Raw genomic sequence first — 57,671 nt, 5'->3', positions numbered from 1 at the left:
ATGATGTCGAAGATCTGCGCGATCACGAGCGGTGCGAGGCCGAGCGTCGGCTCGTCGAGCAGCAGCAGGCGCGGCTTGCTCATCAGCGCCCGGCCGATCGCCAGCATCTGCTGCTCGCCGCCCGACATCGTGCCGGCCCGCTGCGCCGCGCGTTCCTTCAGGCGCGGAAACAGCTTGAACACGTGCTCGATGCCATCGTCGATCTCATGACGGCTCGCGAAGAACCCGCCCATCTTCAGGTTCTCGAGCACCGTCAGGCTCGGGAACACGCGCCGTCCTTCCGGCGAGATTGCCATCCCCTGCCGCATGATCTGGTGCGTCGACATCGCAGTGATGTCGTTGCCCTCGAACAGCACGCGGCCCGACGACGCGCGCGGCGTGCCGCATACGGTCATCATCAGCGTCGTCTTGCCGGCGCCGTTGCTGCCGATCAGCGTGACGATCTCGCCCTTCTTCACCTCGATCGACACGCCCGCGAGCGCCTCGACCGCGCCATAGTGCGTATGGACCTGTTCCAGCTTCAGCATCACTCTTCCCCCAGATACGCCTTGATCACGCGCGGGTCGTTGCGGACCGCTTCCGGCGTGCCGATCACGATCGGCCGGCCGTGCTCCATCACGAGGATGCGGTCCGACACGCCCATCACGAGGCTCATGTCGTGTTCGATCAGCAGCACCGATACGCCGAACTCGTGGCGCAGCTTGTCGATCAGGTGCTGCAGCTCGATCTTTTCCTGCGGGTTGAGACCGGCCGCCGGTTCGTCCAGCATCAACAGGCGCGGCTCGGTGATCATGCAGCGCGCGATCTCCAGACGCCGCTGGTGCCCGTACGACAGCGTGCCCGCCTGCCGGTTGGCGACCGACTTCAGCCCCATCCGATCGAGCCACACGGCCGCGCGTTCGAGCGCTTCCTTCTCGGCGCGACGATACGCGGGCGTCGAGAACAGGCCCGGCAACAGCCCCGACTTCACCTTGCGATGCTGCGCGACGAGCAGGTTCTCGACCACCGTCAGCGACTTGAACAGGCGGATGTTCTGGAACGTGCGCACGAGGCCCTTCAACGCGATCTGGTGGCTCGGCAGCCCCGCGATCGCGTGGCCGTCGAGCACGACGTCGCCGCCGGTCGGCTTGTAGAAGCCGCCGACGCAGTTGAACACCGTGGTCTTGCCCGCGCCGTTCGGCCCGATGATCGCGAACACCTCGTTGCGGCGCACGTCGAAATCGATGCCGTCCACCGCGAGCAATCCGCCGAAGCGCATCTGCAGCCCGGCGACCTTCAACAGTTCCGTATTCGCGCTCATTGCGGCAGCTCCACGTGGGGACGGCTCGCGGGCAGCAGGCCCTGCGGACGCCACATCATCATCAACACCATCACCAGACCGAAGATCAGCATCCGGTACTCGGCGAAGCCGCGCGCGACTTCCGGCAGCACGGTCAGCAGGATCGCCGCGAGAATCACGCCGAGCTGCGAGCCCATCCCGCCGAGCACGACGATCGCGAGGATCAGCGCCGACTCGATGAAGGTGAACGATTCAGGATTCACGAGGCCCTGGCGCGCCGCGAAGAACGCGCCGCCGATGCCCGCGAACGCCGCGCCGAGCGTGAACGCCGACAGCTTGATGCGCGTCGGGTTGAGACCCAGCGAACGGCAGGCGATCTCGTCGTCGCGCAGCGCTTCCCACGCGCGGCCCATCGGCATGCGGATCAGGCGGCTCGTCACGAACAGCGTGAAGCCGACCAGCACCAGCGCGATCAGGTACAGGAAGATCACCATGTGTTCGCCGCTGTATTCCAGCCCGATCAGTTCATGGAAGGTCTTCGCGCCTTCGACGCTCGCCGAGCGCGCCATCTCGAAGCCGAACACCGTCGGCTTCGGAATGCTCGAGATGCCGTCCGGGCCGCCGGTGAGGCTCGTCAGGTTGTTCGCGAGCAGGCGGATGATTTCGCCGAAGCCGAGCGTGACGATCGCGAGGTAGTCGCCGCGCAGACGCAGCACCGGGAAGCCGAGCAGGAAGCCGAACGTCGCTGCGGCGATCGCCGCGATCGGCAGGCACTCCCAGAACGACAGCCCGAAATACTGGTTCAGCATCGCGTACGTATAGCCGCCGACCGCGTAGAACCCGACATAACCGAGATCCAGCAGGCCCGCGAAACCGACCACGATGTTCAGCCCGAGGCCGAGGATCACGTAGATCAGCGCGAGCGTCGCGACGTCCACCGCACCGCGCGAACCGAAGAACGGCCACACGAGGCCGACCGCGAGCAACACCCAGATGATCGCGCGCTGCTGCTGCGCGCCCATCGCGGGCATCGCCGGCAGCTTCACCGCCGATTTCGCGCGCACGAGCCACGGCTTGAACAACTGGAACAGGAACACGGCCGCGACCGCGATCCACACCGGACGCCAGTGCGGCGTGAGCACCACCTGATAGCCGTCGAGCTTCAGCTGCAGGCCGAGCACCGGGATCGTGAGGATCGCCGTCAGGAGCGCGGCGGCCGCGGCATTCTTCAGCGCCTGGCCGACCGACGCGTCGGCGGCCGGGCGGCGAACGGAAATGACTTGACTCATCTGCGTCTCCCTCAGACCTTTTCGATGTCCGACTTGCCGAGCAGGCCGGTCGGGCGGAAGAGCAGGATCAGCACGAGCAGGCCGAACGCGACCACGTCCTTGTACTCGGCCGGCATGTACCCTGCGGCGAAGGTTTCGGCGAGGCCCAGCAGCACGCCGCCGAGCATCGCGCCCGGGATGCTGCCGATCCCGCCCAGCACCGCGGCGGTGAACGCCTTGATGCCCGCGACGAAGCCGATGTACGGGTTCAGCTTGCCGATCGTCAGCCCGATCAGCACGCCGCCGACGGCCGCCAGCATCGCGCCGAGCACGAACGTGAACGAGATCACGCGGTTCGTGTCGATGCCGAGCAGGTTCGCCATCTTCATGTCTTCGGCGCAGGCGCGGCACGCGCGGCCCATCCGCGAATGCGAGATGAACAGCGTGAGCGCGATCATCAGCACGACCGTCACGCAGACGATCAGCAGACGCGCATACGGAATCGTCACGTCGTAATCGCCGCCGAGATGGATGTCGAATGCGCCGGAGATCAGCACCGGCACCGACACGTCGCGCGCGCCCTGGCCGATCTGCACGTAGTTCTGCAGGAAGATCGACATGCCGATCGCGGAGATCAGCGGCACGAGGCGCGGGCCGCCGCGCAGCGGGCGATATGCGACACGCTCGACCGCGAAGCCGTACAGGCCGGTGACGAGCACCGACACGATCAGCGCGGCGCCGAGCACGAGCGGCAGCGGATAACCGGCGGAGATGCCGATGGCGGTGAGGGTCACGAGGCCCACGTATGCGCCGATCATGTAGATCTCGCCGTGGGCGAAGTTGATCATGCCGATGATGCCGTAGACCATCGAGTAGCCGATGGCGATCAACGCATAGATCGCACCCAGCGTCAGGCCGTTGACCAGCTGCTGGGCGAATTGAGGAAAGAAGTCAGTCATGTGCGGGAAGCTCCCGTTGGCGCTGGGTCGCGTGCCGTCGCCGGATCACGGCGGTCGGCCGCGCGCAACGCACGGTGTCGTCTCGGGCCGCCCGTCGGCCGCGCAATGCGGTCATGCGCGGCGCGAATGCACGCCCGCCCCGTCCGGGTCTCGGACAGGGCGGGCGCGCGGGCGGGTACGCCGGATTACTTGGCGGCGGTCTTCGTCGCGTCCTTGTGCCACGTGTAGACGACGAACTTGAACGCCTTCAGGTCGCCCTGGGCGTCATACGCGACCTTGCCGATCGGCGTGTCGAACGTCGTCTTGTGCATGTACGCGGCGACCTTGGTCGGGTCGGTCGTCTTCGCGCCGGCGATCGCGTCGGCGATGATCTTCACCGCAGCGTACGACGGCATCTGGAACGGGCCGTTCGGGTCGCGCTTCTTGTCCGCGAACGCCTTCACGAGCGCAGCGTTGGCCGGGTCGGCCGAGAAATCTGCCGGCAGCGTGACGAGCATGCCTTCCGAAGCCGGGCCGGCGATCGCCGTCACGTCCTTGTTGCCCACGCCTTCAGGGCCCATGAACGTCGCCTTCACGCCCTGCTCGCGCGCCTGGCGCATCAGCAGGCCCATTTCCGGGTGGTAGCCGCCGAAGTAGACGAAGTCGACGCCTTGCGACTTCAGCTTCGTGATGATCGCCGAGTAGTCCGAATCGCCGGCATTGATGCCTTCGAACAGCACGACCGGGATCTTCGCGCCTTCGAGGTCCTTCTTCACCGACGACGCGATGCCCTGGCCGTACGATTGCTTGTCGTGCAGGATCGCGACCTTCTTCGGCTTCACGTTGTTGATGATGTAGTGCGCGGCGGCCGGGCCTTGCTGGTCGTCACGGCCGATCGTGCGGAAGATGAAGTGGCGCTTCTTGCCTTCCGTCAGCTGCGGCGCGGTGGCCGACGGCGTGACCATCACGATGCCTTCGTTCTCGTAGATGTCGGAGGCGGGGATCGTCGAACCCGAGCACACGTGGCCGATCACGTACTTGATCTTCTGGCTGACGATCTTGTTGGCGACGGCGACGGCCTGCTTCGGTTCGCATGCGTCGTCCATCTGCACGACTTCGAACTTGTTGCCGCCCGCGCCGCCTGCCGCGTTGATCTGTTCGATCGCGGTCAGCGCGCCGGCCTTCACCATGTCGCCGTATTGGGCGACCGAGCCGCTCATCGGACCAGCGATGGCGATCTTCACGGTTTCCGCTTGCGCGGCGGCGGCGCCGGCGGCGAACAGCACGGCGGCGACGGAAATGGACGTAAGACGGGACAGCGTCATCTGGGAGCTCCTCGATGTTGTTTAGTCATACGGGCAAAGGCGGCATGACTTGCGCAATCGAACAGCACCCGGGGCGAGGACATGGGACACGCCCGAGACACATGAAGACGGACCTGCGGATGAATGTTGCGTAGCGGGGCCCGGCTCTTGCAGTCCCCCAAGGGGGACGTCTGGTTCGGAAAGACATCGTGATGCGTCTTGCATTGCGCAAGCGTTTCGCCTGCCCCGCTTGCCAACTGCTCGTTCGGAGGGATGGTCCGACAGCCGTTGGCAAGGCAGTCGAAATTATATGGGGGTTTTTAAATCGTCTGTCAAAAATGCCGCTTCTATGAGGGAAAACACGGAGAAACTTGGGTGGGGAGAGGTGGCGATTTGGGAGCAACTCGGGCGGGCGGAGAACGTTTGCGGTGGGTGCAATTGGGTTGCGATTTTGGGTGGAGGTTTGGGGTTGTAGCTTGATGGATGGGGCTTTGCGGCGATCTGTGATCGTGGATCGCGAGATTTTTTGTTTTTAGGGGTCGGTGTGTTTTAAATCAATCGACTGAGGATTGCGTGGGCGCGCACCAACGCGGGGCGGCGGGGTGGATCGGTTAATCCTTCCATATGCTGACGTTTACGGCACTCACGAAAGCTGGTTGTTATTTTTATGAAATAATGCGAACTCGCCTCTGCAATCCAGCCAGCCTTCCCGCGAACCGCGCCCGCCGCGCTTCGCCGTCGCTTCAGGGCCGCTTCAACGCCCGTCCGTCGTTCAGTCTCGCCAGCCAGTGATCTGCCGTTTTTTCAATGCACATCACCTGCTTCGGATCGCATATGAATCATCCCTTCCGTCTTTCTTCCGCTGCCGCGCTTGCTTGTGCGCTTTCTGTTTCTACCGTCGACGCCTCGGGCCGCGATTCGCTCGTCGATCGTTCGGGCGGTGCCAACGTGTTTCGTTCGGAACGTCAGGCCGTGGCTCGCGATGATGGGCGCTCGGCACGCGCAACCCGACGCGTAAAGTACGCTGCGCCGGCTGAACGCAGCCCGTTCGATACGCCTGATACGCGGCCGGTGCGTGTGTCAGGCGATACGCTCGAATCGCACACTGCGTCCGTACCCGAATCCGATTTCGTATTGCCCGCGAATCGCGTTGCGCTCGGCGCAGGCGGGAGCGACAGCCTCGGGCGCGCTTTGCCCGAATATGAACAGCGCGCGCAGAACTGGGACGAATACCTGCGGGCGAATGGTTCGCGACCTGTCGGCAGCGGCGGATCGTATGCGCCAACGCGGACTTACGATGCCGCGCGCGGGCCGCACGGTACGCCGAATCCGTTTGATCCGTCAGTGCCGCAACCGGAGACACGGACGTTCTATGACAACGGCGCCGGCACGCATTGCACAGCTACAGGTGGCGCGGGAACGTCGCGGTCGTCGTGCAATATTGCCTGGTGATGCATTGGGGGCGGCCGATGGCGGCTACCCTGCCCGGCGCGCTGCGCGACATCGCGCAGCGCGGCCGCGTCTTGCGGCGTTGCCTTTTACAGTTTCGTGATGATCAGCCTGCCAGGCTCAATATCAATCCGTGCCTTCTGGCCGGGTACAAAACACGCATCTTCGATCAGCCACATTCCACCAATCTTCATGTACGGGTAGAACTTCTCCGGCTTGACGTCCGTTTTCGGGGTACCCCACATTTCCTGGATCGTGACGAAACGCTCCGTCTTCGGTGGTCGTGCTTTATGATTCGGCTTAGCCATGGGCAACTCCTTGGTAGTTGGCTTTGGTTAGCGGGTCGTGAGTGTTGGTAGCACTTGCGGCCCGCGCTCGTTTACTGCGGCGTTTTTATGGTCGGGATTCCTCCTTTGTTTTTGCCCCGATGAAAGCGATGTTTCGATAGGGCTTACCGGTTACGTTGTGCCCATTCGCGCGCGCGATGCACGCGCGATCATCATTGGACATTGCGTATTAGACCATCGCTAACGCCCAATATTTGCGACTTGCTCGAACGTTAGCCGTTAGGCATAGGAACGCAATTTTGCCTGCGCGGGCCGCGCCATTGCATGCGCAGATGCGGAAGGAAAAGCAAACTGACGCGGACGTTGATCGACTCGGGACACGATCATTTGAAACAGTTCGAATGAATTGGTATCACTCACAACATGATCACAGTTCGATACAGAAGCGACTGCTGCTCCGTCTCCTCTGACTTATCGACATAAAGAAATTGCTTGCCGGGAACGTTCTTTTCTACAGCCTCCACAGTCCGCAATCGACCCGAAGCCGACATCTGCCCCGGCACGACTGCAGCGGTTGCTTCCAAAGTACAACGGCCGTTCCATCGACCACATCGGTTGGCTGAAGGCCGTCCTATACGGACACTGGCCGCCCAGTGAATTCAATGGCCCCTTCGACATTTAGGAGAAGCATTTGAGTTTCAACATCGATTGGTCGACGGGACCATAAGTACGACCGCTTTCTGGCGCATGACAGCACCTTTCTGGTCAACTCGGCCTAGACATGGGCCACCCGATTAGAAATCGAATGGGTCGCGCTCTCTTAGTCCAAGCCACATATCAACAGAGCGACGCAGCGTTCGCAGGGCCTCCTCGTGCTCGGGGAATTCTGCGGGATCGATCGCGTCGCACCTGACCTTGGCCACGTCAATGCCGACGAAGTCGTCGATCGTCTGTTTGTTGAATGTGTTGTGCGGTGCAGAGACCCTGTCACCCCACGCGTGGACCGTGCCCCGGTTCATCATGCGTGTGGCCATCCTTGCGAAGCCCTCGTCGGTCCGGATCGCCTCGACCATCCACTCGCGGGGTTCGTCCAATGAACCAGCGTAGTCCCTCCATCGGTACAAATAGGACATGAGATCCGGTTCGGCGATCAGCACGTCGACGTCCGCGGCGCGGCTCCTCATCAACCGCAGCCATTCGGCTTTCATTGCCTCGACGGTATCGGTGTCGAGCGCCGGATCGAAGGCGTCGTTCTCCCCCTCCTTCCGATCGGCGGGATCGTTAAGATGAATCAAGATCGCAGCAATTGACAGCGCCTTGGTCTGGCGGAGCGCCTCAAGCGCCAGATCACCTCGCATACCTTCCGGCACCCGTTTTAGGAACCAGCTTGTCGCTCGCCATGCTGAAAGCCAGGGCGAATCGAAGGGGTCGCCGGCGCGCAGGCCTGCGAGCTTCTGGGCGATCCCGAACATCGCGGGAAGCAGCACGGCGGCGTTTTCGACCGGAAGGCGGTCGACGGACTCGTCGAACCTCGCGACGAGCGAGGGCAGCAAGCCATCGGTCTCGACATCGGCGATCGCGGCAGCTAGCCCGTCCTCCGTCGCAGTCGCGTCGAGGAACGCGACGAAGCGACGCTCCGACATTTCGCCGGCCGCTGTCTGGAGTTCGAAGTAACGCGGGAAGTAGCGCCGGGAGCACACCCGCTTGGCTGTCAGCCACTTGAGATGGGAGCCCTCTGCGTAGTTCGTGCCCCCGTATGCCCATTCGAGAGGCGGAAAGAGGTCCTTGAGCGCGTCCCGGGCGATGACGCGGCGCTCCTCCGGCACGAGCTCGAGAAGTCGCTCGGCCGCTGTCCTGTCCTCATCCCGCCGACCATAGCCCGGGAACCGACCCTCCTGGAGGACCAGCTCCCTCTCTCGGAACAGCGCCTCATGGAGGTCCGGTTCGAAGACCCGGAGCGCCTCCAGAAGAAGGAAGTCGACAATATTCACCTCAAATACGTCGCCGGCCGCATGCAACGGTAAGTGCACGGCGATGGACGAGATCAATCGGCGCGCGTCGCGCATGTTGCGCAATAGCGGCTGGATGCAGCCGACGAACGCGTTACCCCAACGCGTCTGCGAGAACCCATTCGCCTCCGTTGCGTACGGTCCCGCCAGCTCGGAGAGCTCTTCCCCGAATATATGATGCACAATCGATACCGGGACCGCCGGTAGGTCGAAGCTAGCCTGCACGACCTTTTCGAGAAAAGCGCGACCGTCACCGTCTGCGACCGGATCGAGCGCACGCTCTATGATGCTGGGCTGGAACAGGAGGACAAAGACGATGTTGGGCAGGTTGGCGTTTGCCTTCACCTGCCGGAGGAGCATCCTGATCTGCTCGGGCTCGAGCCGGTCGATGTCGTCGACGAAGACAACCAGCGGCCGGTCGAGTTCGCGAAGACGAACCTCCAGCGCATCGCGCACCTTGTCGAGCGGTTCGCTGCCGCGATCACGTCACAGATGCGACAGCGCTCGACCCAGCAGGGGCGTGCCGATCGAGAGGATGGCGAGGCCAGTTGCCACCTTCGCTGCCGTCGGGAGGTCGAAGCCTATTGCCGAGGCGACGGCGATCACCGAGGCGTTCGTCAGCACTGTCGAAATTATATGACTTGAGCCGCCGGCCTTTTTTAGCGGCGCGCTGGCCCCTGTAAGGATCGCGCCGTACCGTCGAAGCGCTTCGGCGCGGGCGAGCGCTGCCTTCGAATGTTCGCCCCCCAGACGATCCGCAATCTGGCCGAAGAGGGCGCGGGCGATCGCATCGCCGTCGCCCCACTGCCAGGGATTGAAGTCAAGCCAGTCGGCCCCGTCACTCTTGGCATCGAGTCGCTCGGTGATTAGATTCTTAAGTGAGGACTTGCCGAAGCCCCACCCACCTCGGATTGCGAACACCCTGCCTTCGCGCAGACTGAGTTCCGAGAGCACGCCGGCTATGCGGCCTGCGAAGTCCGCCCTCCTCAGGCGATCCTCGGACGCAGTCCGGATCGGCGCCTCCGCACCGATCCCGCCGTCCGGCCGTTCGGTTCTTGCGGCCTCCGCAGCGAGCCTCGCACGGCGACGAGCACGCCACGCGGACAGACGGACAAGCGGTCCGGTCATCGCGCAGCGACACCGATCGGATCGCCAGCCCCGCCGGAGGGGCGGAGCGCTGACGTCGAAGTGTGAAGCGCCGGCACGGGCATCGGGATAGAGACTCTCGAATGTCTATCGCCATCACTGCGTCCGCGACCAATCCCGAAACGTTTTCGCCACATAGTTATATTCCCAGTATTACTCGAGGAGATCCCACCGCGTTTGCGCATCCTAGCTCGTCCCGTCCGCTAACGGCGAGACAGCCGACATTAATCGAATGGACAGCGAACAGCAGATCAGGGAGAGAGGCGACATGACGCTGGCTTACCGAGGCCGAATTACCGCTTGTTGAGCGAAGCCGCCATCTGAAAGTCTCAACCACACTCCAGGCGAAGGTCTGCTTGTGGCCGGCTGCCGCCCGACGCGGGGACCGTAGCCGACCCATAGCAGCCAGACGCGTTGACTGCCAACAGTGGTCGTTCCCGCTAGAATGGATGCGTTCAATGACAGGCCGGCACCGCGAAAGCAAGCCGCAGATGTTCAATCTATTATTCGCCCGACTTTGTGCCGAACGTTCAGAACGCTGCTAAATTCGCTCGGCAACATAAGCCGAGTTCCATTCATGTATAAGGGCAATCCAACTTATGGCGCTTCCTGCTGCGCGAGTAGGCGAACGGCTTCGAGTCAACGGAAAACTGATTCCGTTCAGTTTTTGGCCAACAAAGCTCGGGGCCAGAGGTAATGCAAGCCTGCAATCATTGCTCTTCTCGCTTGATCCGTGGGCCATCATTGACCAAGCCATCAAGACTACATGCCCGGTGGTTGCTCGCCCTGAAGCTCTTGCATGCATGAACCAAGCACGTGATTTCTTTGAAGGCGCAGTGGATGCCCGGCGGGTGTCGGCTCGGCCGCTAACGCTCTACTACTGCTTCATGAACCTTGTGAAGGCGTTCTGCCTGACTCGCGGAACGCAACAAACGTTTAATAAGGCCCAGCACGGCATCTCAGAGATGCTTCGCGCTCCAAGCAACCGCGAACTCACCGACGCTTTCCTGCGCACGTTCCCCAGTCCTAATGCTCAAGGCAACTTGCAGAATTTTTCGGAGTTCATGCTAGCGCTCACGGGTGCTGGCCTTGCTGTGAATCAGGACTTCGATGTGCCGACTCTCCTGCCACAAATTCTTCCCGGTCACAGGTTGTGGGCATCTGCCGCGGGCAAGAAAGAACGGTTCATTGCAGTCCACGATATCCGCACTTACCTCAACAAAAACACACGCCAGCTCTGGCTGAATTTGTACTTCGTTACAGACGACCTTTCCCGAATCGGCGTAAGCATTACCCGACTACTCGCCGAGTCAAAGCTGCAAAATGCGTTTACCCAGGTCGCATGCAGCGAGACCGATGCTTCCGGCCGGGAACTGATCTGCATTCAACAAATCACACCAGTCGTCTGCCCGAACACGAAATATGCGAACTCTCTTGAATCTCTGTTCCACTCAATTCAGGGGATTCTCTGGACCACCGTTTCGTCAGTTCCGCCGTACAGGAGGCACTACGTTTACCTTCGACCGGCTGCAGAAGACGCTCAAACATTGCCGCAACTACTCTCGACTTATATCCTCGCGTACTATTTGGGATCAATTACGAGGTACCGACCGCACCATTTCCCCGCGATCAATGACGGTGCCTTCGGTCCTCGAATTCAGGACTTTATATCCGGGCAGCCGCAACAGTTTCTGTATCTCATGGCGTCAGAGTTTTCTCGCCGTGAGATAGCCAAGCCATCTATCCTCTAATCGCGATGCAACGTACTAAGATTTCGGTTTGTAGTACCAATATGGTGACATCGGAACCGTCGAAAAATCAATGTCTTAGCGCGCGCCTCAAGTGAAGTTACTAACTGAAAACTTAGTAACTGAACTTGAGTGACTGTTTTTCCATTGACTAGTGGCGGCTTCTGGCCGAACTCGGCCGGCCGCCGCCCGGCGCAGATCGACCCAGAGCCGACTGTCACGCCGCTCCAATCGAACGTCTGAAGTCAAAGCCTATTTTTAAGTATATCAATTCATCAGCCAACCTGACGATTCCAATCTCGCAAAATACTCTCTATCCGATCAACCTCGATCTGCGGCAGTGTTCCTGTATGCATAATTATATTTCTAGACATTTCCAGATCATTAAATCTCGACATAACCCATGCCTGATCCGGAAACAAGTCAGAAAAATCATCCCAGTTCGCGATAATAATCTGACCTAGATTTCCAAAAAGCGTATAACCAATTAACGCAGCCGATCTGGCTGCATGATATTTATTCGCAGCCTCTTTTTCCTTAAGTTTTTCAACGGCCGCTCGAATCTTTGCTGGCACCGCACAACCCCACCAATCCAAACCCTTGCGCGATAGAAGACGTTCGGCTATTAGATCTCGAGCTGAATTCTCAATGCAAAAAAAAGCCGTAAAGACCGACGACATTTTTTTTGCATCGTAAACGATGCGCGGGCTGAAACCGAATTCGTCGACCGTAATGACCGGAGGTGTAGCGGTGCCGCGAATCGCAATACCTTCACTCGCCAATTGAGCGAGCGAATTCTCCGCGAGCAGTGCATTGAAAACGAATTGCCGCATCGACTACACCCCCAAATTATCACGAAGGCTTTTAAAAATTGCGTTATAAACCGTGATGTCGGTCGTGACCGGCAGATGAATCTGTATATTGTAATGATATTCAGTTTTTCGATGCGATGCTGGCGCTGCGGGAGGCGCAGCCTCGGTTGTTTTTTCTGGTAATGCTGTTGAGGAAGAGGAGTTATTCGCCTCTTTTACGATCGGCGCTGGGTCAGGTCTCTCGCTAAAATCAGCCAGCCTAGCGAGAGTCTTGAATGTCGAATAATATCGCTTAACAGCCTCTTCGTCCTTTCCAGTAATGCGGCTAATAGCCCCCTTTACCTCTGCCTCGCTTGCCGATTGAATATTCGAATCAATTGCAAACAGATCGGCGTAAGTTTCACGAACACGCTCTCCCAAAACTCGCTTCCAGTCCGAAGGATCCCGGAGACGGTCGTAATAAGCCGTCGGCACACCATTTTCAGTTAAAAAGCCTAGCGCCTTTAATACCCGCGGCATTGCCCTATCATTTGATGCGGTAAATCCCCACGTTGCGAGAAGTTCCTGTGACAATTTTTCCGGTTTTGCGGCTGTGCGAATTCTACTTAGAATTGGCTCAATTTTATTATTGGATACGATGAAGGGATATTGGTCTGGCATTGAGTTCTCCGTCAATGCATAAACGATTAAGTTTTAATCAAAAAATCTACTTCTACGCGGCATGGCGTGAAAGCCACATTTCTGCCAGCCAAAGCGGAAAATCACGTTGGCCCACGCCTAGAATACTCCGTTCTGAGTCCCCAGTGGCGTCTCGCACGATCAAGGGGCCACTTTTGCCACGCGAAACATCGGTCGTGGAATGATCGCCGGAGGCCGCTTTTGGCCGAACTCGGAAGTTCGTCGTCGGACTGTAATCTACCGTTGTCGACTCCAAGTCAAAGGTCGTGTCGCCTCTTCGCAGCCATTGATCACTCATGGCATGAGTGGTCCAGGATGGTTGGCAAGCGGCCGCAGGAAGTGTTTGCTCCAACACACGCCCAGCTCTCATGCCGACGGTTAGGAGATAGATCGGATATCGGACTGTCATTGTCCTAGTCCGCGTTGTAGTAGATCGACCGCATCCGAGACTAAAGGCATCGGCAGGGCATGGCGGTCTGTAGAACGATCTTCCATACGAGAACGCGGTCAGCGATTGATGGAGAGGCAGAGCGGAGTGCCGAAGCCCCCGCCCCATCGCCTGCTAATTGACAGCGGTCTTAGCCTGGCTAACCCACCAGTTCCGCTCGCCAGTATCCTTGGGATTGAATGGGGTGCGTAACCTTCGCGCGATCTGTTCCAAGTCTCCGGCGTCAGCAGCCGGGTTGACATTGTATGCGTGCCAGATGGCCGCGGAGACCGCCAATCCAATGTCTGGATCATTGACCAAGTCTGGCGAATTGAGTAGATCAACGCCGACCATTTCGCCGAAACGTTTGTAGTTGTACCGACCGACAACAAGGAGGCCGTATATGTTGCGGCCACGATATCGCCAGCCATCTCCGCTTCCTGGTGGCCCGTTCCCCAAGTCGCTTCTGCCTCCGTAGATCACGTTGGCGATGGCTTCGGGCTTACCAACGAGGCTTCTTGCCATTTCGTCAGATGTCACTTGGCGAGGCCAGTCCTTACGCAAAGCTGCGGCAGAATATGTAAGCCTATCCTCCTTGGCTCTAAATCCCCCGGTCTCGTAACCGATGGCGCCTAAAAAGTAGGCAAGTCGGATCGGGGTATTAATCTCGTATTTGGCCAAGACGTCGCGGTGTTTGAGGAGCGCGTCGGCAAAATATTCTCTGCCACGGAAGAAGTGCACTAGCTTTGCACGGTCGAGGCCCTCCAGGAAAGGAGTGACTTTGTCGGGCGTTCCGACCGGCTCAGGTTTGTCCGGCACACCATTGAACTCGCCGCTGGCGAAGCTCCAGCGGCCTGACGCAGTGAGACCGTTAACCACGAGCGGGAGTTGTTCACCGCCTGTGTCGTTGGAAACAAGCGTCTTCACGTCGTCAAAGAGCAGGACTATCGGGTCGTTCGGATGTCGTGCTATTGCTTCAATCAAGCGACCTGAGAACGGACTACTCTCCAGCGAAGCGCCTTCGTCAGCGATATCGCCAGCGCGTGTCGCATAGGCGATGAGCGTGCTGCCACGGCGACCCATGTCGTGCAGTCCCTTTGGATCTCGTGGCGTATTAGACGGATACCATTGGCGACACGCATCGAGCACAACGATGTTGATTGGGTTGCCGGCCTCCTCCATGTCCTTCAGCAGTGGCTGCAACGGAGTGCCTTCGTTGCGAACTTGGGCGGGAGTTCGCGCCTTGGATGTGAGCGGCAGCAGATAGTTGTTGCCGAATTCATCCTGAGCAGCGTGGCCAGCATAGTAGAAAAAGCCTACCGCGTTGTCTCCAGCCGCACGCAGTCGCTTCCCGAATGCAGCGATCACGTTGGTTAAAGTGGGGCGGTCGAGATCGTAACTGTTCGGCTGCAAGGTAAAGCCCTGTCGCCTTAATTGTTCAGCCAGCTTTTGCGCGTCTGATAATGCGTTTGGCAGAGAGGGATTCGGGTTATAGTGGGTATTGCCAATAACTAATGCAATGCGGACCGGTGTTTGACCGCAGGCCGCGCAGCATGCAATTGACGTTGCAATCAACAACAATACTCGGCCGAATCGGACTCGCCAACTGTTGTTTCGCAGTGCCGGTTGTGCGACTGTGATCATTGCAGTGGCCTCAGGCACGGCGCCCTCGCTCAAACAAGGCGGCCTCTGCTTCACGACGAATGGGTAATCCCCGTTGGTCGGGGCCCGGCCAGAGGTGCTTCATTGCACGAATTCGATCGGGTACTTTATCGAATTGCTCGGCTGCCATCAATTGCTTGATCTCGTACATCTCTTTCCGAGATTTGTTGTTATGCGTCGACGGCCCTCGGTTGTAAACCAGCGAAACGAGTGCCCCGAAGCTATCGTCGGATAACATTCCGCAGTTTGGAAAAGCGTCTTCCGTCTGTTTGGTGGGGTATCGCAGGAAAGCGAGAAACTGCGTGTAGGCGTCCGACCAAGAAATCTCGACAGATTGCACACGCGGCAAAGCTGCCTTTGCGGCGGGCCCCTTGAGTGCAGCCACGCTTGTCAGAAGCGCGCGGTCGTCCACGCTGAGCATCGGCCAGTCACGATCGATGATGGCTGCGTTTGCGGACTGCAGGTCGTAGCCGACTCCGATAGTCACGCCTGACTGCCCCTTTGGCCAGATCGGTCGTTGATACTTTGCTTTGTAGACCGCCTCGCTCGCGACCTCGCAGGCAACAATCAGATCGATCGACCGCTGGCTCAATAGCCGCTTAGAGGGTTTACCATGAGGTACGCCGCGAGCCCCCGTCTTATCGCGATAGATCCAACTTTGCTCAACCATTTCCGGGTCATTCTGGATTTGATGAAGCAGTGTTTCAAATCTATCGGCCTGTGCAAAGGCAGGCAAACTGTTCGCGAGTGCAGCCGAACCTAGAACCGAGAGAAACACGCGTCGTTCCATAGGAAACCTCAGGCTCCAAGCAAACGTGTGGAAAATGCAACCAACACATGTTATGTGGTTTTCTTAACAGCAAGCGCCAGAAGTTTGCCTTTGACCGCCAAAGCCCACGACCGTGCCTTGCTCGCGCTCGGGAGATTCGATGAAGCGCGACTACGTCGCCTTTATGCCCAGGCCGGACGCTGTGATAGCAGCGAGGAATCTGACCATCACCCGTCAACCTTACAACGAGCAGCACCTTGAATTGCGCTCTCAACGGGGGGCCAGGTAGGCGATGAGCACCTCAACCTAAGGGTGATGCGGTGTCCGGAAGTACAGGGTCAACTCCATTCCGTTCCCCCGTGCATTGGGCTAGATTTCAGCAATGTTTGGATCGGATTTCATCCCCCAGATTGGGGATGAAAAAATGCAATGTCTGATTCGTCCGGTGATGCCGCTGCTTTGTCCTGTATGCAAAAGAACGGCAGGAAAACATTGAGAATCGCCATTACGTCTGACGAGAAGCACCCCTGAAGCAACATGCTTCGAGCAGAAAGCGCTGCCCGCATATTGAACCTCGTACAAGAATGAGTAATATGCCCGAAAGGCTGTCAAAAAGAACGCATCGCGCGGGGTAGCCAAATGCAACGGAACGAGTTGATTCCATCGGCATTGCTCGATGACATCTACGCTGCAGCACTGGGCGATCAGAGATGGGAAGTCGTACTCGACGGCTTGCGATCGTCGGTAGGCGTGCGTATGGCCACGCTGCTGTCGTTCGACGACGCGGCGGGAGTGCCGGTCATCGACCGGGCTGCGGGCGACGACGAGCCGTGGGTTGCCGATTGCCGCCGCGCATACAACACCGAGTTCTATCTGTATGACCCGGTCGTACCGATCGCCGGCAACTGGCCGACTGGTCGCTGGTTCGAGGACGCCAAGCAACTGTCCCGCCCACAGCGCGACCACTGCGTGTTCTACCAGGAATTCCTGAAACCATACGGGATCGGCAGCATCGCCGGCCTGTATATCCATCGCGGTGAGCACACCGGCGCATTCCTCAGCGTACAGAGCGGCCCCGAATCGCAGGGCCTGTCGGACGCACAGCGCGTCGCGATCGAAAGCATGGGCGCACACATCAGCCGCGCGTTGCGGATCGAGGCACGCATCGGCGAACTCGAAGCACGCGTGGCCGCCGCGGAATCGGCGCTCGATGCGCTTCCGGTGCCGGTGTTCTTGCTCGGCGCGCAACGCGAACTCCGCTATACGAATCGCGCAGCCGATCAACTGATCGCGGCGGAACCTGCGCTGCGGATCGCGAACGGGCGCTTCGCACCGGAAGGCTGCGTCGACGATGCGCAATGGCGGCACGCGTTCGCGCGCGGTGGGCTGTTGCTGCGCCGTGCGACGGGCGAACCGCTACCGCTTGCGCTGATACCGGTGCCCGAACAGTCACGCCTCGTGCGCGAGCGGCCCGGCGTCGCGACATTGATGACGGCAGCCGACCTGCGTTCGCCGGCGGCACGCGCGCAGCGGCTGCGCGTGTTCTACGGACTGTCGTCGGCCGAAGCCGATCTCGCGGTGCTGCTGTGCTGCGACGGACGCTCGCCGCAGGAATGCGCCGAGCTGCGCGGCGTGTCGATCGGCACGATCCGCTCGCAGATCAAGTCGATCTATGCGAAGACGGAAGTGACGCGGGCGGCGCAGTTGACGTCGTTGGTCATGCAGACGTGACGGAACCAGATTGATGAAATAGCCGATGTCCGAGCTACACAATCGGAAAGTGTGTAGTGCAGCCCCGGTCTCACCATACAAATATTGTCCCTGGAAACGCACGTTTTGCGCCCCGATGCATGGTTAGTCGATTCCCTGGCTGCGTTTCGTTCCATGCGGGTGCGGTCACAACGCCCGTCTCGGGACCTGGAACGCGTTGTCGCATCCCAAGTTCACGCCGCAAATTCGAAGTGCGTTGTCTGACGGCAAGATAGTCCTTCGTCACGCCGGTGTTAAGCTGGTTTCGAATGTTGTATTCGAGATCCAGCTCATTGGCAGGCCCCATGCTCACTCACCTTACGAACGAGTGACCCATACGAACCATGCTCGAAGTGCGTCGCGTTCCCAACCGGATCGATTGCACTACTCCCCGACTGCCGCCTCACAATCCCCTCGAACTGCCAAACATGCCGGATCGCCACTCCTAGACTAGCGACTTTTCTCCGGTGGCTCCCAATATTTCGCTCCCTGAGAATCTATCAATTTTTCCAAAAAATCCGCAAACGAATCCGCGACCTTCGGCCAGTCACATCGACTATCCAAAGGCAAAGCAACGCAAACCGCACCAGCAGGATCCATCAACAATAATTCTGAATCCCCGTAAAAACGAGCAAAAACAACATCACCATTCAGAAACTCTCGCGCCCTTCTTCCCCTTTGCCTCGCAGTTTCATCGATGGCCTCTTGAGGCGACAATACCTGAACGCCCCACTGCCCGTACCCAACATCTTTGAATAAATCTGCCCGCTCGGATATTTTCCAAAATTTCGCGAGCTCGGACGCGGAGTCCGGAATACCCCGAATCGTCGAATCAAGCGCAACCGAATCAGCAAAATCAGATCTCAGAAAAAAATGACATTCCCTTCCAAAATGAAAAGCCCTTCTCGCCACAGACCAATCCGCCTTCATCTTCTCGACAATAACATTCAATTTTCCCATAATTGACTGATATCCCTCCAGAATGCGCTGAGGCTGCCAGATCAGTTCATCATCTACACCTACTGCAGCAAGAGCAGTTTATCTTTCTTCCCACCTCAAAGGTCAACTCGCAAATACACTGTTCGCGGACGTGATACATCCGAAGAAAATTTTAATTCATCGAACACCCCACAAGAGTCAAGCGGAAATTCTGCGTAATTTTTATTTTTTGACACCAAGGCGACCCCAAGCAAATCGCCACCTTTAAAGATAAGCCTTCAAAATACTTCGATCAAACGACTTATTCCCGGACACATTTTTACCCAGCAAATACTCGACATCCAGTCCATCTTGACCGACACCATTCTTCTTCGCCGCGAAAACGATAGTCAAAAATGGGTACGAGTAGTAGTTCGGGTTGTCCATTACATCCTTAATCAACCCCGAATTAACCTCCACCGCATTTACCACTCTCGGCAAGTAAATACCCACCACTTTTTCACATATCCATCGACACGTCGATTCCATCTCCACCTCATTCCGCGGCAAATCAACCACCCCGCCGACACTCGGCGAAAATGATTTTACCGCTTCCATAGATGTATTCATCGCCAGAACCAACCCCGTCGGAATCTTTGACTTGTATGGAGGATTACTGCCTACATAGAAATCCTGAAGACGAGGAGAATCAGCAGCAGCAGAAAGAATATACCCGTTTGCATTTCTTAGAAACCTGAATCCGATTCGCCCACTACCCGCCCCTTCGCGGTCGACAATAATTTCACCTCTCGACACCTTGACGCCGATCTCATTTATATTTCCCTTGAGAACCTCTTGCAATCTCTTCTCAAACTTCTTTTTCAGTTCAACGTCCATCTACACACCTCAATGTTTCAACACGTGAAACGCGTACAACACGGCCGATGTGATTCGGCCAGCCTTGTCACACGGGTGTCCACGCTTGCCATCATCGAGCGGAATCCCACAACCGGACAACGGAGCGCTATTGTGCGACAGCCTCATCTGCTTCTCAAAAATCGGCAATGAATGACGTCGCAATAGAAAACCCCGTCAACACTCGCAATTGAAAATCAATCCGAATCAGGATATATCTCTCGCAAACTTTCATCTCGACTAACTTGCGACCATACCGCACGACCCCACGCAACCCCACCATTTTTGAAGATGGATTTTATTTTACCCTCAAATTTTTCATTGAAATTCTCATCCGACTCGATAAAAACATCAACAATGTGATTTCCATCAGACAAAAAATCAGCAAGTCGATCAACCCGATCAACGACCTCGATAGAAAAATCATCGCCATCCCAATCTGCGATACAACGCCCCTTTTTATCCTTCACCGAAAGACGCGCACCAAATGCATTTTCGATTTTTTCAACCAGACCAAGAAAATCAATATCTTCCAGAAGAACAACGCTCAAGCAACGACCACGCTTAGAAATCATTTATATTTATTGGCCTAGAAATAGATGGACCATAAGCCTTACCAATCCCACTTGCAGCACTCCCTCTTTAAATAGTGCCCCCATAATCTCATTGCCCGTCGAGCGTGTAGAGAGTCATCGCAGTTTGGTGAAGCGCGCAACCAAATGTAGTGGTCCACATACGTGGATTCATGGCATAGCGATAAAATTCGACCGCCGCACGACCCAGTCGGATCGCGTGCCATGAACCAGTAAATGGTATACACAAGCCTCGTCGCCCCGGCAATACAAGCATTGAAACCAACTTACCGAGACTACCTGATCAGCCATCCATTTTAATCTATTTTCGCTCGCGACCGATCAACGCGAAAGAATGTCATATGACTGCTCGAACCGAATAATCAAGCAGTATTGCAAATTTCTCGATGTTAAAATTTAAGTCCTAAATTCATCATTTTCACGATAATAATTTATCTCATCAATAAACCACCTGACATTATCATTTTCATCGATCTTGTTTTTTAAAATATGGCTCAGCTGATTCACCAACATCCAACATCTCAAGTTATACTTCTCAACTGACTTCGGCATCTCCATGCCCTCGTCGTCCACATAAATTTCATCATCATCCAGATCTTGAATGTAATCCCACGGGATGTAGAAAAACCTCGCCCGCTCTGGGTCACTCCGCCAGGAATCAACATTTGCGTAAATCCAGTCTTTTTCTGGCAACGACTGGATATTTTCGGTTAGCCCCAACAGAGAATTATAAATTCGCACGAGCCCCCCCAACCGTTACACCTCTTTTACCCACAAGCTCATATGGAATTCATTTTATTCGACTATAAATCACAAATATCAACACAAACCCCTTCAGCCAGATCGACAAAAGTCCGCGTATTCGAGAAGAGTCACACTCAAACACCACCCTTGGTTATTGGACGAATCGCCCTCCGCGCGCCCCGCTCTTAACACAACTTACAATTGCATCGGTTTATACGAAAGCATTTTCTCCACAATTTCCTCCAGCGGCATATCCTCGCACTTTTTCTGAAATATATAATCCATTGCACTCGGATCAATCACATTCGCATTCAAAATTTCAATGTCATTTTCAGCCTCCTCGTCGGAGGCATAATTTGACTCTCTCATTCTTCCGACCAGTACGATCAATTCATCCCTATTCATCGCCCGACCTCTCACTAGGGGCATGCAGGATCCAGCGCGGCCATCGGCACCCATATGGATCATCGACTACCGCCCCGTTTCGCTCTTATTGCATATCTCCGGCACCCTTTTCTCGAAACTTCCCTCCAGCGGGAGCGAGGGACAAATTGCCGCACGAAAACCGCTGCTTCTTCTATTTAAGTTAACCCAACCACCGATCGCGTTAAGGCTCCGGATAAACGGGAATCTTTCTTTCGCCACGAATTTCAAAAATCTTCACATCACCGCCGCCGCCCTCCACCGATAACACTCGATCAGGAAAACGCCCCTCCGGCCATTTAACCACTATCCCGACAATACTCCCATCAGCATCATATGAATAATTCGTCTCCGTATACTCAAGATTTCGTTTTTCAAGCTGAAATACACTAGAGACCTTTCCCTTTACATAGTTCAATCGCACAACTCGAGTCACCTGTGAATCGGGATTCTCTTTAAATGTATTTCCATATACGTACCGAGTTGCAGAATTTTCTGAATATTGATAAAAATCATCGGAACGCATCCAATCCTGGTTTCCGGGTGGACCGCCCAATTTACCATACGCAACCATATGTATTACTCGCCCTTGATCATCGTACGAATAACAATACCGTCGGGGTCCGGGCTCCGATTTGCCTTTCAACATACGGCCGGGCTTCACTCCAAGTATCTCAGTACGATAGGGCTCGAGAGAAAATGGGGCACCGACACCAGTTCCCCACCCTTCTGATTTAGTGTTCTCTTTCGCGTGCTTCAAAAACTTTGAATAAGCTCCATCACTTTCATGCAGCAGCTTAACAAGATCGTCTTTCTTCATTTCTCACCTATCTTTTCCTGGGGAAAGTCTTCCCGCTCTCAAGGTCGGTCCTTATTTTATCCAATCCAGCATGAAAATCGGGGACCGTATTTGCATTATCCAAATGATCAAAAACGTATTGTTTGTATGCGTTACTGTGAACACCTTCCCCAGCATGGGCGGTCGATAAGTCGCCGGCTAGGCGCGAGCCAGTGTCTTTAGGCAGCCAAGCACCATTTTCACCCGCATTGATTGGTATCCCGAGATTATCCATCTTGGTTCGCAACGCCACCATTCTCGGATCAGTCGAATTCGACATTACGATATGGTGCGCCCGGTAGTCAGCGCTAGGTCTGTTTCCAAGATTTTGTGCAAGTTCCTTCGCGTCACTGGAGCACGATAGCCCCCAGGGGTCAATCCAGGTTATAGGGTTGGGGGCGTATTGGTAAAGGTTAGCCCCTCCTACCACCCCAATCGGATCCGGATTAATGAATCGCCCGATGTCCGGATCGTAGAACCGGAAAGTGTTGTAGTGCAACCCGGTCTCGCGATCCAGATACTGCCCCTGGAAGCGCAGGTTCTGTGGTCGCGGTACGTGTGTCGGCGTCGGCGCGACCACAGACACTTCGCCCCACGTGGCTGTCGGCCGCTGCGGCACCCGCGCAATCCACTCCTCCTGCACCGCATTGCCCCACACCTTGTAGCGTGCCTGCCAGACCAGCTCGCCATCCGCGTCAGTCAGTTCCTCCGGCAGCCCCGAAACGTCGTTGTGGAAGTAGTAGACGGCATCCCGTGCATCCGCATCATTAGCCGCCGCCTTCCCTTGATCGATCCGAGCAAGCGGCACGTAACTATTGGACTCGTACAAATACGTCAGCGCTTCCTCACCACGACGATCGTGATACGTCTCCTGCACCAACCGCATGCCGTCCCACAGGAAATCCGTACTCGCGTAACTGCCGTTGAGCTTCCGGATCCGCCGCCCGAACGCGTCGTATTCGAAGTGCGTCGTCGCGATGCCGAGCCGGTCCTTCGTCACGACCGACTTCAACTGGTTCCAATCGTCGTATTCAAGAATCAGCTCTTTGGCCGGCCCGTGCCCGCTCAGCTTGCGAACCAGCCGCCCATACGAGTCGTACTCGAAGCGCTTGTCCTCGAACATCTTGAGCCGGTTGTGCTCGACAAAGCCGCCCGGGTGATCGCTCGACACCAGGTTGGCCGCCGCATCCCAGCGAAACACTTCCGACGGCAATCCCGGCCCCACGGCCTGCTCGATACGCCCCGTCGGGTCATACCGATAGTTCGTGGTGCCGTAGCGCTGATCGCGCTTCTGGATCACGTCGCCTGCTGCATCGTATTGCCACTGCTTCGCAAGCAACTCGCCGCCCACCGTACCTCGCTGCGCAGCGTGCCGCGCCCGACGCCCCACCGCGTCGTACCCGAAATGACTCGTCAGCTTGCCCTGCGTTCGTAGAATCTCGCGATGCAGGTCATCCCGCTCGATATCGGCCACCGTGGCGCCATCGAAACGAATCTGGTGCACATGCCCCGACCCGTAATGCAGCCAATCGATCGTTCGTTCGCCGGAAATCGTCGTGCTGACGCGATTGCCAAGCTCATCGTAAGTGTGCGCGAGCCAGCCAGTCGGCGTGTACTCCTCGACGACCTCACCGCGCGCGTCGTATTTCAGGCTGACCCGGTTCTTCAGCGACGGCCCACGCGCGGCAAGCGCGTACAACTCCGCCGATGTGATTCGACCGGCCTTGTCATACAGGTATTCACAACGCTCATGCGGAGCTTGCTTCGCCGTCAACTGCCCGATCGCATCGCGCTCGTATCGCGTCTCGATCTGTCCATCGCGGACAATCGTGCCCTGGCCGCACACGTCGTACTCGTAGGTACGCTTGTGGCCATCGAGCCCGATCTGCGCGGAAACCAGATCGCGCCGCTCATACTGAAAACGGTATGTCTCGCGATTTTCGTTGGTGAGGCTCGCAAGCCTGAAAGCATCGTCGTAACCGAACCGCACCACGCGATCCGCCGCATCCGTGCGAGACAACAGCAACCCACGCGGATCGAGTTCATACCGCGTCCGACGCTGATTCGCATCAACGACCTCGACGAGCCGCCCCGCCGCATCGTATCGAAACGTCTGACGCGCACCGTCAGCCGTCCCGATCCCGGTAACGCGCCCCATCGCATCCGTTTCATACACGGTGGCCTGCCCGGCCGCGTCCGTCACCCGCGCGAGCGCACCACGTGCGTCATACGCGAACCGCGTGACCTTGCCGGAACAATCGGTATACGACGTCAACTGCGCCCGACCATTCCATTCGAGGAACTTGTACCCGCCACGCGCATCGCGAATCGTATGAACGAGCCCGCGATCGTCCCGGTAATACTCGGTCGCGAAACCCGCAGGGTCGCGCGTCATCGTCAGGTTGCCGCGATCGTCGTAGCGATAGATCCAGCGCGCATTGGCCGGATCGGTTTCAGCGACGGGCAGATCGTAGTGCCCGTTCCACTCGGTCCGCTCGACCTGGCCGAGCGCATCGATACGCTGCGTCTGCCGCCCGCGCTCGTCATATTCGAAGCGCGTCGTATTCCCGGCCGGATCGGTCGTACTGACCAATTGCCGCATCGCGTTCCACTCGAGCCGCCACACATGGCCTTCGGCGTCGGTATGACTCGTCGGTTGCCGATCCTCGTTCCACGTCCATTGCGTGACGCGCCCGATCTGGTCGGCGATCGTCACCGAACGCTGAACGAGATCCGCATCGAACGTGTACGCTTCGCCGTCGTCGGTCCAGTGGCGCACGACACGCGCGTCGCGGCCGACGCCCTGCCACGCATAAAAGCACGTCAAGCCGCCGCGCAACGTGTGCTGCACCATCAGTCCGCGCTCGTAGCCGAACCGTCGCCCGACGTGGCCGCTGCGATCGGTCACGGCCACCAGTTCGCCGGCGTCGTTGTACGTGTAACACACGAGCGTATCGGGGCGTTCGCCGTCCACACCACGCGTCAGCTCGATCGCGGCGATGCGTCGGGGGTGCGACGAATCGTAGACAAGCGTCAACAAACGACCCGCGCTATCACGCAGCAGCCCGGGCCGCACGACGTCATCGGCCGCTTCCTGCTCCACCTCGATCCAGTTGCCGTTGCGATCCTCGAGACGCCACAGCTTGAGCGTCTCGCTGTCCGCATCGCTGCGCGCACGGCCGAAATCGCGATACAGACCGTCGACCGTTTCGACCACATAGTGACCGCCGGCGGTACAGATCAGATAGATGCCTTCAGGCACGCTGAAATGACTCTCACCCGGCGGCACGGCCGGAAATTCGATATCGCGCCCCTGCTCATCCCAATACGTGATCGACGTGACCTCGCCGTGCTCGCGCGCAATCCGCAGCTCGACGCTGATCGGCACGCTCCAGCCGGTGCCGAACAGGCTGTCCGCACGATCGTCATGGCTGCTGTAAAAACGCCGCCACACGATCGGCAGCGGCCCGGGCAAAGCGAAGTCGGTGTCGTCCGTGCCGTCGAGAACCTTGCCGCCGGTGATGACGTTCACCGGATGGCCGGCCGAAGGTCTCGCCAGACTGCCGAGCCACGTCCCGAACGCACTCGCCGCGAAATTCATCGCGATACACGGCACCTTGCTCTTCAGGAACTGCCCCCAGCTCATCTTGCCGCGGCCGCAAACCGCCAGCGCAATCCCCAGCGCGGCGCCGAGCCAGCCGAGCCGCGTCGCCGACTTGACGTCCCGCACGCGCTGCGTGCCGCCGCCGATGAAAACGTTATCGGAGCCTTCGGCGATCGTCCCGTCGCAAGTCGTCTTGTCGCCGACGCGCGCGGCCGGCTGATCGTTGATATAAACGCTCCCCGACCCATCGGCAATCATCTGCGGCCCAGGATGATCCGTGCACGCAACGGTGTCGAGATCCCCCGGCTGCGCGGCCCGCGCCGCCGGCTTGTCGTTGACGTACACGTTGCCGGAGCCGCTCGCGATCTTGCCCTTGATCTCGGGCGGCGCGATCGAATCGGCCAGCGCCTTCGCGCCGTCGTCGATGGCTTCGTTCATGCCGCTCGCTTCCATCAGCGCGCCGGATCCCACCGCGACGCCCACGCCGATCGCAATCACGAGCGGCGTCGCCAGCCCGGCCGTGCCGATTTCGAGCGCGGCGAGGCCGACGAACACCAGCCCCTCCATCGCCTCGGCCACCAACGCGCCGACGACGGCACCGCCGATCACCGACCCGACCGTGCCGGCAAGCTCGCCCCAGAACGACGTGTGCTGGATCGGGTCTTCGAAGCGGGCGGCGGCGAAGTGTTCCGCGCTCACGACGCGTCACCCGGCCCGAGCAGGGTCGGCCGAGCCGCGCGCGGCTGGAAACTGGCAAGCATGCGGTCGGCGATCGCCTGCTGTTCGTCGGTCAGCGGCGCCGCGCTGGTCAGCGTCATCACGAGCACGCGGCCGGCGTCGTCCGATGGGAACATGGTCTGCATCTGATGCCAGAGCCGGCCGTCCCGTTCGTGCGTGGAATCGATCTGGATGCCCGCGCGCCCGCCGACCACGATCGGCCGGCGCGCCTTCTCGGTGAGCATCCGCGCATCGCGCGACGCCACTTCCCATTCGCGCGCGACGAATGCGTCGAGATTCTCGCCGTCGCGAAACCGCCCGCGGGCGATCACGAGGTTGAGGCCGCCGGGGCCGACGTTCATCATCAGGATGTTGACGGTGCGGTCGAGCGCCGCGTCCGGCAGTTCGAAGGTGCCTTCGTGGATTGCGTAGTGCATGGCTGGTGTCGTTCGAGTTATTTGTTGAGGTCGATGCGCTTGCCGTTGACCATCACGCCGTCGTCGGTCATCAGGATCACGGAACCCTTGTGTTCGAGGCGGATGCCTTCCGGCGCGAGCGAGATCGAGCTGTCCTGCACCTTCAGCAGGATGCCGCGCTCGGCCACGTACATCTGCGTGCCGCCGCCGCCGTCCTTGGCCGGCGTCGTCACCTCGACGGTGGTCGCGGTCGTGCTGCGCTTCTCGGCGATCGTCTCGGTCAGGTTGCCCTGCGGAATCTGCTTCTCTTCGCTACCCGTCGCCACCAGCACGGTACGCATCGGGCCCAGCACCTTGTGCGTCTCGTTGTTCTCGACGACGGTGTTCATGTCCTTCTGCGCGTGCATGAAGAACTCCTGCATGCCGTTCGTATCGGTCATGCGGATTTCGTTCGACCCCTGCCCCTTGTGCGTCTGGCTCTTGATCCCCATCGTCTGGCCAGCCGCGCCGTGGTACGGATTACCTTGCTCGCCGTTGAACACGCGCCCGACGATCACCGGGTTGTCGGGATCGCCCTGGTTGAACGCGACCAGCACTTCCTGCTTGATCCGCGGAATCGCGGCCGCGCCCCAGCCGTCGCCGGCCCACGGTTGCGACACGCGCACCCACATCGAATCGGAGCCGTCCTTCTTGCCGCGCCGGTCCCACGGAAAGTGCACTTTCACGGCGCTGCCGTTGGTATAGATCTCCTCGCCCTTCGGCCCGACGACGATCGCCGACTGCGTGCCGTGAATCACCGGCTTCGGCGTCGCGCGCGGCGCACGGTACGGAATCTTCTTCGGCAGCAGCGCGAACGAATTGCGGTACGGCAGCTTCGCGCTGTGCTGCGTGTAGTCGTTCACCGCTTCATGACGCACGTGCAGGATCACGTATTCCTGGTTGTTCTCGAGGACGGGATGATTCGCCACCGTGACGGCGCCGGCCGTCGTCATGCGCCACGCATAGCCGCCGCCGGTATAGCGATGGGCCTGCGCCTCTTCGGCCTCCATCGCGAAACGCGCATAGCGGTTGCCGTCGTCGCCGTGGTCGTACAGCGACTGGTGCTCGAACCGCTCGGTCGCGTCGAGCCGCGCATGCTTGAGGTTCTGCGGCTCGGCCTCGACCAGCATCAGCGGCGACGACGGATTCTGGTAATTGAAGTCGCGAAACGTGACCTTGCCGACCCCGAAGCGCCGGCCCTCGTGCAACTGGTCGATACCGCTGTCCTCACTCGCCTCGGTCGCGGCGAACGGCACGGTGGCCAGCCCGTCGATCGGACGGAACAGCAGGTTCGTGTCGCCGATCACGAGGAAATGCTTGTCCTTCTCGTAGCGGTGCGTCCAGACCAGCCCCTCCTGCTCCATCAGCCGCGCGCAAAAGTTGTAGTAAGTCTCCTGATACATCACGACGTACTCGAGCGGCTTCTGGCTCGTCCGGATATCGAACACGAAATCGGAAAACCCGTGCTCCTGGAAAATCTCGGTGAGGATGTCCTGCGCGGTCTTGTTCTGGAAGATCCGGCAGTCGGTGGAGCGCGTCAGGAACCAGAACCACGGCACGGCCGTCAGGTGATACTGCGTGACGTTCCCGGGATTGCCGGCGCGGTCGAACGATGCGACGTAGCCGTCGAAGTAGCGGTCGGTATCGCCGGTGCCGGTTGCGACGAAGCGTTCGAGCGTCGACAGGCGCGCCTGCTGGTCGAAGCGGATCTTGACCTGCTGGCCGATCAGGTCGTCCGGGCGAAGGTCGTGGCGATGCGACAGCAGGTCGAGGTGAATCTCCGGCAACCGGTTCACGTACTCGTCGACGACGGCCGCGCTGACCAGCAGCACGTCCGGGCCGAGCGGCGTATCGAGCGTCACGTAGCGATTGAGCTGGGTCAGGCGCGCGGGGTTGGCGGCGCCGTTGATCACCTCGGCAATCGCGCCGGGCGTCTTGTCCATCAGCGAGAAACCGGTTTGCGCGAGTTGCATCGCGCGCTGGACGGTGTCGACGTGCCCGGCCAGGCCGGCGAGCGGGCCGACGCTTCCGGCAACACTCGATGCGATCGGACCTGCGAGGCCGCCGAGCGCGCTCAGGGAGCCGAGCGCACTGCCGCCCAAACCGTTGGGAATACCCCCGTTCGGAGCGAAACTCATTCTTGTTCCTTGCTTGTGTTCTCAGGTTCTGTCGGCCGGTTCGCCGGGCCGAAGCCTCGATAATGTAGGTCAAAACCCGGGGGCGCGAAAGACGCCTTCGCAAACGTTTTCGTTATCGCCCCAATAATCGGGAACTAGATCAAAGGCTGGGTGCCGGGACAAGGTTGCCCACGCCGAAGCACCGCACCGGTATGGGCTGAAAACAGCACGATCTGCACGAAGCTGTTAACCGGAACGTACGGCGCGAAAAACCGGTCCATCACGTGCGCGAACCCGCCCAGGCTGAACCCGGCGAAGCGCTGCTCGTCCACGACCAGCCGCACTTCCAGCCCTTGCACGAACGCCGAGGCCGGCTTGCCGGGCAGCCAGCACCGCACGCGCGCGGTCGACAACGAGACGAGCGCATCGAAGCGCCGTCCGGCATCGACCGAATCCTCCGCCCAGCGTGCGCAAAGCCGCCTGAGCTGAGCCAGGCCGCCTTTGTCCAGCCGGATCGCCTGTGGCACGAGAAGCGACAGCAGATCCCACAGTTCCCCGTGGCGGAAAGCCCGCGCCCGGCACCGGGTCGGCCGGTTCAGCAACATGATCGTTCCCACCGGGTCGCCTTCCGCCGGCGTCAGTTCGCACGCCTGCATCCCGGACAGGTCACCCTGGGTACAGGAAAGCCGGATCGCCAGATTGCGCTTGCCCGGATCGGCAGGTTGGCCGTCCCGGTCGGTGAGCTGGAGTTCGACGCCGTGGAGCGGCTCTGGCGTCTCGTCCGGGGCAGGCGTCGGTGTCGGCGCTTTGTCCGCCTGTTTGGCGTCGGGGTCGACAGGCTTCCGCTTCGGTGCCCGCCTCGCCTCGTCGCGCAATACAGTCCAGAACAACCCGGGACGGCCGTCCATGCCGTGCCGCAGGGAATGGAATGGCGCCAGTGCCGATGTCCCCGCGTCGGAAATCTCACGCACGGAGTCGATCGACCAGATGTCCGTGCGCGGCGTACCGGCCTGAGCCAGCGCCTTCACCGGGTAATACGCGCAACCGGCACGCGTCTCGATCGGCGCAGCATCGTCCGGGAACAGGTTGATCACGGGCGTACAGAACAAGCGCACATGGTCCGCCGTCGCGGCGGCCAGACGCTGGGCGCGATGCGAGTCCCGATGCACGCCGGCGATCGCGAGATGCAGCGCGACGCGACGACCGTCGCCGGCGGCACGCTTGAGCAGCCTCATGTCGACGTCGACAAAGTCGAAACGCTCCGGAGCGGCGCAGTACGTCATCAGCAGGTGAAACGGCCCGAGGGCGTCGTCGGGCGGCGGGGCGAGCAGCGCATCGGCCGGCTCGACGCCGACGGCCGTGATCGCCACGCCCGGCAGGCGCTTCCAGCGACCGGACTCGCCCACTTCGGCGAAACTTCGTACGGCAAGCAGCAGCGCGGCGTCCGCGAGTGCAGCGACAACCTCGCGCGCACCGGTGAAGTGCAGGCGCAGCCTGTCCGGCACGATCGCAAACGTGGCTTCCGATGCAGTCAGCTCGAACGTGATGCTCAGGAAGCCGGACGTTTCGGCGGGCAACGCCGCGTCTCGCGGTGCGATCGCCGACGTCGTGTAACGCACGGCCGCGACGGTCAACGGCACGATCGTGACGTCATCTGTCATCCGAAATACTTCGCGGCCGGCCGGCGCGATCAATCGGTCACCGCGGGGGATGACGCGAGGTGCGGTCTGCTTGTCGGTCTGGCCGCCACGAAATTGCGCAATCGCGCAGGAAGGAAACGGGCGCAGGAACGTGCCGTGCAGCGATTCGAGAAGGCTGTGTGAAAACGCAGGCACGTCATCCTCGAGACGGATGTCGTGAGACGCCGCCAGCAACGCGAACGACTGCAACAAGCGTTCGACGTGCGGGTCGTCCGAATGCTCGCCAGTGATCGCAAGGCGCGCGGCGATCTTGGGAAAGCGCTGCGCGAACGTCTGCATCGAACGGCGCAGCAGCGCAAGCTCACGTTCGAAATGCCGAAGCAGGTCGTTGGGTTCCAGGGCCATACACGTTCCGGTAGCCGCTGCACTCGCCGCTTGGCCATGCAGCGTTCAAAAAAGGCGGAACGATTTTATTCAGGCAGTTGAAAACTTCGTTTCAGATTTTCCGGGAAACTTCCAGTCACGCGTGTCCGTTTCGTGCCGCAGATCCGGCCCGGTTGCCGTGATCATCAAGGTTCGCCGCTCGCGAATGGACGTTCGGGCTTCTGCATGGCAATGGTGGCAAACTGTTACAGCCCAACGCATGCGCTCCCCTCACCGCGGCGACACCACAATCGCCGCCCTCCGGTTCTGCGCCCGCCCGGCGGGTGTCCGGTTATCCCCCACCGGATCGCTCTTCCCCTTCCCGACCACCGCGATCTGCTTGCCGTCCAGCCCCACATCCACCAGCTCGATCGCCACCACCTCCGCCCGCCGCCGGGACAACTCGAGATCGTAAGCCGTCTCCCCTTCCTCGTCCGAGTACCCATAAACCCGCACACCGTTGATCCCGGCCGACCTCAACGTCCTCCCGATCCGCTCGACGATCCGCCTGACGACCGGCTTGAGGTTGTACCGATCAAAGTCAAACAAAATCGGCCCCGTCGACCCGAACTCGAACCCCTGCTCGGTCTCCTGAAACCCGGCCGACTTCAGCGCCGTGACTTGCGTCTGCGTGAGCCCACGATGAAGCGGCGGCGTCTTGCACCCGCCGAGCAGCAGGCACAGCAGCACCGCGCTCGCGACGCACATCCTCCCCATGCTCACAGATAACGCGTTTTTCATCACAGTCCCCTTGCTTCGCATGCGCCCGCATCGCGTGCGCTTCTTATCCCGCCGCCGCGGCCTCGCCCGCAGCGCGAAACGATCGACGTCAAACCGGCCCGGCTACGCCTTCCGACAACTGCCACGACCCCGGCCGCGCACGCTTGGCGCGGTACATCGCGGCATCCGCCGCGCGCAGCAAGCCGCTCGCGTCGGACGCATGGTCGGGATACAGCGCAACGCCGGCACTCATCATGGTGGCCACCATGCGTCCGTCGGGCAACTCGATCGACGACACCATGCCGGACAAAATCTGGTCGGCGATCAGGCACACGCTGTCCGTGTCGCGCACACCCGTCAGCATCACCGCGAATTCATCGCCGCCCAGGCGAGCGACGAGATCGGTTTCGCGCACCTGCGCGCGCAACCGTGCCGCGACGCCGACCAGCACCGCATCGCCGGCATCGTGGCCAAGGCAGTCGTTGATTTCCTTGAAGCGGTCGCAGTCGAGATACAGGATGGCGACCCGCTGTCCCGTCAACACGGCGTCGCAGAGTGCAAGCGACAGACGCGACTCGAACTGCACGCGGTTGGGCAAACCGGTGAGCGCATCGTGCGTCGCCTTGTATTCGAGCGACGCGTTCTCGTCGCGCAGCGTGTTCTGCCATTCCTCGAGTTCATCGAGCAGCGCATTGAAGTCGTCGCCGAGCTGGTTCAGTTCGGCGATCGCCACCGGCTCGACACGACGCGCGAATGCACGCTCGCGCCGCACGGCGTGCGCGACGGCGGCAAGCGCGCGCAGCGGCGCGACGATATTGCGCAGCAGACGCTTCGAGCTGATGTAAGCGCCGAACACGCTGACGACGAGACAGCCGAGAATGCCGCCGATGCCGCCGAGCAGGAATCCGAAGAACTGATGCCCGCGGCCACGCACGATCACCTGACCGACGACGATGCCGTCGTGCATCACCGGAACGGTCACGGCGCCCGGCAACGCGAGAGCGGCGACGACGCGCTCGAGCCCGGCGATCCGGCCGCCGGCAGGCAGCTTCCAGGTCGCGAACAACTGCCCCTTGTTGTCCGTGACCACCACCTGCGCGACGTCCTCATCGCTGGCGATCGTCGCGATCGCTTCGCTCGCCGCGGCACGGTCGCCGAACACGAGCGCCGCCTCGACCGTGTAACCGAGCGAGCGGGCCAGCAGGTTGAGGTTGTTGCCGGCATACGCACGCAACGCGATCACGGCGACGACGATCAGCGACACGGCGGCCATCGTCACCGCGACGAACGCCAGGCGCAGGTGCGCGCGGCGCAACACGCTTTGCAGCGTCGGGCGCGGCACGCGTGAGGACGCGATGGGGGGCGCGGAACGTGTCATGGCGTCAGCGTCCGCCGCGCGAGGTTGAGCACGTTCGGATGCACGCGCACGCCACTGCGCGCGACGGCGTCGAGATTGATGTCGAACGTCACGTGCTCGCCTTCGACCGTCAGACAGAACATGCTGCCCGCGGTGCACGACGGATCGTGTTCGGCGATGGTCAGCACCGGACGGCCGGCGAGCGCGGTTCTCACCCGCATTCGCTCGTCGTTGCCGAGCGCGCCGAGATACACGACGTCGCAGGCGATGCCGAGCGAGGGATCGTCGAAGCGGACGCGCTGCACGTCGAGCACGGTCGAGCCGGCCTGCATCGTGTCGGTGAGGTCGCCCGCGTAGTCGGGCCTGCCCGTCACGCACAGATGCAGGCGCACGGGCGTCGTCGGCCAGCGCGTGAAACTGACGATGCCGAGCACGACCTGGCGTACGTTGGAGTCGTGTGACGAAAAGGCGGGACCCGTCGGGCCGGCGGGCGTCGCGGTGGCTGCGACGTGCATCGTGTCGACCGGGTCGCCCCTGTCGGCAAGCGATCCGGCGAGGACGGAAGGGACAACGCTCAGAACGCAAACGATTGCGATGAATGCGTGACGCAACGACGCGACTCGGCCCGACCGGCCGCACGCCGTCCGCGCGGCGATTGCCGCCGCACCCGCTGGCGTCGATGCGGCCGCATGCTTCGCGGCCGTCGCGCACACACTCGCATCCATGATGGAAACATCGGTTGCAGTCGTTCCCGGCCCTGCCTCCTGCCTGCCGTGTGCGTGCGCAGGTACCGTGTCACGCACATGATTGCTTCCATCTTAGGTAAAAATTCGCAACCCGAACCAGTGGGATACTCCCGCCAAATAACCGTCGGAAAGTATGTTGAATCAGCGTTGAGCCTGGTGATGGCGGTGAAAGCGAAGCGCAACGCCGATCTGAATTCGGCTTCCGCAGATTGATCAGCGGATAGGACGACCGTGCGCATCAAGCACATGCAGTTTCGCAGAGGCGCACCGGGCCGGTTTCCAATACGCATCGATGCACAGCCAGTAAAAGTTGCTGCACGATTCCGCGCCTGACGAAACGGATCCGTCATACGATGCGCGACACGACAAGGATTCATGCGCCCGCGGAAAACGGTACCTACTTCGCTTTACACGGCACGGTCCGGAATACATACCCGTACCCGTCCTTCACGGCCTCCGACACACTGTCGTCACCGATGCGTGCGAACAACCCCGCACGACTGTCCCCACGGCACGCGCTTGCCGCCGAATACGTCGTCCGTACCAGCACGTGAGAAAACAGCGTCCGGGTCTCGATACTGCCTATGAGATAGGTGGGCCCCATCAGCAACGCTATTGCCCAGAACACCATGCCACACGGCGCCAGCATGGCAATCACCTGGCGAAGCCGCTTCCGGCCGTCAGGCTCCGTTTTTTTTAGCCCGAACCTGAGCCTTCTCCAGGTCACGGTCATCCGTTCAGCTCCGTGCGTGCTGAATATCCTGACTTGATTTGCAGCATGCTGAATGATCATGCTGCCGACCAGGAAAACCAACTGAAATACGAAGAACGCAACGAGCATAAGTCCCGCTGCCTGAACCAGACGCAGCGCGAAAAATACGGAAGCCGACAGGCCCGTGAAGCTGGAAAAGTGGTCGGCGGTTTCATGCGTCAGCGTCAGGACCAGTCGCTCCGCGTCCGAGTGCGCGAGCCAAAGCGCGATCGACGCCACCGCCAGATAGGCGCCCTTTCCCAATACCTTGCTCCACGTCCAGCGCGCGACCAGGCTCAACACATGGTAGATGTGTCGAGCAGCCGCGTATGCAAGGAGAAGAAACACCGGTATGGAGAAACGGCCGATCCGCGGCATATCCAGCCCAATCCACAGGATTCCGGAAAGCAGCAACATCATTGCGACCAGACCATAAGCCACGGTGACATCCGGAGGAAGTTTCGCGATCGGGCGCAGTTTCCGCATGACTCTGACCGTGCGGCGGATCAGCCATGTTCGAAATGGCCGCAGCATGGGGATCCATTCACGCAAGATCCCATACAGCATCGTTGCCGAAATCGCACCGACCACAAGTCTGATCACCAGCTGAAACCTGAGGAGCTGCAGGATGACGAACAGTCCCGCCAAAACGGCTGCGCTGCGAACGAGCGGCGATCGATGCCACGGAATTGCGGCAGGTTGTCGGGCCTCGGAAATATTGTTTTCGGGCATGGAGCGCTCTCGTGACCAGTTGGCAAATTCGACGAAGTCGCCCGCTCTCCAGGTACTCGAATCGCTCCGGAAGTGAGAAATGCAATTTGCGCGACGCCTTCGTATCCGGCTGCGTACGGCCGGCCGCCTAGCGTACAACCGGAATGGTTGTTGCGACAACCTCACGGCCAAGCGCCCGATTCGCGCATCGTCGCGTTCGCGAGTATCCTAGCTGATCATTCGATTGCAATTCCGAGCACCCGACCGAAGCGCCGTCGCCGACTTCGAGTGTTGATCGCTAACCGTCTATTTCGCCTTCCCTCATGGACTTCGACGTAATCGTTCTGGGCGCGGGCATCGTCGGCGTCTCCGCCGCGCTGCACCTGCAGGATCGCGGCCGCAAGGTCGCCCTCGTCGACCGCGGCGCGCCCGGCGAAGGCACGAGCTTCGGCAACGCGGGGCTGATCGAGCGCTCGTCGGTCGAGCCGTATCCGTTCCCGCGCAGCCCGTTCACGCTGATGCGCTACGCGCTGAACCGCTCCACCGATCTCTACTGGCACAGCACGTCGCTGCCCGCGTTCGCGCCGTGGCTCGCGAGGTTCTGGTGGGAATCGGCGCCGCTGCGTCACGCGGCGGCCTCGCGCGACATGCTGCCGCTGATCGAGCGCTGCATCGTCGAGCACGACGCGCTGATCGCACGCGCCGGCGCCACCGAGCTGATCCGCGCGAGCGGCTGGATGGAAGCGTTCCGCACGCCGGCCGCGTTCGAACGCGCCGTCACCGATGCGGGACTCACCGCGCGCCGCCACGGGCTCGGCATCACGCCGCTCGATGCCGCGACGCTGCGCGCGCAGGAACCGAGCCTCGCGCCCGGCTTCTGCGGCGCGCTGCACTGGCTCGATCCGAAAAGCGTCGTCGATCCGTCCGCGCTCGTCAAAACCTATGCGCAACTCTTCGTGCAAGGCGGCGGCACGCTGCTCACGGGCGATGCGGCGAGCCTCGACGCGCTGTCGCCCGGCTGGCAGGTCACGACGGACGACGGCAAGATCGCCGCGCCGGCCGTGGTCGTCGCGCTCGGCCCGTGGTCCGACACGGTGTTCGGCAAGTTCGGCTACAAGATTCCGCTGCGCGAGAAGCGCGGCTATCACATGCACTACGCGCCGTCCGAACGCGGCGCGCCGTCGGCGCCGATCGTCGATCGCGAATACGGCTACGTGATCGCGCCGATGCGGCGCGGCTTGCGGCTGACCACCGGCGTCGAGATCGCCCGGCGCGGCCTGCCGCCGACCGGCGTACAACTCGAGCGCGCGGAACGCGTCGCGCGCCCGGTGTTCGGCTTCGGCGAACGGCTCGACCCGCAGCCGTGGCTCGGCTTCCGGCCGTGCACGCCCGACATGCGGCCGGTGATCGGCCCCGCGCCCGCGCATCGCGGGCTGTGGTTCTCGTTCGGACACAACCATCACGGGCTCACGCTCGGCCCCGTCTCCGGCCGCCTGCTGGCCGAGATGATGACCGGCGAAGCGCCGTTTACCGACCCGACGCCCTACCGCGCCGACCGCTTCTGATTGCGCTCGCCCGCGCTCAGTCGAGCGCGCGGCCGAAGATCCGGATCACCTCGTCGAGATGCTCGGCCATCGCACGGCGCGCGGCCTCCGGGTCGCGCGCACGGATCGCGTCGAGGATCGCGCGGTGTTCGAGCTCCGAGCGGTGCGGCATGTCGTTGGGCATGTACAGCGACTGCAGCCGCTGGAACATCAGGTCGTACTTGTGCGCGAGCAGCTGCTTGATCATCAGCGCATACGCGGGGTTGTCGCTCGCTTCCGCGATACGGATATGGAACAACCGGTCGCCCGGATGCGTGAGCGAGCCGCTGCGGTTGTCTTCCTGGTTGCGCAGGAACGCCGCGTGAATCCCTTCGATCTGCGCGTCCGAGCCGTGCTTCGCGGCGAGCGACGCGGCTTCCGGCTCGATCAGCCGGCGCGCCTGCAGCAGCGCGAACGGCGGGATTTCGGTATCGAGGTCGAGCGCGATGCCGAGCTCGGGATCGATCTCGACGACCGGGAACGGCGCAACCTTCGTATCGGGCCGCGGCTCCGGCGCGGCGGCCGCCTCGGGTTGGCGCACCTTCACGCCGTCGCCGACACGCACGCTGACGAGCCCGCTGACTTCGAGCGCGATCAGCGCCTCGCGCACCGACGTGCGCGACACGCCGAACTGCTCGGCCAGTTCGCGCTCGGGCGGCAAATAGCTGCCCGGCGGGAAGTCGCCGGACTCGATCATCGTGCTGAGCTTGTCGGCGATCTGCTGGTAGAGGCGGCGGTTCTGAATCGGCTGGATGGACATACGTTGATACAGGTAAGCGATTGCATTGCGGACGGTCTGACGAATGGAGCGCGCGCGTCGGGCCGTTCGCGCCTATTTTATATGCGGGGCTTCGAATCGCCGGGCAGCGCATAGCAACGCGCGGCCGTGCCGCCCCACAGCGCGTTGCGCTCGGCCGCCGACAACCGCGCTTCGGCCCAGCGCTCGACCAGCGACGCCACTTCGTCATACGACGCCGCAAGCAGGCACACGGGCCAGTCCGACCCGAACATCAGCCGCTGCGGGCCGAACGCGTCGAGCGCCGCGTCGAGGCATTGCTCGATGTGCCGGATGTCCTGCCCGCGCAGGCCGCGCCGCCAGTCCGTCTCGGTCACGAGCCCCGACAGCTTGCACACGACGTGCGGCAGCGCGCCCAGCTCGCGCAACCCGGCACGCCAGCGGGCAAGCGCAGCGCCATCGCGGTGGAATTCGGCGAGCGGCGGCTTGCCGGCATGATCGAGCACGAGCCAGTGCGCATCGTGCCGCGCGCAGAACGCGCGCACGTCGGGCAACTGGCGCTCGAACACGAGCACGTCGTACACATAGCCGTTCGCCTGCAGCCACGCGACACCGCGATTGAACGCGGGATCCGCGACGAACGCGCCGACGTCGGCTTCGTCCTGCACCTGGTGACGAAAGCCGCGCAGCTTCGGGCTGCGCCATTCGGCGATGCGCTCGGCGAGTTCCGGCGCACCGAGATCCTCCCAGCCGACCACCGCCGCGATGTGCGCATCGTCGCGGGCGAGATCGAGCAGGAACGCCGTCTCGTCGCGCCCGGCGCGCGCCTGCACCGCGATCGACGCGCCGAGCGCCTGTGCATGCATCTGCGGCCACAGCGCGTCGGGCAGGTAGTCGCGGGCGAGCACGCCCATGCCGGGACCGATCCACGGATAGTCGGCCGCGCGGTAACGCCAGAAGTGCTGGTGGGAATCGATACGCACTGCGCCCATGGTGTCCTCGTGATTCACCGTTGCCCGCCGCGTCACGTCGCGCTCAGTCGTACAGCACCGCCGTGATTTTCGGGTCGTCGATATTGGTCTTGTCGTACCAGTAGAAACCGGTATCGATGACCTTCGGCAGCTTCTCGCCCTTGACCGACTTCACGGCCGCCTCGACCGTCTTGTAGCCGATCCCGACCGGGTTCTGCGTGATCGCGCCGGCCATCAGCCCGCTGCGGATCGCGTCCTTCTGCTGCTTGCCCGAATCGTAGCCGATGATCACGACCTTGCGCTTCATCTCGCGCACGCCGTTCACCACGCCGATCGCCGAGCCTTCGTTGGTGCCGAACAAGCCCTTGAGCTTCGGATACGCCTGCAGGATCGACTTCGTCACTTCGGTGGACTTCAGCTGATCGCCCTCGCCATACTGCACGGTCACGACCTGCACCTTCGGGTGCGCGGACTTCATCCGTTCGAGAAAGCCGTCGCGGCGGTCGATGCCCGTGCGGCTCGTCTGGTCGTGCGCGACCACGGCCACCTCGCCTTCGTCGCCGATCAGCGCGGCGAGCTTGTCGGCGGCGAGCGCGGCGGCGGCCTTGTTGTTGGTCGCGGCGGTCGTCACCGGGATGTCGCTGTCGACGCCCGAGTCGAACGCGATCACCGGAATCTTCTCGGCCTGCGCCTTCTTCAGGAGCGGCAGCGCGGCCTTGCTGTCGAGCGCCGCGAAGCCGAGCGCGGCCGGCTTCTTCGCGATCGCGGCGGACAGCATGTCGATCTGCTTGTCGACCATCGCCTCGGTTTCGGGGCCTTCGAACGTCACCTTCACCTTGTAGTCCTTCGCGGCCTGCATCGCGCCCGCCTTCACGGCCTGCCAGAACTGATGCTGGAAGCCCTTCGAGATCAGCGGGATGTAGGATTCCTGCGCCTGCGCGCCGGCCGTCGCGCCGACGGCGAACGTCAGCCCGACGATCGCGTTCAACACCTTGCTCCTGATCACTTCGCGTCTCCTTGGTTGGTATCGACTGAAATGCCGGCCCGGCCGGCGGTGAAGCGCCTGCATGTTCGTGTTCGTGCGTGCATGCGTCAGCGGCGGCGCCGGCGCAGGATGTCCACGTAGACGGCGAGGATGATGATCACGCCCGTCACGACCGTCTGCCATTCCTGCGCGACCGACATGATGCGCAGGCCGTTGGTCAGCACGCTCATGATGAACGCGCCGATGATGGTGCCGACGATGCTGCCCGCGCCGCCCGACAGCGACGTGCCGCCGATCACGACGGCCGCGATCGCGTCGAGCTCGTAGCCTTGCCCGAGCGCGGGCTGCGCGGAATTCAGCCGCGACGCGATCAGCAGCCCGGCGATCCCGCACACAGCGCCGCTGAACGTGTAGACGGCGATCTTCCACGCATCGACATTCACGCCGGACAGCCGCAGCGCTTCCTCGTTGCTGCCGAGCGCGAACGTGTAGCGGCCGAAGATCGTCCGGTTCAGCACGATCGACGCGCCGACCGCGACGAGGAACAGGATCAGCACCGCGTTCGGGATCGGCAGCGCGGGAACGAGGCTGCCGATCAGCGAATCCTGCGCGATCGACGTGAAGCCCGGCGTGTCGTTGAAGTAGATCGGCCGCGTGCCCGAGATCACGAGCGACAGCCCCTTGAGCAGCATCATCATGCCGAGCGTCGCGATGAACGGCGGCACCTTCATCTTCGCGATCACGAAGCCCGACACGCTGCCCGACAGCGCGCCGAACGATAGCGCGGCCAGGATCCCGAGCGGCAGCGGCAGGCCCCACTTCGTCAGCACGACGCCGGCCATCACCGCGCAGAAGGTCATCAGCGTGCCGACCGACAGGTCGATGCCCGACGTGATGATCACGTAGGTACACGCGACGGCCAGCACACCGTTCACGGCGGTGGCCTGCAGGATCGTCACGAGGTTGTCGACTTCGAGGAAGTTCGGCGACGCGAAGCTGAAGAACACGATCAGCAGCACGAGGCTCGCGAACGCGAGCAGCTTCTGCCGCGCGGCCGGGTTGAAGAAGCGGGCACGGAGGCCCGCTGCGCCGGCCGGCGTGTCGCCGGTGGCAAGAGGCGGAACGGGATGCGTATCGTTGGACATGATCGGGTAAGCGTCGGAATCAGGACAATACGGTCGACTCGCGCTGCGTCGCGAGCTGCATGATCTTTTCCTGCGTGGCGTCGGCCGCGCGCAATTCGCCGGTCACGCGCCCTTCGCACATCACGAGGATCCGGTGGCTCATGCGCAGCACCTCGGGCAGCTCCGACGAGATCATCACGATCGCCTTGCCGTCGGCGGCGAGCGCGTCGAGCAGCTTGTAGATTTCGCTTTTCGCGCCGACGTCGATGCCGCGGGTCGGCTCGTCGAAGAACAGGATGTCGCAGTCGCGCAGCAGCCACTTCGCGATCACGATCTTCTGCTGGTTGCCGCCCGACAGGAGCCGCGCCGGCTGCGCGACGGACGGCGTGCGGATCGCGAGCTGCCGCACGTACGACTGCGCGGTGTCGCGCATCCCGCGCGCATCGAGGAACATGCCGCGGCGCACGAAGCGCCGCATGCTCGACAGCGCGATGTTGTTCTGCACGTCCATCCCGACCGCCAGCCCGAAGTGCTTGCGGTCCTCCGAGAGATAACCGATCCCGTGCCTCACCGCGTCGGCCGGCGTGCGGATCGTCACGGTCTTGCCGTGCACGCGGATCTCGCCCGCGTCGACCGGGTCCGCGCCGAACACCGCGCGCGCGACCTCGGTACGGCCCGCGCCCATCAGCCCCGCAAAGCCGAGGATCTCGCCGCGCCGCAGCGTGAAGCCGACATCGCGGATCGCGCGGCCGCGCGACAGCCCGCGCACCTCGAGCGCGACCGCGTTGGCCGACGTATCGGGCGGCGTTCGGAACGTCGCATCGAGCTGGCGGCCGACCATCATCGCGATGATCGCTTCCATCGACGTATCCGCCATCGGCACGGTCGCGACGTACTTGCCGTCGCGCATCACCGTCACGCGATCGGCGATCTGGCGCAGCTCGTCCATCTTGTGCGAGATGTAGACGATGCCGACGCCGTGCGCGCGCAGGTCGCCGATGATGCGGAACAGCTCGGCGATTTCCGCGTTGTTCAGCGCGGCGGTCGGTTCATCCATGATCAGCACGCGCGAGTCGAACGACAGCGCCTTCGCGATCTCGACCATCTGCTGCTTCGCGACCGTCAGCCGGCCGACCGGTGTGCGCGGGTCGAGATCGAGCCGCATCCGCGCGAAGATCGCGGCGGCGTCGCGGTTCAGCCGGTCCTCGTCGACGAACACGCCGAAGCGGCCGCGCGGCTCGCGGCCGATGAAGATGTTCTGCGCGACGCTCAGGTGGTTCATCAGGTTCAGTTCCTGATGGATGATGCCGATCCCGAGCGCCTGCGCGGCGCGCGGATCGTCGATGTCCACCGCGCGGCCGTCGATCCGGATCTCGCCTTCGTCCTTCTGGTACACGCCGGCGAGAATCTTCATCAGCGTCGACTTGCCCGCGCCGTTCTCGCCCATCAGCGCATGCACTTCGCCGGCGCGCAGGTCGAAGCGGCAATCGTCGAGCGCCAGCACGCCCGGAAAGCGCTTGCTGACGCCGGTCAGCTCGATCAGCGCCGCGGGCGCGGGGGTCGTCGGGTTCGGATCGGGTTGCATGGCTCGCCGCCCTCAGCCGATCGCGCGATCGAGATGCGTATAGCCGCCGTCGACGAACAGCCACTGGCCCGTCGTGTGCGATGCGCGCGCCGACAGCAGGAACACGGCCGTGTCGGCAATCTCGTCGGCGGTCGTGAAGCGCTTGCCGAGCGGCACCTTGTCGGCAATTTCCGCGAGCTTCGCTTCCGGGTCGTCGAAGCCCGCGATCCAGTTCCGGTAGAGCGGCGTCATCACCTCGGCCGGGATCACCGCGTTCACGCGCACGCCGTCGTCGCGCAGCGCGACCGCCCATTCGCGCGTCAGCGCGAGCTGCGCGCCCTTCGATGCGCAATAGCCGCTCGTGTTGCCCTGGCCGGTGACGGCCGTCTTCGACGAGATGTTGACGATCGCACCGCGCGTCGCCTTCAGGTGCGGCACGCAGTAATGCGCCATCACGTAGTAGTGGATCAGGTTGCGTTCGAGCGACGCGACGAACGCGTCGCGCCCGGCATCGAGCCCGACGCCGTCGTTGATGCCCGCGTTGTTGACGAGGCCGTCGATGCGGCCGAAGCGCGCGACGGTCTGCGCGACTGCGTCGCGGCACTGTGCGTCGTCCTGCAGCTCGACGGACACGCACGCGGCGCGCGGCTGCTTCTGCGCGAGTGCGCGCCAGAAGCCGTCATCCGGCGCGTGGCGCGCGAACACCACCGGAATCGCGCCTTCGCCGGCAAGCCGCATCGAGATCGCGGCGCCGATGCCCGACGCGCCGCCGGTCACGATCACGACCTTGTCTTGCAGATTCAAATCCACTTCGCGTCTCCGTCGTTCATGTTGTCGCCGCGCGCAGGTCATGCGCGGGTCGTCGTGCGCCGTCGTGCTGCGCGCTGCGCGCTTCAGCCGCGGAACCGGTACTGCTCGAGCGATGCCGGCTTCATCTCGATCGAGAAGCCGGGTGCCGTCGGCGGCAGGTACGCCGCGCCGCGCACGACACAGGGCTCGACGAAATGCTCGTGCAGGTGATCGACGTATTCGGTCACGCGCCCTTCCTTCGTGCCGGCAATGCACACGTAGTCGATCATCGACAGATGCTGCACGTATTCGCACAGCCCGACGCCGCCCGCATGCGGACACACCGGCAGCCCGTACTTCGCGGCCAGCAGCATCACCGCGAGTATCTCGTTCACGCCGCCGAGCCGGCACGCATCGATCTGCACGACGTCGATCGCGCCGCGCGCGATGAACTGCTTGAACATCACGCGGTTCTGGCACATCTCGCCGGTCGCGACCTGCACGGGCGCGATCGCCTCGCGGATCTTGCGATGCCCTTCGACGTCGTCGGGGCTCGTCGGCTCCTCGATGAACCACGGTTTCGCGAACGCCAGCTCGCGCACCCAGTCGATCGCCTCGTCGACTTCCCACACCTGGTTCGCGTCGATCATCAGCTTGCGGTCCGGGCCGATCACCTCGCGTGCGATCGTCACGCGGCGGATGTCGTCCTCCAGGTTCGCGCCGACCTTCAGCTTCACGTAATCGAACCCGGCGTCCACCGCTTCGTGACACAACCGGCGCAGCTTGTCGTCGCTGTAGCCGAGCCAGCCGGCCGACGTCGTGTAACACGGGTAGCCTTCGCGCTCGAGCATCGCGATCCGCTCGGCCTTGCCCGGCGCCTGCCGGCGCAGCAGGTCGAGCGCTTCGTCCGGCGTCAGGCAGTCGGTCAGGTAGCGAAAATCGATCGCGCGCACGATGTCCTCGGGGCTCATGTCGGCCACGAGCCGCCACAGCGGTTTGGCCGCAGCCTTCGCCCACAGATCCCACACCGCGTTCACGACGGCGCCCGTCGCCAGGTGGATCGCGCCCTTGTCGGGGCCGATCCAGCGCAACTGGCTGTCCGAGGTCACGTGCCGCCAGAAGCGGCCCATGTCCTCGCGGATCCAGTCGAGGTCGAGGCCGACGACGAGGTGACGCATCGCGTCGATCGCCGCGCAGCAGATTTCGTTGCCGCGCCCGATGGTGAACGTGAGCCCGTGGCCTTCGAGCCCGTCGCGGTCGGTTTCGAGCACGACGTACGCAGCCGAATAATCGGGGTCCGGATTCATCGCATCGGAACCGTCGAGCTGGCGCGAGGTCGGGAAGCGCACGTCGAGGACGCGCATCGATCGAATGATAGGCATGGCGAACCGTCCGGGAAAGGGTTTCAGGCCTGCACGGTGCGCTGGCGCTGCTCGCCGAGCCCGTCGATGCCGAGCGTGATCACCTGCCCGGCGCGCAGATAGACGGGCGGCTTCTGCCCGAGGCCCACGCCCGGCGGCGTGCCGGTCGAGATCACGTCGCCCGGCTGCAGGCTCATGAAGCGGCTCAGGTAGCTGATCAGGTGCGGCACGCGGAACACCATCGTCGCGGTCGTGCCGTTCTGGTAGCGGTGGCCGTCCACTTCCAGCCACAGCCGCAGCGCGTGCGGATCGGGCACTTCGTCGGCCGTCACGAGCCACGGGCCGAGCGGGCCGAACGTATCGTTGCCCTTGCCCTTGTCCCACGTGCCGCCGCGTTCGAGCTGGTACTCGCGCTCCGACACGTCGTTCACCACGCAGTAGCCGGCGACGTGCGACAGCGCGTCGGCTTCGTCGATATAGCGGCCGCCCCGGCCGATCACGACGCCCAGCTCGACTTCCCAGTCGGTCTTCTCCGAGCCGCGCGGGATCTCGACGTCGTCGTTCGGCCCCGAGATCGCGCTCGTCCACTTGCCGAACACGACCGGCTCCTTCGGGACGTCCATCCCCGATTCCGCCGCGTGGTCGGAATAGTTGAGGCCGATGCAGATGAACTTGCCGACGCGGCCGACGCACGCGCCGAGCCGCGGCGCGCCTTCGACGAGCGGCAGCGACGCCGGGTCGAGCTCGCGCAGCCGCGCGAGCGACGCGGGTGCGAGCGCGTCGCCGGCGACGTCGTCGATCACGCCCGACAGGTCGCGGATCCTGCCCTGCGCATCGAGCAGGCCCGGCTTTTCATGGTGTTTGTCGCCAAATCTCAGCAGTTTCATGTGGTGTGAGCGGAAATGGAAAGTGAGTGGAAGGAAGCGGTCGGCTACACGCGGTCGGCTAGACGCGGTCAGTTCGACCAGCCGCCATCGATCAGGTGAATCGCGCCGGTCGTGAACGACGCTTCGTCGGACGCGAGATACAGCGCGAGCGCGGCCACTTCGTCCGCGGTGCCGATACGGCCCATCGGCTGACGCGCGACGAACGCCTGGCGCACGGTATCGGTCGACACCTGGCGCGTGCGCGCCTGCTCGGCGATCCGCTGCTCCAGCGACGGCGACTCGATCGTGCCCGGGCAGATCGCGTTGCAGCGGATGCGCTGCTCGACGAAATCGGCGGCGACCGACTTGGTCAGGCCGATCACGGCCGCCTTGGTCGTGCCGTAGACGAACCGGTTCGGCACGCCCTTCACGCTCGACGCGGCCGACGCCATGTTGACGATCGACGCGCCGCCCGCAGCCAGCATCGCCGGCAGCAGCGCGCGGATCAGCCGGTACATCGACGTGACGTTCAGGTTCAGCGAGAACGCCCACGCGGCGTCGTCGCAGTCGAGGATCGAGCCGTGGTGCACGAAGCCCGCACAGTTGAACAGCACGTCGAACGCGCGCTCCTGCGCGGCGAGTGTGGCCACGTCGCCCGCATCGGTCACGTCGAGCCGCCGCGTGGCCAGCCGGCCGCCCGCGCGTTCGGCGTCGGCCGCGAGTTGCGCGAGCGCGGCTTCGTTGATGTCGGTCGCCAGCACGTCGGCACCCTCGCTTGCGAACCGCAGCGCGGTCGCGCGGCCGATACCCTGCCCGGCCGCCGTCACCAGCGCGCGCTTGCCCTGCAATCTCATGAGCACCTCTCCCGAAGAAGCCGGCCGGGCCGGCTGATTGGCACAAAGGACTAAAGGTCCAACCAATCATAGGAACAGATTCCGGATTTGTCACGTTCGTGTGATTCAGTATTTTCCCGAGCGGGAGAATCGGGCGGAAGGCGCTGCGGCGGGCTTCGATTACCGTATTTTTCAGGTTCCGCCGATCGGCCGCGTATCGCGCAAAGCCAATACCGGTGGGCGTTTTCGCGACCCCGGGGCATCGGAGTCGCTCCGTCGGCACCGCGAAACTGACAAAAAAGTCATGTTCCCGTCAGGGTGTCAACGGCGGGCGCGCGCGATCATGGTGTTGCCGGACCGCGCTTCCCCGGACACCGCCCCCCCGCCCGTCGCCGATCCCTGACGGGCGTCTCCGTCCCCCCGGTGTCCACGTGACTGAGCGAGCAGACACGGGGGCGCGGGCCGATTTTCCGCCCCGGGCGTGCGCGTCCGGGGCGCTTTTGTCGTTGGCTTTTTCACGAAAATGCGCGTCGATTGTTTCTGATTCGGCAAAAGGTAATTTGAGCCAGACAGGATGTTTTTTCCGGTCACAGACGCTTACATTTAGCGCACCACTCATGGAAACCGCTACGGATTCGCCCTCGGGTAGTGACATCCACTGCCACGGCCGAAACCGCACGAGCTTTAGGAAACGGCAAATGAAGGCCTCCAAATCCCTGCCTGTGCTCGATCCCGCCGACGTCCACGTCGAAATTCTGGAACGCTCCGATACGCTGCTCGTCGTCCGCTGGGTCGAACCCGGCCGCTGTCACTACGGCGAACAGCGCTGGCGCCGCCGCTTCGCGCAGCGCACCGGCACCTGCGCGCTGTCGCGCCAGGTCATCCAGCGCGGCGACGAAGTGTTCCGCCCGGCCGAGCGCCCGGCACCCGCGAACGCGGCGGCGATGATCTCCGCGGCCGAAGTGCTCGCGCTGGCCGGGAGCCGGTAACGCCCGCCGGCCACCCGTGCCGGGGCCCGCGGCCTGATGCGCTGGCGCGCCCTAGAACCGCCGGTCTAATTCCCCCGCTTGTCTGTCCCGCCTGCGCGGACTATCGTTACACCACCCAATGTAACGATTACGCGTCGTGGCGCACTGCCACGCCGATGGAGGCAGACATGCATGCATGGAGCGCGCGCCACGTCCCGGCGCAAGGCGGCAAGGTCGCGGTCGTGACCGGCGCCAACAGCGGCCTCGGCTGGCATATCGCGGAAACGCTGGCCGCCAAGGGCGCGACGGTCGTGATGGGCTGCCGCGATGCCGCGCGCGCCGCCCACGCCGCCGCTGCGATTCGCCGGCTCCATCCCGCCGCACAGATCGAAGTCGATCAGCTCGACCTCGCCGATCTCGCGTCGATCCGGCGCTTCGCCGCCGACGTCGCCGACCGCCACGGCCGCGTCGACATCCTCTGCAACAACGCCGGCGTGATGTTCCTGCCGCTGCGGCACACGCACGACGGCTTCGAGATGCAGTTCGGCACCAACCACCTCGGCCATTTCGCGCTGACCGGCCATCTGCTGCCCGCGCTGCGCGCCGCCCGGCGCGCGCGTGTCGTGACGATGTCGAGCGGCTTCAACCGCGGCGGCCGGATCCGGGTCGACGACCTGCGCGCCGAGCACCGTTACAACCGTTATCTCGCCTACTGCGACAGCAAACTCGCGAACCTGGTGTTCGCGCTCGAGTTGCAGCGCCGCTTCCAGCGCGCGGGGTTCGCGGGAATCAGCGTCGCCGCGCATCCCGGCTACGCGGCAACCAACCTGCAGTTCGCGGGCCCCGCGATGGACAGTTCGCCCACGCGCGCCGCGCTGATGCGCGCGGCGAACCGTTATCTCGCGCAACCGGCCGAGCAGGGTGCGTTGCCCGCGATTCATGCGGCGACGTCGCCCGACCTCGCCGGCGGCTCGTACATCGGGCCGTCCGGCTGGCTCGAGTCGCGCGGCCTGCCGGCACCGGCGAGCGTGCCGCGCGCGGCACGCGACGTGGCCCTCGCGGCTCTGCTGTGGGAGGCCTCCGAAGCCGCGACGGGCGTGCGTTTCCTGAGTTCGGGCGCGTCCGCCGGCCGGCCGCCCGCCAAGCCGTTCGATGCGGCCGCCGAGGCGCGCTGAATCCCGCGCGTGCCGCCTCAACATTCTTCATACTTATTACACTTACAGAAACGAAAGCAGGATGAAAGCCTGATCCGGCGTCCCACTGTTACCGCCCTGGAAACAATCTATCGTCAAAATCAGCGTTTACCCTCAACGACCCGGTGACTAAGATTTAGTCAATCGCTGCAGACATGGTGTCGCAAGCGAACCCAATAAAACACCGGAGGTCATCATGAAATCGCTCGTTTCCGCAGTTGTTGCCGCTGTCGCCCTGTCCGCTTCGTTCGGCGCTTTCGCACAAAGCACCGTGACCCGCGCTCAAGTCCGCAACGAACTGGTTCAGCTCGAACAAGCCGGCTACAAGCCGGGCGTGTCGAGCCCGTACTACCCGAACGACATCCAGTCGGCGGAAGCGCGCGTTCATGGTGCCGACGCCAGCGGCTACGGCGCGCAACCGGCTCCGGTCGTCCACTCGGGCGCCCCGGCTGCCGCAGCGTCGTCGAACGCACGCGACTCGGTCTTCTTCGGCCAGTAAGCCGACGCGCCCCCGGCGGGCGCACCGCGCATCGCGCGATGAAGAAGCTGGATCCGGACGAGCCCCTCATGCGGGCTCGTCTTTTTTTGTGAAAACGCATACCTCCGCCGCCCGGCAGCGGGTGGCTTCGCCCGGGCGCCTTGCGTCCGGGCGCTTTTTCTCCGGCGAGGTATGCGTAACGAAGTCGACTGCGGAAGTCGAATGCGCCGATCAGCGCCCGGCGGCAGCCGCGGGCAGCGCACGCGACAGCACACGCCAGCGCGACAGCAGTTCGTCGCGATCGACGTAGCAGCCCTGCAGATGCCGGCGGCCCGTCGACGGATCGAACTCGGTGCGCGCATGAAGCACGCGCCGGTTGTCGAACGCCCACATGTCGCCCGCCCGCAGCCGGCGCTGCACGCGGAAACGCGGCTCGCGCGCGAGCGCGAGAAACCGCCGGTACGCGCGGTAGACGGCCGCGACGGCGCCGGCCGGCGCATCGAGCGGCCCGCGCAGGAAGTTCGCGACGCGCACCTCGGTCACGTTGCCGCGCGCATCGAGCCCGATCACCGGCGCCGAACAGCGGTAGTCGCTGTTCGCACTCTTGTTCCAGAACTCGAACGGTGTCGACGCAAGTTGCGTGAAATCGTCCGGATATTCGCGCCGCAGCGCATCCGCGAGCGCGAAGCCGTCGAGAAACACGCTGTCTCCGCCCGTTGCGTCGTTCGCGAGGCAGTGCAGGAACTGCACGCCCGGCTGCAATTCACGCGTCGGCAGGTCGGTGTGCGGCGGCAGGTTCAGCGACGTATAGGCATTGCTGTCCGGCCGCGGCTTCGATTCGACATCGAACAGCACGCCGAAATTGCTTTCGCGGATCAGGCCGACACGCCGCGCGATCTGGTCGACCCGGCCGGGTTCGGCCGGCACGCCCTCGACGAGCGTCAGCCCCGTGCGCTGCAACGCGGCGAGCCAGGCGAGCAACGCGCCGTCGTCCTTCATCACGTCACGCCACGCGAACACGCCGATCGCCGTCGCATCGTCGCCGGTCCACACGTGCCGCCCGTGCGCGGCCTGGCGTTCCGCGCGGGACGCATCGTCGTAAGCATGCGCGCGCAACCATCCCGGCGACCAGGCGCTGCGATGCCCGTCGTTCCACTCGACGTGCAGCGCGCCGTCGGTTTCGACATGCACGACGAGCGCCGACAGATCCTCGCGCGCATCGGCGATCTCGAACACCTGTTCGCGCGTGAGCGCATGCACGCACGCGGAGCACGCGCAGTTGTCGCGCAACCAGTCGAAGTGAAACGGCGATCGTCGCGTGTCGCTCCACTCGACGTTCACCGCACCCTCGCCGATCGTCGCCGCCGCAATGGCGGCGTCGGCGGAAAAGGTCCGCCAGTCCTCGATACGGTGTTGCGCTGCCTGCATCGTTGCCTCCCGGAAAACGCCCGCTACGCGTGTGGTGCGAGCAGAAACCCGCCGATCATCCGGTGCATCCGCGCGGCCTGCGGGCTCGTTCCGAGCGCGCGCCAGCAGCCGTGCACCAGCCCCTCTCCCATCCAGTAACGCGCGGCGCCGCCGGCCGCGAGAATGTGTTCGACATAGACGCGCGCATCGTCGCGCAGCGGATCGTGTTCCGCGCCGATCGCGAGCACGGGCGGCAGGCCGTCGAAACGCGCCGCCGCGAGCGGCACCGAGGCGCGCAGCAGCCCATCGTCATCGCCCGGCGCATCGTCGCGTTCACTGCCCCAGTACAACGCGCGATAGCGATGGACGTCGTCGAGCGTCAGCATCGGCGCGTGTGCCTCGGTTTCGCGCGCCGGCGATTGCGGTTCGAAGCCGAGCATCGGATAGACGAGCGCGATCCCGTCGATGCCGCCTTCGCCCGCATCGCGCAGCGCGGTCGCGACGGCGGCCGCGAGGTTGCCGCCGGCACTGTCGCCGGCGAGCGTCAGCGGTCGCGCGCACGCGTCGAACGGCCAGTGCGCTGCGTCGCGCACGGCGCGCGTGACGGCCAGGCAATCGTCGAGCGCGGCCGGCGCGCGATGCTCGGGCGCGAGCCGGTAGTCGACCGCGATCACGGCAAGCCCCGTGTCGGCCGCCAGTTGCGCGGTGATCAACGCATGACTGTCGAGCGAGCCGACGACGAAGCCGCCGCCATGAAAGAACAGCACGGTGCCGCGCGGCTCACCGTGCGCGGGCGCATAGCGCCGCAGCGCGATCGCGCGTCCGTCCGGCGCATGCCACACCGCATCGTGCCGGACGATGCCGGCCGGCAGTTCGGCGGGCGTCCATGCGGCCGCGAAGCGATCGTAGACGCGGCGTTGCTCGTCGGGCGAGCGCGCCGCTGCGTCGGCCGGATACCACGCGTCGACGGCCGCGACGAACGCCGCGATTTCCGGTTCGAGCATCGTGTGCGCTCCGCGGTCCAGGGTTGAACGTCGACGCTAGCGGCGCGGCGGCAGTCCGATCACGCGGCCCGCATACGCAGGGGCCGCGCAATCGCGCTGCACCGCATGCAGTTCGGCCACGCGCGCGGCGACGTCGTCGTCGAACGGCGCCGATTTCGCGCCGTTGCGCGTGTCGACGTGCAGCAGCATCTGCTCGCTCGCCGACACCGCGCCGTCGTGCCCGTCGGCGAACAGTTCGAGATACAGGTGCAGCCGCTTCGCGTCGTGCGCGAGCACGCGCGCATCGACGCGCACGCGCGTGCCCTCCTTGATCTCCTGCAGATAGTTCACGTGCGCTTCGAGCGTGTAGACCGAGCGGCCCCGCTCGCGACGCGCGGCGTCGTCGAGACCGATGCGGTCCAGCAGCGCATCGGTCGCGAAGCTGAAGATCAGCAGATAGAACGCGTCGCGCAGATGGCCGTTGTAGTCGACCCATTCGGGCCGCACGACGTCGCGGTAGATCGTCAGCGGGGTATCGCCTGTCATGTTCGTTCAGTCCTCGAATCGCATTCCGTGCCGCGCCTTCACCGCGGCGATCGCCTTCAGCACCTCGGTGATGCACTCGTCGCGATAGCGCTCGAGTTCCTTGATGCTGCGCGTGCCCTGCTGCTCGCTCGTGCCTTCGACGACGCTGTCGATCAGTGCATCGGTCAGCTTCGGCGCGACCAGCTTCGTCCATGGCAGTTCGAGCGCGGGGCCGAACTGCTGCATGAAGTGTCGCATGCCCGCGTCGCCGCCGGCCAGCGTGTACGTCAGGAACGTGCCCATGAACGACCAGCGGATGCCCGCGCCGAAGCGGATCGCATCGTCGATCTCGCCGGTCGTCGCGACGCCCTCGTTGACGAGATGCAGCGCCTCGCGCCACAGCGCTTCGAGCAGCCGGTCCGCGATGAAGCCCGGCACTTCCTTGCGCACGTGCAGCGGCCGCATGCCGAGCTTGCGATAGATCTCCATCGCCGCCTCGACCGCTTCCGGCGAGGTGCGCGCGCCGCCGAGCACCTCGACGAGCGGCAGCAGGTAGACCGGATTGAACGGATGACCGACCACGCAGCGCTCCGGATGCGTCGCCCGCGCATAGAAGTCGGTCGGCAGCAGCCCCGACGTCGACGATGCGATGATCGCGTCCGGCTTCGCCGCGCGGCTGATCTGTTCGTGCAGTTCGAGCTTCAGCGCCTCGCGCTCCGGTGCGCTTTCCTGGATGAAGTCCGCGTCGGCGACGCAGGCCTCGATCGTCGACTCGAAGCGCAGCCGCGCGGGATCGGCGCCCGGCGCGAGGCCGACGCGTTCGAGCGCGGGCCATGCATTCGCGACGCTCGCGCGCAAGCGCGCTTCCGCGTCCGGCGCGGGGTCCCACACGACCACGTCCAGACCGTGCGCGAGCGCACGGCAAATCCATCCGCTGCCGATCACGCCGGTGCCGATCGCGGCGAACGTCTTGATGTCGGTCTTCACTGCCATGTCAACACATCCTTCAAATCGAGGAGAATCGGACGGCGGCGCACCCGTGCGCGCCGCCGCATTGAAGCGGAATCAGCCTTGAAACTCACGCGAACTCGGCCACCGCGCGGCGTTCGAGCAGGCGCTCGCCACGCGCCGGCAGGCCGAGCTTGCGACGCCCTTCGGCCGGCGTCAGCACGCGGCCGCCGAGCCGTTCGACGATTTCCCGCGCACGCTCGACGAGCGTGCCGTTGGTCGCGTGCACGCCGCGATCGAGCCAGATGTTGTCTTCGAGGCCCACGCGCACGTGGCCGCCGAGCAGCATCGCCTGCGCGACCATCGGCATCTGCATGCGGCCGATCCCGAAGCCGGCCCAGTGCGCGCCCGGCGGCAGGTTGTCGACCATCGCCTTCATCGTGCCGGTGTCGGCCGGCGCGCCCCACGGAATGCCGAGGCACAGCTGGAACAGCGGCGGATCGTCGAGCAGCCCTTCCTTCAGCAATTGCTTCGCGAACCACAGATGGCCCGTATCGAAGATTTCCAGTTCCGGCTTCACGCCGAGTTCCTGGATGCGCTTGGCGCCAGCGCGCAGTTGCGCGGGCGTCGACACGTAGATGTAGTCGCCGTCGCCGAAATTCAGCGTGCCGCAGTCGAGCGTGCAGATTTCCGGCAGCAGTTCCTCGACGTGCGCGAGACGCGTGAGGCCGCCGACGAGATCGGTGCCCTTGCCGAAGCGCATCGGGTCTTCGCCCGGGCCGATCTCCAGATCGCCGCCCATGCCGGCCGTCAGGTTGATGATCACGTCGACGTCCGCCGAACGGATCCGGTCGACCACTTCGCGGTACAGGTTCGGGTCGCGGCTGCCGCGGCCCGTCTGCGGATCGCGCACGTGGCAGTGCGCCACCGTCGCGCCGGCCTTCGCGGCCTCGATCGCGGCGGCCGCGATTTCCTTCGGCGTGACCGGAATCGCCGGATGTTTGCCGACCGTATCGCCCGCGCCGGTGACCGCGCAGGTGATGATGACTTCGTGGTTCATGCTGAGTGCCCTCGTTTGCTTCGGTTCGTGTCGCTCGATTTCCGTCGTACTGCAGATGATTTTTCGCTGCGCGCCGCCCGCTCGCGGCGCGTGCGGGCCGTTACAGGCCGAGATAGGCCTTCACGGCAGGCAGGCCGTCCTTGCCGTCGAACGTCTTGACGCCGGCGAGCCAGGCATCGAGCACCTGCGGATTCTTCTTCAGGTACGCCTTCGCGGCGTCGGCCGGCTTCGTCTTGTTCATCACCGACTGCATCAGCTGGTTCTCCAGCTGCGTCGTGAAGCGCAGGTTCTCGACGAGCTTGCCCGCGTTCGGGCAGCGCGAGATGAAGTCGGGCGCCGTCAGCGTGTACACGCGCGCTTCGCCGTAGTTCGGGCCGAACGCCGCATCGCCGCCGGACAGGTAGTTCATGCTGATCTGGATGTTCATCGGATGCGGTTCCCAGCCGAGAAACACGACCCACTTCTTGTCGCGGATCGCGCGCTCGACCGTGACGAGCATCCCCGCCTCGCTCGATTCGACCAGCTTGAAGCCGCCGAGGCCGTACTGGTTCGTGTCGATCATCTTCTGGATCGTCGCGTTCGCGCTGCTGCCCGGCTCGATCCCGTAGATCTTGCCGTCGAGCTCCGCGCGGTGCTTCGCGATGTCCTCGAAGGTCTTCAGGCCGGCCTGGTATTCGTAGCTCGGCACCGCGAGCGTCGCCTTCGCGCCCGACAGGTTCGGCGGTTCGACCACGTTGATCGACTTGCTGTCGAGGAACGGCTGGAGCTGCTTCTGCTGCACCGGCCACCAGTAGCCGAGCGAGATGTCCAGCTGCTTGCTCTTCAGGCCGGCGAACGAGATCGGCACCGATGCGATCGTCGTCGTCGGCTTGTAGCCGAGCCCTTCGAACACCGTCGACGCGAGCGCCGTGGTGGACGTGATGTCGGTCCAGCCGATATCCGCGAAGCGTACGTTGCGGCAAGTCGCGGCATCCGTTTCGGCCTGCGCCGCGGTCGCGAACGCGCCGGTCGCCAGCACGGCCGCGACGAACGCGGCGATCTTTGTCGACTTCATGGTTTCTCCCCTTCGGTTGGACCGATGTCCGACGGTGCGCGGAGTGCGTCCCGGCCTGCATCGTGGGAGTAAAAGTAACGAGCCATATTCACCGCAAGACGACCGCCGGCGACCTGTTCTTGACTATTTGCGACTATGGGTGGAAACCACTATGCGCAGGGAGCGGCTTGTATGGCGGGGGTTTGGGACGAATTTCGATGAGGAGGGGTTTGTCCGGATGCGGCGTCATGAGATGCCGTACGCGACAGCCAAACGGGGTCAGTCAGGTCCGTGCGGCTGCAAGCGCGTTGCCGAAATGCTCCACGGCGCCGTCGAAGCGCGCCGCGCCGACGTCGAACACCCAGCGGCGCAGCGCGGGGGGCGCGGCAAGACCCAGCTCCGCGACCCGATACCCGGTGTCGATCGCGGCCAGCACGGCCTTCACCATGGCCTGCGGCATGCCTTCGGTGGCGGCGGTCGTCAGCCCGCCGTCGAGTATGCTCGGCGCAAAGGCCGCGCTTTCGACTTCTTGCTGGATCGCCGTCCGCGCGGCCGTGGCGACGGCATCGGCGGTTCTTGCGATCGTCCAGCTTGCCGGATCGCCGAGCCCGACCAGCAACAAGGAACGCGCCGCGATGCCCGCGGGCGGATGGCTGATCCACAGCGTTTCCATCGGCGCGGCCAGAAAACGGCCCTCGCGCCGCAAGCCGATGAGTGCCCCCGACAGTGCGAGGTCGAGATGGCGTAACCCGCCGGTCGGGCCATCGCCCGTCGCCTCGCGGGCAAACATGCAGCCACAGGAAAGGTCGACCTGCGCGCCTACGCCATCCCATGCGGCGACCTCGAAGGCCACCTCCCGCCAACGACCGATATTGTGTCGAAGAACCAAATCGTCTCTCCCGCAAGATTGGAACAGGGTCCGGAGCGCAGCGCGCGCCCCGGTGTCCGGCGTTGCGCCTCTTCATCCGCCTGGCCGGGCTTGCGCCGGCGCACGAGCAACCCGTCATCCGCGTACGCCGGTATCTGCGTTGCGCTTATTGCCTGGCGGCAAGACCGAACGCATAGAGCTTGTGACTCGTGCCGTCGTACGGCAGACCGAGTACCTTGGTGTGGTAGCCCGCCCCCCAGTACACCGACCCGTCGACGATGGCAGCGCCCGACACCACCGCGCCGTTGTTCTCGTAGCTCCACTTGATCTCGCCCGTCGCCGCATCGAGCGCATACATGCTCGCGCCCGTCCCGGCCAACGAGCCGGCATAGACGACCCCGTTTGCGGCCGACATCGCCACCGTGTCCATCTTGCCCTGCGGGTCGGCCGTGCGCCACAGCACCTTGCCGGTGGCGGCGTCGACCGCCGCCCAGATGCCGCCCTTGGTCGTCTTCTGGCCGTTCGGACCGTTGTCGACGTCGATCGATTTTCCGTCCAGGTTGCCGATCGAAACGTAGATGCGCTTGCCGTCGGCGGCCGTCCCCCACAGCATGCCGCCCAGCAGGCTGCCCGGCCCGACCTGCGTCTGCCAGACCACCTTGCCGGTCTTGGGATCGAGCGCCCAGTACACGCCGCTCTTCGCGCCTGCGCCCACCAACGTCCTCTCCTTCCCGTTGATGGTCGCCTTGAACAGGTTGGGCCCCGAGCCGAAATCGTAGTCCGGGCCGTCGTCGTGGTCGTAGTTGGTCGACATGTCGGCCGCCAACGTACGGGTATGCCAGACGATCCTGCCGGTCTTGAGGTCGAGCGCGACAAAGCTGTCGATCATGTTGGCAGGCGTATCGGGTTTGCAGTTCTTCTGGGTCGGGTAACGGCAGTGACCCGGCGGAACCGAGAAGTTGTTGCCCGTGGTCACGTAGAGCAGGCCGGTTTCATGATCGACCGCCGCCGTGTTGCCCCACACCGAGCCGCCGGTATATCCCTTCGGCACCATATAGGTCTTCCACAGCATCTTGCCGGTCCTGGCGTCGAGGGCGACCACCGCGCCGCGATAGGTCGGCTTGTCCTTGAGCGCCTCGGCACGCGACGAGAGGCCGACGTACACCACGCCGCGATCGACGATCGGCGACTGGGTAATGATCGCGGTCGGATCCGAATCCACCTTGGTCCGCCACAGCGGCGCGCCATCCTCTGCCTTCGCTGCCAGCACGAACGCGCCGGTCGGGTTGTTCGCAACCTGGGTGCCCTGCCCGAAGATCAGCGTGCCTTCCCAGTAGGCCGGGCTGGTGCGCGACGCATCGTTGTCGATGCCGCTGTATTCGGTGATCTTCTTCTTCCACTTCACCTTGCCGCTGGCGGCATCGACCGCCCACAGCGAGCCGCCGAAGTCCGGCACATACACGGTGCCGTTGGCGACGGTCGGCGTGGCCGACACGTTGCCGTCGGTATCCAGCGTCCAGCGCGGCGCAAGCTGCGAGACGTTGTCGACGCCGATGACGCGCTCGTCCGGCGCGGTACGCGTGTTGTCGACACCCTGCCCGGCAAAGACCCAGTCCGCCGCCGCACCCGGGCCGCTTGCGAGCATGCCGAACAGGGCAAGCGTTCCGATCATGGCCGGCGTACGCCGACGCCACGAGGCAAGTCCGGCATGCTGCTTGTTGGATGTTTTCATGACATCACCTTACCGAGAGAAGAGTGACTGATGACCGGCCGAACCGAAACGGCCGCGGTGAAAAAAACTGGCGCGCCGGGGCGACTGGAAGCGACCGGGACGCTGGCGATACCCGACCTGCGCGTGCTTTCAAAAGCGGGGAAAAGATCGACATGGCCGGGATGAATCATTTGACGCAGCGTGAATACCAATACCCAAAGTTCGGTTGCGAAGCACGAAACATAGGACCACTGCATGAAACCACCACACGCGCCGATGAAACATGCGGGCCCGTGACGACAGCGCGCGACGACGCGCGAACCCTGAAGCCGATGCACCGGCAGATCCGCCGCTCAGAACGTATGCATCATCCCCACATACGCGCCCGTCTGCGACTCACCCGTCATCGGACTCGTGCCCGACGTCGCGTCGCGCGGCGACGCGAGCAGCGAGAAGTTCGAATTCCCGCCGTTGCGCACGTACGCGAC

At 62.9% G+C, this 57,671-nt stretch carries 52 protein-coding genes and 1 pseudogene (1 of these 53 running past the window's edge); 8 read left to right on the top strand and 45 right to left on the bottom strand.

Annotation, left to right across the window (positions count from 1 at the left end):
• The 5 genes from DIE12_RS31130 to DIE12_RS31110 all read right to left on the bottom strand — a co-directional run.
• Positions 1-527 carry the 5' portion of an ABC transporter ATP-binding protein gene (locus DIE12_RS31130; protein ID WP_044846849.1) on the bottom strand. Its footprint begins 175 nt before the window's first position, so only the first 527 of its 702 coding nucleotides appear in the window; the start codon lies at positions 525-527; its stop codon lies off the left edge, out of view.
• A complete protein-coding gene (gene livG, locus DIE12_RS31125; RefSeq protein WP_044846848.1) occupies positions 527-1,300 on the bottom strand; it encodes a high-affinity branched-chain amino acid ABC transporter ATP-binding protein LivG in 774 nt (257 codons plus the stop codon). The genes DIE12_RS31130 and livG overlap by 1 nt, the downstream gene beginning before the upstream one ends.
• Complete coding sequence (locus DIE12_RS31120; protein WP_044846847.1) at positions 1,297-2,568, bottom strand: high-affinity branched-chain amino acid ABC transporter permease LivM; 1,272 nt, start codon at positions 2,566-2,568, stop codon at positions 1,297-1,299. Before DIE12_RS31120 ends, livG begins: the two co-directional genes overlap by 4 nt.
• An 11-nt stretch (positions 2,569-2,579) precedes the next feature.
• A complete protein-coding gene (livH, locus tag DIE12_RS31115; RefSeq protein WP_044846846.1) occupies positions 2,580-3,506 on the bottom strand; it encodes a high-affinity branched-chain amino acid ABC transporter permease LivH in 927 nt (308 codons plus the stop codon).
• Between the two features lie 185 nt (positions 3,507-3,691).
• Positions 3,692-4,810 carry a branched-chain amino acid ABC transporter substrate-binding protein gene (locus DIE12_RS31110; RefSeq protein ID WP_044846845.1) on the bottom strand — a complete coding sequence of 373 codons (1,119 nt, stop codon included), beginning with the start codon at positions 4,808-4,810 and terminating at the stop codon, positions 3,692-3,694.
• 813 nt (positions 4,811-5,623) lie between these two features.
• On the opposite strand from DIE12_RS31110, the gene DIE12_RS31105 reads away from it, so the two are divergent.
• A complete protein-coding gene (locus DIE12_RS31105) occupies positions 5,624-6,241 on the top strand; it encodes a hypothetical protein (protein ID WP_260426269.1) in 618 nt (205 codons plus the stop codon).
• 86 nt (positions 6,242-6,327) lie between these two features.
• On the opposite strand, the gene DIE12_RS31100 is transcribed toward DIE12_RS31105, so the two are convergent.
• From DIE12_RS31100 to DIE12_RS39110, 3 genes are all read right to left on the bottom strand, one after another.
• Positions 6,328-6,546, bottom strand: a complete 219-nt coding sequence (locus DIE12_RS31100) for a hypothetical protein (RefSeq protein WP_124523210.1) — start codon at positions 6,544-6,546, stop codon at positions 6,328-6,330.
• A gap of 773 nt (positions 6,547-7,319) precedes the next feature.
• Positions 7,320-8,990: a P-loop NTPase fold protein gene (locus DIE12_RS31095; RefSeq protein ID WP_221621955.1), complete on the bottom strand. Its 1,671-nt coding sequence runs from the start codon at positions 8,988-8,990 to the stop codon at positions 7,320-7,322.
• A 30-nt stretch (positions 8,991-9,020) separates the two neighbouring features.
• A complete protein-coding gene (locus DIE12_RS39110; protein ID WP_221621956.1) occupies positions 9,021-9,662 on the bottom strand; it encodes a P-loop NTPase fold protein in 642 nt (213 codons plus the stop codon).
• Positions 9,663-10,279: 617 nt separating this feature from the next.
• Between DIE12_RS39110 and DIE12_RS31090 the strand changes: the two genes are divergently transcribed.
• A complete protein-coding gene (locus tag DIE12_RS31090; RefSeq protein WP_124523208.1) occupies positions 10,280-11,431 on the top strand; it encodes a YaaC family protein in 1,152 nt (383 codons plus the stop codon).
• A gap of 272 nt (positions 11,432-11,703) precedes the next feature.
• Here the strand turns inward: DIE12_RS31090 and DIE12_RS31085 are convergent, their stop codons facing one another.
• From DIE12_RS31085 to DIE12_RS31070, 4 genes are all read right to left on the bottom strand, one after another.
• Positions 11,704-12,261: a Swt1 family HEPN domain-containing protein gene (locus DIE12_RS31085; protein ID WP_124523206.1), complete on the bottom strand. Its 558-nt coding sequence runs from the start codon at positions 12,259-12,261 to the stop codon at positions 11,704-11,706.
• A gap of 3 nt (positions 12,262-12,264) precedes the next feature.
• Positions 12,265-12,900, bottom strand: coding sequence for a DUF5343 domain-containing protein (locus tag DIE12_RS31080; RefSeq protein ID WP_124523204.1), 636 nt, complete (start codon positions 12,898-12,900; stop codon positions 12,265-12,267).
• A 580-nt stretch (positions 12,901-13,480) separates the two neighbouring features.
• Positions 13,481-14,989: a caspase family protein gene (locus DIE12_RS31075; protein ID WP_124523202.1), complete on the bottom strand. Its 1,509-nt coding sequence runs from the start codon at positions 14,987-14,989 to the stop codon at positions 13,481-13,483.
• Positions 14,990-14,999: 10 nt separating this feature from the next.
• Positions 15,000-15,797, bottom strand: a complete 798-nt coding sequence (locus DIE12_RS31070) for a hypothetical protein (RefSeq protein WP_124523200.1) — start codon at positions 15,795-15,797, stop codon at positions 15,000-15,002.
• A gap of 735 nt (positions 15,798-16,532) precedes the next feature.
• Between DIE12_RS31070 and DIE12_RS31065 the strand changes: the two genes are divergently transcribed.
• Positions 16,533-17,507, top strand: coding sequence for a helix-turn-helix transcriptional regulator (locus DIE12_RS31065; protein ID WP_260426270.1), 975 nt, complete (start codon positions 16,533-16,535; stop codon positions 17,505-17,507).
• A 468-nt stretch (positions 17,508-17,975) separates the two neighbouring features.
• Here DIE12_RS31065 and DIE12_RS31060 read toward each other — a convergent pair whose 3' ends face one another.
• The 13 genes from DIE12_RS31060 to DIE12_RS30990 all read right to left on the bottom strand — a co-directional run bounded on the left by DIE12_RS31060 (position 17,976) and on the right by DIE12_RS30990 (position 33,714).
• The gene (locus DIE12_RS31060) at positions 17,976-18,485 is read right to left on the bottom strand and encodes a hypothetical protein (RefSeq protein ID WP_124523196.1); all 510 of its coding nucleotides are present in this window, start codon (positions 18,483-18,485) and stop codon (positions 17,976-17,978) included.
• A 243-nt stretch (positions 18,486-18,728) separates the two neighbouring features.
• Complete coding sequence (locus DIE12_RS31055; protein ID WP_124523194.1) at positions 18,729-19,340, bottom strand: hypothetical protein; 612 nt, start codon at positions 19,338-19,340, stop codon at positions 18,729-18,731.
• 215 nt (positions 19,341-19,555) lie between these two features.
• Entirely contained in the window at positions 19,556-19,933 is a 378-nt protein-coding gene (locus DIE12_RS31050; RefSeq protein ID WP_124523192.1) for a hypothetical protein, read from the bottom strand.
• A 414-nt stretch (positions 19,934-20,347) separates the two neighbouring features.
• A complete protein-coding gene (locus tag DIE12_RS31045; RefSeq protein WP_124523190.1) occupies positions 20,348-20,692 on the bottom strand; it encodes a hypothetical protein in 345 nt (114 codons plus the stop codon).
• 198 nt (positions 20,693-20,890) lie between these two features.
• The gene (locus DIE12_RS31040) at positions 20,891-21,124 is read right to left on the bottom strand and encodes a hypothetical protein (protein WP_221624284.1); all 234 of its coding nucleotides are present in this window, start codon (positions 21,122-21,124) and stop codon (positions 20,891-20,893) included.
• A 178-nt stretch (positions 21,125-21,302) separates the two neighbouring features.
• Positions 21,303-21,938: a hypothetical protein gene (locus tag DIE12_RS31035; protein ID WP_124523188.1), complete on the bottom strand. Its 636-nt coding sequence runs from the start codon at positions 21,936-21,938 to the stop codon at positions 21,303-21,305.
• 7 nt (positions 21,939-21,945) lie between these two features.
• Positions 21,946-26,259, bottom strand: coding sequence for an RHS repeat-associated core domain-containing protein (locus DIE12_RS38790; protein ID WP_260426271.1), 4,314 nt, complete (start codon positions 26,257-26,259; stop codon positions 21,946-21,948).
• Entirely contained in the window at positions 26,256-26,714 is a 459-nt protein-coding gene (locus DIE12_RS31015; RefSeq protein ID WP_039323783.1) for a DcrB-related protein, read from the bottom strand. The genes DIE12_RS38790 and DIE12_RS31015 overlap by 4 nt, the downstream gene beginning before the upstream one ends.
• A 17-nt stretch (positions 26,715-26,731) precedes the next feature.
• Positions 26,732-28,870: a type VI secretion system Vgr family protein gene (locus tag DIE12_RS31010; protein WP_124523184.1), complete on the bottom strand. Its 2,139-nt coding sequence runs from the start codon at positions 28,868-28,870 to the stop codon at positions 26,732-26,734.
• Positions 28,871-29,004: 134 nt separating this feature from the next.
• Positions 29,005-30,894, bottom strand: a complete 1,890-nt coding sequence (gene tssF, locus DIE12_RS31005) for a type VI secretion system baseplate subunit TssF (protein WP_124523182.1) — start codon at positions 30,892-30,894, stop codon at positions 29,005-29,007.
• 249 nt (positions 30,895-31,143) lie between these two features.
• Positions 31,144-31,653 carry an OmpA family protein gene (locus tag DIE12_RS31000; RefSeq protein ID WP_044847820.1) on the bottom strand — a complete coding sequence of 170 codons (510 nt, stop codon included), beginning with the start codon at positions 31,651-31,653 and terminating at the stop codon, positions 31,144-31,146.
• A gap of 88 nt (positions 31,654-31,741) precedes the next feature.
• On the bottom strand, positions 31,742-33,010 hold the full coding sequence (locus DIE12_RS30995; protein WP_124523180.1) for a diguanylate cyclase domain-containing protein: 1,269 nt from the start codon (positions 33,008-33,010) through the stop codon (positions 31,742-31,744).
• Positions 33,007-33,714, bottom strand: a complete 708-nt coding sequence (locus DIE12_RS30990) for a YfiR family protein (RefSeq protein ID WP_124523178.1) — start codon at positions 33,712-33,714, stop codon at positions 33,007-33,009. The genes DIE12_RS30995 and DIE12_RS30990 overlap by 4 nt, the downstream gene beginning before the upstream one ends.
• A gap of 78 nt (positions 33,715-33,792) precedes the next feature.
• On the opposite strand from DIE12_RS30990, the gene DIE12_RS38260 reads away from it, so the two are divergent.
• Positions 33,793-33,948, top strand: a complete 156-nt coding sequence (locus tag DIE12_RS38260) for a hypothetical protein (protein ID WP_185500410.1) — start codon at positions 33,793-33,795, stop codon at positions 33,946-33,948.
• A 184-nt stretch (positions 33,949-34,132) separates the two neighbouring features.
• On the opposite strand, the gene DIE12_RS30985 is transcribed toward DIE12_RS38260, so the two are convergent.
• Positions 34,133-35,218 (bottom strand): hypothetical protein, encoded by a 1,086-nt coding sequence (locus DIE12_RS30985; protein WP_124523176.1) that lies wholly within the window; start codon positions 35,216-35,218, stop codon positions 34,133-34,135.
• A gap of 302 nt (positions 35,219-35,520) precedes the next feature.
• On the opposite strand from DIE12_RS30985, the gene DIE12_RS30980 reads away from it, so the two are divergent.
• The gene (locus DIE12_RS30980; RefSeq protein ID WP_124485219.1) at positions 35,521-36,762 is read left to right on the top strand and encodes an FAD-binding oxidoreductase; all 1,242 of its coding nucleotides are present in this window, start codon (positions 35,521-35,523) and stop codon (positions 36,760-36,762) included.
• 16 nt (positions 36,763-36,778) lie between these two features.
• On the opposite strand, the gene DIE12_RS30975 is transcribed toward DIE12_RS30980, so the two are convergent.
• From DIE12_RS30975 to DIE12_RS30935, 9 genes are all read right to left on the bottom strand, one after another.
• A complete protein-coding gene (locus DIE12_RS30975) occupies positions 36,779-37,540 on the bottom strand; it encodes a FadR/GntR family transcriptional regulator (protein ID WP_124523174.1) in 762 nt (253 codons plus the stop codon).
• A 77-nt stretch (positions 37,541-37,617) separates the two neighbouring features.
• Positions 37,618-38,508, bottom strand: a complete 891-nt coding sequence (locus tag DIE12_RS30970; protein WP_124485217.1) for an amidohydrolase — start codon at positions 38,506-38,508, stop codon at positions 37,618-37,620.
• Positions 38,509-38,551: 43 nt separating this feature from the next.
• On the bottom strand, positions 38,552-39,493 hold the full coding sequence (locus tag DIE12_RS30965) for an ABC transporter substrate-binding protein (protein WP_124485216.1): 942 nt from the start codon (positions 39,491-39,493) through the stop codon (positions 38,552-38,554).
• A gap of 86 nt (positions 39,494-39,579) precedes the next feature.
• Positions 39,580-40,617, bottom strand: a complete 1,038-nt coding sequence (locus DIE12_RS30960) for an ABC transporter permease (RefSeq protein ID WP_124523172.1) — start codon at positions 40,615-40,617, stop codon at positions 39,580-39,582.
• A 19-nt stretch (positions 40,618-40,636) separates the two neighbouring features.
• Entirely contained in the window at positions 40,637-42,181 is a 1,545-nt protein-coding gene (locus tag DIE12_RS30955) for a sugar ABC transporter ATP-binding protein (protein WP_124485214.1), read from the bottom strand.
• Positions 42,182-42,193: 12 nt separating this feature from the next.
• Entirely contained in the window at positions 42,194-42,970 is a 777-nt protein-coding gene (locus DIE12_RS30950; protein ID WP_124523170.1) for an SDR family oxidoreductase, read from the bottom strand.
• A gap of 83 nt (positions 42,971-43,053) precedes the next feature.
• The gene (locus DIE12_RS30945; protein ID WP_124523168.1) at positions 43,054-44,331 is read right to left on the bottom strand and encodes an L-fuconate dehydratase; all 1,278 of its coding nucleotides are present in this window, start codon (positions 44,329-44,331) and stop codon (positions 43,054-43,056) included.
• A gap of 23 nt (positions 44,332-44,354) precedes the next feature.
• A complete protein-coding gene (locus DIE12_RS30940) occupies positions 44,355-45,197 on the bottom strand; it encodes an ureidoglycolate lyase (protein WP_124523166.1) in 843 nt (280 codons plus the stop codon).
• 68 nt (positions 45,198-45,265) lie between these two features.
• Positions 45,266-46,030, bottom strand: a complete 765-nt coding sequence (locus DIE12_RS30935; RefSeq protein ID WP_124523164.1) for an SDR family oxidoreductase — start codon at positions 46,028-46,030, stop codon at positions 45,266-45,268.
• Between the two features lie 677 nt (positions 46,031-46,707).
• Between DIE12_RS30935 and DIE12_RS30930 the strand changes: the two genes are divergently transcribed.
• From DIE12_RS30930 to DIE12_RS30920, 3 genes are all read left to right on the top strand, one after another.
• Positions 46,708-46,998, top strand: a complete 291-nt coding sequence (locus DIE12_RS30930) for a DUF3331 domain-containing protein (protein ID WP_044847789.1) — start codon at positions 46,708-46,710, stop codon at positions 46,996-46,998.
• 167 nt (positions 46,999-47,165) lie between these two features.
• On the top strand, positions 47,166-48,152 hold the full coding sequence (locus DIE12_RS30925) for an oxidoreductase (protein WP_124523162.1): 987 nt from the start codon (positions 47,166-47,168) through the stop codon (positions 48,150-48,152).
• Between the two features lie 214 nt (positions 48,153-48,366).
• On the top strand, positions 48,367-48,669 hold the full coding sequence (locus tag DIE12_RS30920; protein WP_124485209.1) for a DUF4148 domain-containing protein: 303 nt from the start codon (positions 48,367-48,369) through the stop codon (positions 48,667-48,669).
• Positions 48,670-48,879: 210 nt separating this feature from the next.
• Here DIE12_RS30920 and DIE12_RS30915 read toward each other — a convergent pair whose 3' ends face one another.
• The 10 genes and pseudogenes from DIE12_RS30915 to DIE12_RS30870 all read right to left on the bottom strand — a co-directional run.
• Positions 48,880-50,076: a TauD/TfdA family dioxygenase gene (locus DIE12_RS30915; RefSeq protein WP_124523160.1), complete on the bottom strand. Its 1,197-nt coding sequence runs from the start codon at positions 50,074-50,076 to the stop codon at positions 48,880-48,882.
• Between the two features lie 23 nt (positions 50,077-50,099).
• On the bottom strand, positions 50,100-51,059 hold the full coding sequence (locus tag DIE12_RS30910) for an alpha/beta hydrolase (protein ID WP_124523158.1): 960 nt from the start codon (positions 51,057-51,059) through the stop codon (positions 50,100-50,102).
• Between the two features lie 36 nt (positions 51,060-51,095).
• Entirely contained in the window at positions 51,096-51,584 is a 489-nt protein-coding gene (locus tag DIE12_RS30905; protein WP_124523156.1) for a thioesterase family protein, read from the bottom strand.
• A 6-nt stretch (positions 51,585-51,590) separates the two neighbouring features.
• The gene (locus DIE12_RS30900; RefSeq protein WP_044847784.1) at positions 51,591-52,556 is read right to left on the bottom strand and encodes an L-carnitine dehydrogenase; all 966 of its coding nucleotides are present in this window, start codon (positions 52,554-52,556) and stop codon (positions 51,591-51,593) included.
• Positions 52,557-52,641: 85 nt separating this feature from the next.
• On the bottom strand, positions 52,642-53,571 hold the full coding sequence (locus DIE12_RS30895; RefSeq protein ID WP_006484708.1) for a 3-keto-5-aminohexanoate cleavage protein: 930 nt from the start codon (positions 53,569-53,571) through the stop codon (positions 52,642-52,644).
• Between the two features lie 100 nt (positions 53,572-53,671).
• Positions 53,672-54,625 (bottom strand): choline ABC transporter substrate-binding protein, encoded by a 954-nt coding sequence (locus tag DIE12_RS30890; RefSeq protein WP_044847783.1) that lies wholly within the window; start codon positions 54,623-54,625, stop codon positions 53,672-53,674.
• Between the two features lie 262 nt (positions 54,626-54,887).
• Positions 54,888-55,493 carry a M17 family peptidase N-terminal domain-containing protein gene (locus tag DIE12_RS30885; RefSeq protein ID WP_124523154.1) on the bottom strand — a complete coding sequence of 202 codons (606 nt, stop codon included), beginning with the start codon at positions 55,491-55,493 and terminating at the stop codon, positions 54,888-54,890.
• Positions 55,494-55,638: 145 nt separating this feature from the next.
• Positions 55,639-57,204: a PQQ-binding-like beta-propeller repeat protein gene (locus tag DIE12_RS30880; protein WP_124523152.1), complete on the bottom strand. Its 1,566-nt coding sequence runs from the start codon at positions 57,202-57,204 to the stop codon at positions 55,639-55,641.
• Positions 57,201-57,440: a hypothetical protein gene (locus DIE12_RS30875; protein ID WP_124523150.1), complete on the bottom strand. Its 240-nt coding sequence runs from the start codon at positions 57,438-57,440 to the stop codon at positions 57,201-57,203. The genes DIE12_RS30880 and DIE12_RS30875 overlap by 4 nt, the downstream gene beginning before the upstream one ends.
• 96 nt (positions 57,441-57,536) lie before the next feature.
• A pseudogene (locus DIE12_RS30870) lies at positions 57,537-57,671 on the bottom strand (porin); the annotation flags it as partial.

This window comes from Burkholderia sp. Bp9015 (assembly GCF_003853505.1).
Lineage (GTDB): Bacteria > Pseudomonadota > Gammaproteobacteria > Burkholderiales > Burkholderiaceae > Burkholderia.
Note: the sequence above shows the minus strand (reverse complement) of the source record. Positions and strands in the feature narration are given on the sequence as shown.

Bases quoted from the DNA above. Each gene is read 5' to 3' on its own strand.
- DIE12_RS30995 (WP_124523180.1), bottom strand. From the start codon at position 33,010: ATGACACGTTCCGCGCCCCCCATCGCGTCCTCACGCGTGCCGCGCCCG.
- DIE12_RS30875 (WP_124523150.1), bottom strand. From the start codon at position 57,440: ATGCAGTGGTCCTATGTTTCGTGCTTCGCAACCGAACTTTGGGTATTG.
- DIE12_RS31120 (WP_044846847.1), bottom strand. From the start codon at position 2,568: ATGAGTCAAGTCATTTCCGTTCGCCGCCCGGCCGCCGACGCGTCGGTC.
- DIE12_RS30915 (WP_124523160.1), bottom strand. From the start codon at position 50,076: ATGCAGGCAGCGCAACACCGTATCGAGGACTGGCGGACCTTTTCCGCC.
- DIE12_RS30925 (WP_124523162.1), top strand. From the start codon at position 47,166: ATGCATGCATGGAGCGCGCGCCACGTCCCGGCGCAAGGCGGCAAGGTC.
- DIE12_RS30990 (WP_124523178.1), bottom strand. From the start codon at position 33,714: ATGGATGCGAGTGTGTGCGCGACGGCCGCGAAGCATGCGGCCGCATCG.
- DIE12_RS30935 (WP_124523164.1), bottom strand. From the start codon at position 46,030: ATGAGATTGCAGGGCAAGCGCGCGCTGGTGACGGCGGCCGGGCAGGGT.
- DIE12_RS31105 (WP_260426269.1), top strand. From the start codon at position 5,624: ATGAATCATCCCTTCCGTCTTTCTTCCGCTGCCGCGCTTGCTTGTGCG.
- DIE12_RS31055 (WP_124523194.1), bottom strand. From the start codon at position 19,340: ATGGACGTTGAACTGAAAAAGAAGTTTGAGAAGAGATTGCAAGAGGTT.
- DIE12_RS30975 (WP_124523174.1), bottom strand. From the start codon at position 37,540: ATGTCCATCCAGCCGATTCAGAACCGCCGCCTCTACCAGCAGATCGCC.
- DIE12_RS30970 (WP_124485217.1), bottom strand. From the start codon at position 38,508: ATGGGCGCAGTGCGTATCGATTCCCACCAGCACTTCTGGCGTTACCGC.
- DIE12_RS30940 (WP_124523166.1), bottom strand. From the start codon at position 45,197: ATGAAACTGCTGAGATTTGGCGACAAACACCATGAAAAGCCGGGCCTG.
- DIE12_RS31100 (WP_124523210.1), bottom strand. From the start codon at position 6,546: ATGGCTAAGCCGAATCATAAAGCACGACCACCGAAGACGGAGCGTTTC.
- DIE12_RS31070 (WP_124523200.1), bottom strand. From the start codon at position 15,797: ATGGAACGACGCGTGTTTCTCTCGGTTCTAGGTTCGGCTGCACTCGCG.
- DIE12_RS30910 (WP_124523158.1), bottom strand. From the start codon at position 51,059: ATGCTCGAACCGGAAATCGCGGCGTTCGTCGCGGCCGTCGACGCGTGG.
- DIE12_RS30930 (WP_044847789.1), top strand. From the start codon at position 46,708: ATGAAGGCCTCCAAATCCCTGCCTGTGCTCGATCCCGCCGACGTCCAC.
- DIE12_RS31060 (WP_124523196.1), bottom strand. From the start codon at position 18,485: ATGGGAAAATTGAATGTTATTGTCGAGAAGATGAAGGCGGATTGGTCT.
- DIE12_RS31015 (WP_039323783.1), bottom strand. From the start codon at position 26,714: ATGCACTACGCAATCCACGAAGGCACCTTCGAACTGCCGGACGCGGCG.
- DIE12_RS31090 (WP_124523208.1), top strand. From the start codon at position 10,280: ATGGCGCTTCCTGCTGCGCGAGTAGGCGAACGGCTTCGAGTCAACGGA.
- DIE12_RS31080 (WP_124523204.1), bottom strand. From the start codon at position 12,900: ATGCCAGACCAATATCCCTTCATCGTATCCAATAATAAAATTGAGCCA.
- DIE12_RS31035 (WP_124523188.1), bottom strand. From the start codon at position 21,938: ATGAAGAAAGACGATCTTGTTAAGCTGCTGCATGAAAGTGATGGAGCT.
- DIE12_RS30880 (WP_124523152.1), bottom strand. From the start codon at position 57,204: ATGAAAACATCCAACAAGCAGCATGCCGGACTTGCCTCGTGGCGTCGG.
- DIE12_RS30890 (WP_044847783.1), bottom strand. From the start codon at position 54,625: ATGAAGTCGACAAAGATCGCCGCGTTCGTCGCGGCCGTGCTGGCGACC.
- DIE12_RS31010 (WP_124523184.1), bottom strand. From the start codon at position 28,870: ATGAGTTTCGCTCCGAACGGGGGTATTCCCAACGGTTTGGGCGGCAGT.
- DIE12_RS30985 (WP_124523176.1), bottom strand. From the start codon at position 35,218: ATGCCCGAAAACAATATTTCCGAGGCCCGACAACCTGCCGCAATTCCG.
- DIE12_RS31110 (WP_044846845.1), bottom strand. From the start codon at position 4,810: ATGACGCTGTCCCGTCTTACGTCCATTTCCGTCGCCGCCGTGCTGTTC.
- DIE12_RS38260 (WP_185500410.1), top strand. From the start codon at position 33,793: ATGATTGCTTCCATCTTAGGTAAAAATTCGCAACCCGAACCAGTGGGA.
- DIE12_RS30960 (WP_124523172.1), bottom strand. From the start codon at position 40,617: ATGTCCAACGATACGCATCCCGTTCCGCCTCTTGCCACCGGCGACACG.
- DIE12_RS31040 (WP_221624284.1), bottom strand. From the start codon at position 21,124: ATGCCCCTAGTGAGAGGTCGGGCGATGAATAGGGATGAATTGATCGTA.
- DIE12_RS31065 (WP_260426270.1), top strand. From the start codon at position 16,533: ATGGCCACGCTGCTGTCGTTCGACGACGCGGCGGGAGTGCCGGTCATC.
- DIE12_RS30945 (WP_124523168.1), bottom strand. From the start codon at position 44,331: ATGCCTATCATTCGATCGATGCGCGTCCTCGACGTGCGCTTCCCGACC.
- DIE12_RS31050 (WP_124523192.1), bottom strand. From the start codon at position 19,933: ATGATTTCTAAGCGTGGTCGTTGCTTGAGCGTTGTTCTTCTGGAAGAT.
- DIE12_RS30920 (WP_124485209.1), top strand. From the start codon at position 48,367: ATGAAATCGCTCGTTTCCGCAGTTGTTGCCGCTGTCGCCCTGTCCGCT.
- DIE12_RS39110 (WP_221621956.1), bottom strand. From the start codon at position 9,662: ATGACCGGACCGCTTGTCCGTCTGTCCGCGTGGCGTGCTCGTCGCCGT.
- DIE12_RS30980 (WP_124485219.1), top strand. From the start codon at position 35,521: ATGGACTTCGACGTAATCGTTCTGGGCGCGGGCATCGTCGGCGTCTCC.
- DIE12_RS30955 (WP_124485214.1), bottom strand. From the start codon at position 42,181: ATGCAACCCGATCCGAACCCGACGACCCCCGCGCCCGCGGCGCTGATC.
- DIE12_RS31000 (WP_044847820.1), bottom strand. From the start codon at position 31,653: ATGAAAAACGCGTTATCTGTGAGCATGGGGAGGATGTGCGTCGCGAGC.
- DIE12_RS31085 (WP_124523206.1), bottom strand. From the start codon at position 12,261: ATGCGGCAATTCGTTTTCAATGCACTGCTCGCGGAGAATTCGCTCGCT.
- DIE12_RS30900 (WP_044847784.1), bottom strand. From the start codon at position 52,556: ATGGCAGTGAAGACCGACATCAAGACGTTCGCCGCGATCGGCACCGGC.
- DIE12_RS30905 (WP_124523156.1), bottom strand. From the start codon at position 51,584: ATGACAGGCGATACCCCGCTGACGATCTACCGCGACGTCGTGCGGCCC.
- DIE12_RS30895 (WP_006484708.1), bottom strand. From the start codon at position 53,571: ATGAACCACGAAGTCATCATCACCTGCGCGGTCACCGGCGCGGGCGAT.
- DIE12_RS31075 (WP_124523202.1), bottom strand. From the start codon at position 14,989: ATGATCACAGTCGCACAACCGGCACTGCGAAACAACAGTTGGCGAGTC.
- livH (WP_044846846.1), bottom strand. From the start codon at position 3,506: ATGACTGACTTCTTTCCTCAATTCGCCCAGCAGCTGGTCAACGGCCTG.
- livG (WP_044846848.1), bottom strand. From the start codon at position 1,300: ATGAGCGCGAATACGGAACTGTTGAAGGTCGCCGGGCTGCAGATGCGC.
- tssF (WP_124523182.1), bottom strand. From the start codon at position 30,894: ATGGCCCTGGAACCCAACGACCTGCTTCGGCATTTCGAACGTGAGCTT.